Annotated in this window: 45 protein-coding genes and 4 tRNA genes (1 of these 49 running past the window's edge); 9 read left to right on the top strand and 40 right to left on the bottom strand. The window is 54.5% G+C overall.

Going from position 1 to position 57,671, the window contains the following annotated elements; genetic code table 11:
* The 4 genes from purH to KJY78_RS04650 all read right to left on the bottom strand — a co-directional run.
* Positions 1-833: the 5' portion of a bifunctional phosphoribosylaminoimidazolecarboxamide formyltransferase/IMP cyclohydrolase gene (purH, locus tag KJY78_RS04665; protein WP_214337450.1), read on the bottom strand. Its footprint begins 829 nt before the window's first position; the window shows 833 of its 1,662 coding nt (coding positions 1-833); it begins with the start codon at positions 831-833; its stop codon lies off the left edge, out of view.
* A gap of 222 nt (positions 834-1,055) precedes the next feature.
* Positions 1,056-1,652 (bottom strand): phosphoribosylglycinamide formyltransferase, encoded by a 597-nt coding sequence (gene purN / locus KJY78_RS04660; RefSeq protein WP_214337449.1) that lies wholly within the window; start codon positions 1,650-1,652, stop codon positions 1,056-1,058.
* The gene (locus KJY78_RS04655; RefSeq protein WP_214337448.1) at positions 1,653-3,104 is read right to left on the bottom strand and encodes a glycosyltransferase family 4 protein; all 1,452 of its coding nucleotides are present in this window, start codon (positions 3,102-3,104) and stop codon (positions 1,653-1,655) included.
* 12 nt (positions 3,105-3,116) lie between these two features.
* Complete coding sequence (locus KJY78_RS04650) at positions 3,117-4,706, bottom strand: cell division protein PerM (RefSeq protein ID WP_214337447.1); 1,590 nt, start codon at positions 4,704-4,706, stop codon at positions 3,117-3,119.
* Between the two features lie 134 nt (positions 4,707-4,840).
* Here KJY78_RS04650 and KJY78_RS04645 point away from each other — a divergent pair, with 134 nt between their 5' ends.
* Positions 4,841-7,030: an NADP-dependent isocitrate dehydrogenase gene (locus KJY78_RS04645; RefSeq protein WP_214337446.1), complete on the top strand. Its 2,190-nt coding sequence runs from the start codon at positions 4,841-4,843 to the stop codon at positions 7,028-7,030.
* Between the two features lie 77 nt (positions 7,031-7,107).
* On the opposite strand, the gene sucD is transcribed toward KJY78_RS04645, so the two are convergent.
* From sucD to KJY78_RS04630, 3 genes are all read right to left on the bottom strand, one after another.
* Positions 7,108-8,010, bottom strand: coding sequence for a succinate--CoA ligase subunit alpha (sucD, locus tag KJY78_RS04640; protein WP_214337445.1), 903 nt, complete (start codon positions 8,008-8,010; stop codon positions 7,108-7,110).
* 29 nt (positions 8,011-8,039) lie between these two features.
* The gene (sucC, locus tag KJY78_RS04635; RefSeq protein WP_214337444.1) at positions 8,040-9,206 is read right to left on the bottom strand and encodes an ADP-forming succinate--CoA ligase subunit beta; all 1,167 of its coding nucleotides are present in this window, start codon (positions 9,204-9,206) and stop codon (positions 8,040-8,042) included.
* Positions 9,207-9,308: 102 nt separating this feature from the next.
* On the bottom strand, positions 9,309-11,747 hold the full coding sequence (locus tag KJY78_RS04630; protein ID WP_214337443.1) for an ATP-dependent helicase: 2,439 nt from the start codon (positions 11,745-11,747) through the stop codon (positions 9,309-9,311).
* A 208-nt stretch (positions 11,748-11,955) separates the two neighbouring features.
* Here KJY78_RS04630 and KJY78_RS04625 point away from each other — a divergent pair, with 208 nt between their 5' ends.
* The 3 genes from KJY78_RS04625 (at position 11,956) to KJY78_RS04615 (ending at position 14,773) form a co-directional block, all read left to right on the top strand.
* A complete protein-coding gene (locus KJY78_RS04625; RefSeq protein WP_214337442.1) occupies positions 11,956-12,780 on the top strand; it encodes a Bax inhibitor-1/YccA family protein in 825 nt (274 codons plus the stop codon).
* Between the two features lie 193 nt (positions 12,781-12,973).
* Positions 12,974-13,885, top strand: coding sequence for an ABC transporter ATP-binding protein (locus KJY78_RS04620; RefSeq protein WP_214337441.1), 912 nt, complete (start codon positions 12,974-12,976; stop codon positions 13,883-13,885).
* Positions 13,886-13,894: 9 nt separating this feature from the next.
* Positions 13,895-14,773, top strand: a complete 879-nt coding sequence (locus KJY78_RS04615; protein WP_214337440.1) for an ABC transporter permease — start codon at positions 13,895-13,897, stop codon at positions 14,771-14,773.
* A gap of 12 nt (positions 14,774-14,785) precedes the next feature.
* Here KJY78_RS04615 and guaA read toward each other — a convergent pair whose 3' ends face one another.
* The 11 genes from guaA to KJY78_RS04560 form a co-directional block, all read right to left on the bottom strand.
* Positions 14,786-16,375, bottom strand: a complete 1,590-nt coding sequence (gene guaA, locus KJY78_RS04610) for a glutamine-hydrolyzing GMP synthase (RefSeq protein ID WP_348771198.1) — start codon at positions 16,373-16,375, stop codon at positions 14,786-14,788.
* Positions 16,376-16,485: 110 nt separating this feature from the next.
* Positions 16,486-16,953, bottom strand: coding sequence for a DUF3817 domain-containing protein (locus KJY78_RS04605; RefSeq protein WP_214337439.1), 468 nt, complete (start codon positions 16,951-16,953; stop codon positions 16,486-16,488).
* 27 nt (positions 16,954-16,980) lie between these two features.
* Positions 16,981-17,853, bottom strand: coding sequence for an SURF1 family cytochrome oxidase biogenesis protein (locus tag KJY78_RS04600; protein ID WP_214337438.1), 873 nt, complete (start codon positions 17,851-17,853; stop codon positions 16,981-16,983).
* Between the two features lie 11 nt (positions 17,854-17,864).
* Positions 17,865-18,986, bottom strand: coding sequence for a GuaB3 family IMP dehydrogenase-related protein (locus KJY78_RS04595; protein ID WP_214337437.1), 1,122 nt, complete (start codon positions 18,984-18,986; stop codon positions 17,865-17,867).
* Between the two features lie 40 nt (positions 18,987-19,026).
* Complete coding sequence (gene guaB / locus KJY78_RS04590; protein ID WP_214337436.1) at positions 19,027-20,529, bottom strand: IMP dehydrogenase; 1,503 nt, start codon at positions 20,527-20,529, stop codon at positions 19,027-19,029.
* Between the two features lie 152 nt (positions 20,530-20,681).
* The gene (gene groES / locus KJY78_RS04585) at positions 20,682-20,978 is read right to left on the bottom strand and encodes a co-chaperone GroES (protein WP_214337435.1); all 297 of its coding nucleotides are present in this window, start codon (positions 20,976-20,978) and stop codon (positions 20,682-20,684) included.
* A gap of 87 nt (positions 20,979-21,065) precedes the next feature.
* Positions 21,066-21,692 carry a DUF4190 domain-containing protein gene (locus tag KJY78_RS04580; RefSeq protein ID WP_214337434.1) on the bottom strand — a complete coding sequence of 209 codons (627 nt, stop codon included), beginning with the start codon at positions 21,690-21,692 and terminating at the stop codon, positions 21,066-21,068.
* Positions 21,693-21,805: 113 nt separating this feature from the next.
* The gene (locus tag KJY78_RS04575) at positions 21,806-23,512 is read right to left on the bottom strand and encodes a dipeptide ABC transporter ATP-binding protein (protein ID WP_214337433.1); all 1,707 of its coding nucleotides are present in this window, start codon (positions 23,510-23,512) and stop codon (positions 21,806-21,808) included.
* A complete protein-coding gene (locus tag KJY78_RS04570) occupies positions 23,509-24,495 on the bottom strand; it encodes an ABC transporter permease (RefSeq protein ID WP_250544187.1) in 987 nt (328 codons plus the stop codon). Before KJY78_RS04570 ends, KJY78_RS04575 begins: the two co-directional genes overlap by 4 nt.
* Positions 24,488-25,414 carry an ABC transporter permease gene (locus KJY78_RS04565; protein WP_214337432.1) on the bottom strand — a complete coding sequence of 309 codons (927 nt, stop codon included), beginning with the start codon at positions 25,412-25,414 and terminating at the stop codon, positions 24,488-24,490. Before KJY78_RS04565 ends, KJY78_RS04570 begins: the two co-directional genes overlap by 8 nt.
* Positions 25,415-25,493: 79 nt before the next feature.
* The gene (locus KJY78_RS04560) at positions 25,494-27,104 is read right to left on the bottom strand and encodes a peptide ABC transporter substrate-binding protein (RefSeq protein ID WP_214337431.1); all 1,611 of its coding nucleotides are present in this window, start codon (positions 27,102-27,104) and stop codon (positions 25,494-25,496) included.
* A gap of 290 nt (positions 27,105-27,394) precedes the next feature.
* Here KJY78_RS04560 and KJY78_RS04555 point away from each other — a divergent pair, with 290 nt between their 5' ends.
* Entirely contained in the window at positions 27,395-28,153 is a 759-nt protein-coding gene (locus KJY78_RS04555; RefSeq protein ID WP_250544186.1) for an HAD-IIB family hydrolase, read from the top strand.
* On the opposite strand, the gene KJY78_RS04550 is transcribed toward KJY78_RS04555, so the two are convergent.
* From KJY78_RS04550 to rpoB, 5 genes are all read right to left on the bottom strand, one after another.
* Positions 28,150-28,836, bottom strand: a complete 687-nt coding sequence (locus tag KJY78_RS04550) for a hypothetical protein (protein ID WP_214337429.1) — start codon at positions 28,834-28,836, stop codon at positions 28,150-28,152. The genes KJY78_RS04555 and KJY78_RS04550 overlap by 4 nt on opposite strands.
* Entirely contained in the window at positions 28,833-29,405 is a 573-nt protein-coding gene (locus tag KJY78_RS04545; RefSeq protein WP_214337428.1) for a hypothetical protein, read from the bottom strand. Before KJY78_RS04545 ends, KJY78_RS04550 begins: the two co-directional genes overlap by 4 nt.
* A gap of 1 nt (position 29,406) precedes the next feature.
* The gene (locus KJY78_RS04540) at positions 29,407-31,026 is read right to left on the bottom strand and encodes a hypothetical protein (protein ID WP_214337427.1); all 1,620 of its coding nucleotides are present in this window, start codon (positions 31,024-31,026) and stop codon (positions 29,407-29,409) included.
* Between the two features lie 220 nt (positions 31,027-31,246).
* Positions 31,247-35,173 carry a DNA-directed RNA polymerase subunit beta' gene (gene rpoC, locus KJY78_RS04535; RefSeq protein WP_214337426.1) on the bottom strand — a complete coding sequence of 1,309 codons (3,927 nt, stop codon included), beginning with the start codon at positions 35,171-35,173 and terminating at the stop codon, positions 31,247-31,249.
* Between the two features lie 50 nt (positions 35,174-35,223).
* Positions 35,224-38,712: a DNA-directed RNA polymerase subunit beta gene (gene rpoB / locus KJY78_RS04530; RefSeq protein WP_214337425.1), complete on the bottom strand. Its 3,489-nt coding sequence runs from the start codon at positions 38,710-38,712 to the stop codon at positions 35,224-35,226.
* 200 nt (positions 38,713-38,912) lie between these two features.
* Between rpoB and KJY78_RS04525 the strand changes: the two genes are divergently transcribed.
* Positions 38,913-39,758, top strand: coding sequence for a spermidine synthase (locus KJY78_RS04525; protein WP_214337424.1), 846 nt, complete (start codon positions 38,913-38,915; stop codon positions 39,756-39,758).
* Between the two features lie 5 nt (positions 39,759-39,763).
* On the opposite strand, the gene KJY78_RS04520 is transcribed toward KJY78_RS04525, so the two are convergent.
* The 8 genes from KJY78_RS04520 to KJY78_RS04485 all read right to left on the bottom strand — a co-directional run bounded on the left by KJY78_RS04520 (position 39,764) and on the right by KJY78_RS04485 (position 45,157).
* Positions 39,764-40,498, bottom strand: coding sequence for a glutamine amidotransferase (locus tag KJY78_RS04520; protein WP_214337423.1), 735 nt, complete (start codon positions 40,496-40,498; stop codon positions 39,764-39,766).
* A gap of 73 nt (positions 40,499-40,571) precedes the next feature.
* On the bottom strand, positions 40,572-41,291 hold the full coding sequence (locus KJY78_RS04515; RefSeq protein ID WP_214337422.1) for an alpha/beta hydrolase: 720 nt from the start codon (positions 41,289-41,291) through the stop codon (positions 40,572-40,574).
* A 99-nt stretch (positions 41,292-41,390) separates the two neighbouring features.
* Positions 41,391-41,463, bottom strand: a tRNA-Phe gene (locus KJY78_RS04510).
* Positions 41,464-41,529: 66 nt separating this feature from the next.
* Positions 41,530-41,603, bottom strand: a tRNA-Asp gene (locus KJY78_RS04505).
* 17 nt (positions 41,604-41,620) lie between these two features.
* A tRNA-Glu gene (locus tag KJY78_RS04500) sits at positions 41,621-41,696 on the bottom strand.
* A 125-nt stretch (positions 41,697-41,821) separates the two neighbouring features.
* Complete coding sequence (locus KJY78_RS04495; RefSeq protein WP_214337421.1) at positions 41,822-42,100, bottom strand: hypothetical protein; 279 nt, start codon at positions 42,098-42,100, stop codon at positions 41,822-41,824.
* 36 nt (positions 42,101-42,136) lie between these two features.
* A complete protein-coding gene (locus tag KJY78_RS04490) occupies positions 42,137-43,447 on the bottom strand; it encodes a M18 family aminopeptidase (protein ID WP_348771197.1) in 1,311 nt (436 codons plus the stop codon).
* Positions 43,448-43,537: 90 nt separating this feature from the next.
* Positions 43,538-45,157: a leucyl aminopeptidase gene (locus KJY78_RS04485; RefSeq protein WP_348771196.1), complete on the bottom strand. Its 1,620-nt coding sequence runs from the start codon at positions 45,155-45,157 to the stop codon at positions 43,538-43,540.
* 201 nt (positions 45,158-45,358) lie between these two features.
* Between KJY78_RS04485 and KJY78_RS04480 the strand changes: the two genes are divergently transcribed.
* Both KJY78_RS04480 and KJY78_RS04475 read left to right on the top strand, forming a co-directional pair.
* Positions 45,359-45,449, top strand: a tRNA-Ser gene (locus KJY78_RS04480).
* A 122-nt stretch (positions 45,450-45,571) separates the two neighbouring features.
* Positions 45,572-46,180 carry a cysteine hydrolase family protein gene (locus tag KJY78_RS04475; protein WP_348771195.1) on the top strand — a complete coding sequence of 203 codons (609 nt, stop codon included), beginning with the start codon at positions 45,572-45,574 and terminating at the stop codon, positions 46,178-46,180.
* 93 nt (positions 46,181-46,273) lie between these two features.
* Here KJY78_RS04475 and KJY78_RS04470 read toward each other — a convergent pair whose 3' ends face one another.
* The 7 genes from KJY78_RS04470 to KJY78_RS04440 all read right to left on the bottom strand — a co-directional run bounded on the left by KJY78_RS04470 (position 46,274) and on the right by KJY78_RS04440 (position 52,451).
* Positions 46,274-46,837, bottom strand: coding sequence for a phosphorylase family protein (locus tag KJY78_RS04470; RefSeq protein ID WP_214337420.1), 564 nt, complete (start codon positions 46,835-46,837; stop codon positions 46,274-46,276).
* A 257-nt stretch (positions 46,838-47,094) separates the two neighbouring features.
* Positions 47,095-48,255, bottom strand: coding sequence for an acyl-CoA dehydrogenase family protein (locus KJY78_RS04465; RefSeq protein WP_214337419.1), 1,161 nt, complete (start codon positions 48,253-48,255; stop codon positions 47,095-47,097).
* 15 nt (positions 48,256-48,270) lie between these two features.
* A complete protein-coding gene (locus tag KJY78_RS04460) occupies positions 48,271-49,446 on the bottom strand; it encodes a CaiB/BaiF CoA transferase family protein (protein WP_214337418.1) in 1,176 nt (391 codons plus the stop codon).
* A 60-nt stretch (positions 49,447-49,506) separates the two neighbouring features.
* Entirely contained in the window at positions 49,507-50,271 is a 765-nt protein-coding gene (locus KJY78_RS04455) for a hypothetical protein (protein ID WP_214337417.1), read from the bottom strand.
* A 3-nt stretch (positions 50,272-50,274) separates the two neighbouring features.
* Positions 50,275-51,525, bottom strand: a complete 1,251-nt coding sequence (locus KJY78_RS04450) for a UDP-N-acetylmuramate dehydrogenase (protein WP_214337416.1) — start codon at positions 51,523-51,525, stop codon at positions 50,275-50,277.
* 58 nt (positions 51,526-51,583) lie between these two features.
* Positions 51,584-52,006, bottom strand: coding sequence for a MaoC/PaaZ C-terminal domain-containing protein (locus tag KJY78_RS04445; protein WP_214337415.1), 423 nt, complete (start codon positions 52,004-52,006; stop codon positions 51,584-51,586).
* Positions 52,007-52,010: 4 nt separating this feature from the next.
* The gene (locus tag KJY78_RS04440) at positions 52,011-52,451 is read right to left on the bottom strand and encodes an FAS1-like dehydratase domain-containing protein (protein ID WP_214337414.1); all 441 of its coding nucleotides are present in this window, start codon (positions 52,449-52,451) and stop codon (positions 52,011-52,013) included.
* Between the two features lie 280 nt (positions 52,452-52,731).
* On the opposite strand from KJY78_RS04440, the gene KJY78_RS04435 reads away from it, so the two are divergent.
* A complete protein-coding gene (locus tag KJY78_RS04435) occupies positions 52,732-54,501 on the top strand; it encodes an acetyl/propionyl/methylcrotonyl-CoA carboxylase subunit alpha (RefSeq protein WP_214337413.1) in 1,770 nt (589 codons plus the stop codon).
* A gap of 64 nt (positions 54,502-54,565) precedes the next feature.
* Here KJY78_RS04435 and KJY78_RS04430 read toward each other — a convergent pair whose 3' ends face one another.
* Both KJY78_RS04430 and KJY78_RS04425 read right to left on the bottom strand, forming a co-directional pair.
* Positions 54,566-55,987 carry a SpaH/EbpB family LPXTG-anchored major pilin gene (locus KJY78_RS04430; RefSeq protein ID WP_214337412.1) on the bottom strand — a complete coding sequence of 474 codons (1,422 nt, stop codon included), beginning with the start codon at positions 55,985-55,987 and terminating at the stop codon, positions 54,566-54,568.
* Between the two features lie 257 nt (positions 55,988-56,244).
* Positions 56,245-57,633, bottom strand: a complete 1,389-nt coding sequence (locus KJY78_RS04425) for a SpaH/EbpB family LPXTG-anchored major pilin (protein WP_214337411.1) — start codon at positions 57,631-57,633, stop codon at positions 56,245-56,247.
* Positions 57,634-57,671: the final 38 nt, after the last annotated feature.

Here is a 57,671-nt window from a genome sequence, read left to right as displayed (position 1 = left end):
GCCAGCCCTGAAGTGTCACTGTCCACAAACAACGCCGCGCGCTGGTGCGAGTTTTCGCCGTAGCGCAGAATCTTCTTGCGTGTACCAACAACCTGATAACCGGTAACCGTGCCCTCGGAGGGGGTAAATAGCAGCTCTGCATCATCTTGCAGATCGCTCTCGCCATCAGCTGATGCGAGAGTGCTAGCCTCGGCCCAACCGCTTGCTGCCTGCTCAAGCATCCAGTTAGCGATCTCTCCGTCGTAGTTTGCAGTGTGCACAAACGCCTCGGTTGCAAGGTCGCGGCGCTGCTGTAGCGTAGTACCCCCGGTCTGCACCGCCGCAATAATCTCATCATAGCTCGCAGGTGACACCACGATTGCCACGTTGGCGTGGTTTTTTGCGCTCGCGCGCACCATAGCGAGACCGCCAACGTCGATATTTTCGATCACATTAAGCGCGGATGCGCCGCTTGCAACTGTCTCTGCAAAGGGGTAAAGATTAACCACAACTAGCTCAAAGCTCTGATAACCGCAAGATGTGAGCTGCTCTTGATGGGAGTCTAAGCGTAAATCTGCAAGCAACCCCGCGTGCACCGCCGGATGCAGGGTTTTAACGCGCCCGTCAAGCATCTCGGGAGCACCGGTTACCCGCTCAACATCGGTAACGGCGTACCCGCCCTCGCGAATCAGCGCCGCTGTTGACCCGGTTGAGACAATCTCGACCCCCTCTGCAACAAGCGCCGCCGCAAGCTGCAACAGCCCCGTTTTGTCGCTAACAGAAATAAGCGCACGCTTTACCCGAATGCAATCGCGATGCTTGTAATCTGCCGGATTTTGAGCATTAACTGACACGGTTTCCCCTTAAATATTAATCTGCCAACAATTCTACAGGACGGATAGGACACTAAAAATTAAACTGTTGATAAAACAATCTTGTAAGCCAAAAATCAAGCTGTTGCAAGCGTATTTTTGCCCGCGACACAGTAGCGCCCACGACAAGGCCAAACCGTCAGAAAGCAGCCCAGCCCGCAACGAAATCAAGCTGCTACCGGCGCAATCTCGCCCGCGACAAAACTAATCCGCTAATAACGCAATTTTGCCCGTGGCGATATCCTGCACAACATCGACGAGCAGCTGCCGCTCAACAACCTTGATTTTCTCGTGCACAACCGCAACGGTTTCACCCTGCAGAATATCAACCTCACACTGCGCAATGGTTCTTCCGGTATCCACGCCCTCGTCAACAAAATGCACTGTTGCGCCGGTCTTGGTTGCGCCCGCCGCGAGCGCATCCTCTACCGCGTGCGCGCCTGGAAACAGCGGCAACAGAGCCGGATGCGTGTTAATAATGCGTGGCGTAAACTCGTGCACAAAATCCGCGGGTAAAACACGCATAAACCCGGCAGAAACGATCAGCCCCGCATCTTTCGAGATGCCGCACGCCACTATTTTCGCGGCGAGTGCGCGCCCCCAGGCTTGTCTATCCGCAAAATCAGTCGGCGACACAACAAAACTCGGCACCCCAAAATCTGCCGCATGCTGCAACCCTGCGGCTTGATTATCCGCGCCAACAGCAACAATTCTGTAGCCAGCATCGGGGCGTGCCGCGCGCTCCAAAAGCGCCCGCAAATTACTGCCCCCGCCAGAAATCAACACAACAATATTCAGCATCTAAACCACCTTGCCAACGCACAAACCGCGATACTCTGCAACAAGTTTCTCACAGAATATGTGCGGATAAAAAACCTCTCGATCCTGCCGCGTCGCCAGCGCCGCCCGCTGCAAACGCTCCGGTTCGGCAAGCAGCTCGCCCAGTAACCGCGCGAAATCACAGGGGGTTTCACCGGCCGCATAGATTCCGCTGCCCGCCGTTAGCCCCTCAGTAATTAGCGGATCGCACAGCACCACAGGTCGGAACAGACTGACAGCCTCAACCACCGTCACTGGCTGATTGTCGAAGCCGTAGCTGCTCAGCACAACAGCGTGTGCGCGCTCCATTTGCGCCCGCACCTGCTCTCGCGTGAGCCTGCCGGTGAACACGACCGGCAGCTGCGCCGCAGCCCTTTTTGCGCGGGATAGCAGCTCGCCCTCGCCCACGACTGTGAGCTTAAAATTAGCCTGCCCGTGCTTCTGGCACGCTAGTTTGAACCCGGCGAGAAACTCGAGCAGGCGCTTTTCAGGCACAACACGCCCAACCCAGACAAGGCGCAGCGGCGGCTGCCAAGCATCCGCTGACCCGTGAACTTGCCCTGCGCCCGCCGGCTCGCCGCGCTGCCAGATGCCCGCTGTGTCGTGAGGCTGCCCGGCGCGCTCAGGCTCGCGATCTGCGCACATATCAAAACCCGCCGGCGACATCGGGTTTGGCAGCACAACAACATTTTCAACCCCCGCCTGCTGCAAACAAAAACGCTGGTGAGTAGACGGGCTAACCACAAGATCCGCCGCCAGCGCCTGCTGCAGCGTGATGGCGCGCAGCGCGTTGTCAGCGCGGGCGCGTGTGAGGGACGGGCGCGACACCGACGAGCCGGTTATGAAACGCGCGAACGCGCGCACCGCGCCCGCCGCGCACAGGTCGAACACCCCGCGCAGACGCGCCTGCCAGAAAAACGTATGCACGGTAAACACGGTTGGCACGCCCAGCTGCGCGGCTACCTCGCGCGCGGCCGTGGTAAGCCCAAACTCAGAATGCGAGTGCACAATGTCAATGTTTTTATGCTGTAAAAGACGTTTCAGCCGCGCACGCAGACGCGCGGTATTGCGGATCAGGGGCAGCCCCAGAACCGGAATTGTGCCTGCGCTTGCGACCGTGACAAAATCGTATGCGGAGGCGAGCTGCGCGGCGGCGGAGTCAGACCGATTAGGGCTGAAAGACTCGCCCGCTGCGGGCTCACACACAGCAAACTCACCCGTTTCAGGTTTGTGTGTTGCAGACTCGTGCCCGTGCGATTTGTGGTCGGGTAATTCATCCCCAGGCGACTCGCCCGCGAAACCCAGCGGCATATCGGGTGCGATAATCACGATCTCGTGTCCGGACTGTCGCAGTGCAGCTGCTTGATCCAGGAACGCGCTCTGCGCCCCGCCCAAATAGGTTAAAGAATAGTCAATTACAAACGCAATACGCACTTTACACCACACCTACAGCTCGTCCGCTTGTTTCTTTAGATGGCTCGGCTCGGCGCGCGGCACTGCTGTTTTCAAAGCGCCTGCCCGCGTTAACGGACTCCCTTTACGCTGGGCACTCTCCGTAAACGACTTACCTCCCAGTTGCTCCGCTGCTGCAAACGGCTCGGCTTCTTTCGCAGTGCCCGCCTCAACAGATGATTCATCCTCGTAAAGATAGCCGCTCTCTAAACCTTCTGCCAGGATGTTATCGTCGTATTCATACACGAAATCGCCTGTGTCGCGATAGCCTGCAAGCTCGCGCTCGCCACGCACGCCACTCACACCGCGCGTACTACGCACCCCACCAAGCTCCGTAAAATCAGACCCAAAACCTGTTTTACCCCACTCAATCCCGCGCCGCACAGCATCGGGCACAAAAAATCCGCATCCCAACCCAAGCAGTGCCTGCGCCGTCAACAGCGAACTCGTCTGCCAAGGGTTCGGACCGGTAAGGGTGAACTTCGCCGGCCCTATAGCGCCGGTTGCCAAGCTGAAACTCCACACAAAAACCAAAAACAAAACAAACCCAACAGCACCTACAACGCACAGTTTTTGCAGACTGTGCAAATTTTTTAGGTGTTTATCCGCTAAAACACCGATGAGCACAGCACCCGCAACAAACGTGAGGGGCGCGAGAAACCCAAGCTCACCCCAGCTATCAGGAATCACCCCAAACAGCGGCAGCGCCGGAAGGGTTGCACGATCCGCCATAAAGGGCGAAAAAGCAGTTGCAGTGTCGATCATAAATCCCGCGCCGCTAAACCACGCGAGCGTCCACAGCAAAACCGTCGGTAAAAACAGGGCGTGCAGCATCCAGAACGCTAAAACACCCAGCCAGTCAAGGTGCAAACTCTGACTCAGGCGCAGAAAATCCGTCGCGTGAAGCGCCAACGCGAGTCCAAACCCAACCCCCGCAATAGTCACAAAAACAGCCGCCAACGCCGCACAAATACGCGGCGCAAAACGCAGCGGTGAAACCCAGAAAACCCACTTTTCAGAATCCACCAGCGGTAATATTCTGCTCTCAAACAGCCGCGCAAGCCTGATGCGCTCCCCCAAAAGCACACCAGCGAGGAATGATCCGCTAAAAAACAGCACCGGTTTTACAACCAGCCAGCTCACAGGGGCAGCGCCCAGCGGCTGCCCGAAGCCCGCAGCAACGACCGCAACTATCGCAAAGCCGCAAACAGCGCCACCGCACACCGCAACAAGCTGCGACAGCCTGCCAGAAGCCTGCGCCGCCGCACGATATCCCGCCCGTAGCGCGCCGATCACGGTGATCGCCATAATTCCCAGCAACGGCAGCGAAACTGGGAAGGTGATCGCGGATTCGCCAGCCCCGAGCGCCATCGCTTGCCCCGCAGAAACCTCGAACTCGAGCGGCAGGGCGTGCCCCCACAGCCAGATAGCAGATGTGATCACGATCACGAATTTGAGGTCGAAACTCGCGGTAATAGAAAATAGCGCGATAAAGAGAGCAGGAAACCCGATCAGCACAAAACTACCAAGACCCACCAAAAACGCTTCTAGCACAGCAAAAAGCATCGCCCTCAAGTATTTCATCGCTGTTAAGTCTACTAAACCGAGATTGGGCGGATCTAAACACCAAGCCCTCCACAAGCAACGGCAGCAAACCAGCACGTCACCAGCTAAAAGGTATAGGTTAGATTGGGTAAATTGCTTTTAAGGAGTCTGTTTTGCAAAAGATCTACTACACATATACTGACGAAGCACCAATGCTTGCAACCCATTCGTTTTTGCCGATAGTTAAGGCCTTTGCCAAAACATCGGGTATCGAGATAGTCGTTAAAGATATTTCCCTGGCAGGGCGCATAATCGCGGCCTTTAACAACCTGCTACCAGAGTCGCAGCGCGTCACGGATGCGCTGCAGGAGCTTAGCGCACTCGCTAAACAGCCGGGCGCCAACATTATTAAACTTCCTAACATTTCCGCGTCTGTGCCACAGCTAAAAGCCGCAATTGCCGAACTGCGCGAACAGGGTGTGATGCTCCCTGAATACCCTGACGAGCCGCAAACAGAGGCTGAAGCTGATATCCGCGCGCGCTATGACAGCGTTAAAGGATCCGCTGTGAATCCCGTTTTGCGCGAGGGTAACTCGGATCGCCGTGCACCGCAGGCGGTGAAAGAGTACGCGCAAAAGCACCCGCACAGCATGGGCGAGTGGAGCGCGCAGTCGCAAACCAGCGTGGCGACCATGAGCGCCGGCGATTTTTTCCACAACGAAAAATCAGTGACCTTCGCGAACGCTAACACACTCACAATCAAACACACCGCAAAAGACGGCACAGAAACCGTGCTAAAAACGGGTCTGGAGGTCGTGCCAGGCGAGATTCTAGACGCAACCTTTATGAGCGTGAGCGCGCTGGATGACTTCCTGCAGGAGAACATTACACGGGCGCAGGATGCCAGAGTGCTTTTCTCTGTGCACTTGAAGGCCACGATGATGAAGGTTTCTGACCCGATTATTTTTGGGCACGTGGTGCGCGCGTATTTCCGTGAAACTTTCGAGAAGTACGGCGCAGAGCTCGCCGCTGCGGGGCTTAACGGTGAAAACGGCTATGGCGCATTACTAGACGGGCTCGCGGAGCTGCAAAACGGCGCGGAAATTAAAGCGGCGTTTACCACCGAAGCCGAGAAGCGCTGCGCTCTCGCGATGGTGAACAGCGACCGCGGCATCACCAACCTGCACGTGCCAAGCGATGTTATTGTGGACGCTTCAATGCCTGCTATGATTCGTGGCGGCGGCAAAATGTGGAACGCGCAGGGTTCAGAGCAGGACACGCTCGCAGTTATCCCCGACTCCTCGTATGCGGGCATTTACAGCACGGTAATAGCCGATTGCAAACAGCACGGAGCGTACGATCCGCGCACCATCGGCAGCGTGCCAAACGTCGGTCTAATGGCTAAAAAGGCAGAAGAATACGGCTCGCACGATAAAACCTTCAGGATGCCAAGCTGCGGTGTTGTTGAGGTTATCAACAAGCGCGGCGAGGTTGTGCTCGCTCACAAAGTGAGCCGCGGTGATATTTGGCGCGCCTGCCAGACAAAAGATGCGAGCGTGCGCGACTGGGTGAAACTCGCGGTTGCACGCGCGCGAGCAACCAGCACCCCGGCGATTTTCTGGCTCGACGAGAACCGGGCGCACGATGCTGAGATCATCAAAAAAGTGCGGGAGTATCTCGCAGAGCACAACACTGACGGTCTTGACATCCAGATTCTCGATCCGGCAAGCGCAACACAGGTTTCTGTAACGCGAATGCGCCAGGGCAAAGACACCATCTCGGTAACCGGCAACGTGCTGCGCGACTATAACACTGACTTGTTCCCGATTATAGAGCTTGGCACGAGCGCAAAAATGCTCTCGGTTGTGCCGCTGCTCGCAGGAGGCGGGCTGTATGAGACGGGGGCTGGCGGATCCGCGCCGAAACACGTTGCGCAGCTCACAGCGGAAAACCATCTGCGCTGGGATTCGCTCGGTGAGTTTATGGCGCTCGCGGAGTCACTGCGTTATGCGGGAGCGGACGTGCTAGCCGGCGCACTTGAGCGTGCTACAGCGAGATTCCTTAACGAGAACAAATCACCGTCGCGTAAAACCGGCGAGCTTGACAACCGCGGCAGCCATTTTTGGCTAGCGCGATTCTGGGCGGAAGAACTTGCCGCGCAGCGCGAGTGCGAGAAAACCGCGGCTCACTTTGCGCCGATCGCGGCAGAACTTGTTGCGCAAACTGAGGCGATTATGCGCGAGCTTATTGCGCCGCAGGGTAATCCCGCGCAGCTTGGCGGATACTACCGCGTTAACAAGCAGCTAACGGACGATGTTATGCGCCCATCTATAACCTTCAACAAGATAGTCGCGAGTGTTTAAAAGCAAGTCTGCTTAAATTAGTTAATAAAACGTCTCGGCATAATCTCTGCCGAGACGTTTTTAATTAACCGCGCAGCTTAGAGCTTACTAATAATTTCGCGCATCAGCTCTGCCGTTTCTGTCGGTGTTTTACCAACACGCACACCAGCTGCCTCTAAGGCCTCTTTTTTCGCCTGTGCTGTGCCAGCTGAGCCTGAGACAATAGCGCCTGCGTGCCCCATTGTCTTACCTTCTGGAGCGGTGAAGCCTGCAACGTAACCCACAACGGGTTTTGTCACGTTGTTTTTAATGAACTCAGCGGCTCGCTCTTCTGCGTCACCACCGATTTCACCGATCATCACAATAGCCTTGGTTTCAGGATCCGCTTCGAAAGCCTGCAGCGCGTCAATGTGAGTTGTGCCGATAATCGGGTCGCCGCCGATTCCGATCGCGGTTGAGAACCCGATATCTTTCAGCTCGAACATCATCTGGTATGTCAGCGTGCCAGATTTTGACACCAGACCGATCGAACCCTTGCCCGTAATATCCGCCGGCGTGATCCCCGCTAGCGCCTCGGTTGGGGTGATAATTCCCGGGCAGTTTGGGCCGATAATTCGCGTCTTGTTGCCCTTTGATTTCGCATACGCCCACAGCTCTGCACTGTCTTTAACGGGCACACCCTCGGTGATAATAACGAGCAGTTCAATACCCGCATCAATAGCTTCAAAGGCTGCGTCTTTTGTGAACGCCGGTGGCACAAAAGCGACCGACACTGTTGCGCCCGTCTGCTGTATAGCTGCTGCGACGCTGCCAAACACTGGCAGCTCAATTTCTTTTCCTGCGCTGTCAGTATGAGTTACCACGGTGCCTGCTTTTCTCGCGTTCACACCCCCGACAATCTGGGTTCCGGCGGCAAGCATCCGCGCGGTGTGCTTGCTGCCCTCACCGCCGGTTATACCCTGCACGATGACCTTAGAATCTTTGTTAATAAAAATAGACATTTTGTTGCTCTCCTAAATCTTTACGTAACTTACGCGATGTGTGCCAGCTCGGCTGCTTTATCAGCACCCGCATCCATTGTTGGCATTAGCGTAACCAGCGGATGGTTAATACCCGCAAGAATCTCCTGCCCGGTCGCAGCATTGTTGCCGTCTAGGCGCACAACGAGCGGCTTGTTGGCGACGTCGCCGAGTTTTTCAAGGGCTGCGACGATACCGTTTGCCACCGCATCACAGCTTGTAATACCACCAAATACGTTCACAAACACACTCTTAACTTGCGGATCGCTCAAAATAATACCAAGCCCGTTGGCCATTACCGTTGCGGATGCCCCGCCGCCAATATCTAGGAAGTTAGCGGGTTTAACACCACCGTGCTTGCTGCCAGCATAAGCAACAACGTCGAGCGTGGACATTACAAGCCCCGCTCCGTTGCCGATAACGCCAATTTCACCATCAAGTTTCACGTAGTTAAGATCCAGCTCTTTAGCTTTCTGCTCGAGCGGATCGGTCGCGGCAGAATCCGCCAGAGCAGCGTGTTTTGGCTGCCTAAACTCGGCGTTTTCATCGAGTGAAACTTTGCCGTCAAGCGCGATAACATCGCCCTCAGCGGTAATCACAAGCGGATTAACCTCAACTAGGGTTGCATCTTCAGACTCATAAACTTTGTAGAGACGCTCAAAAACGGATGCCACTTTTACAAGCAGCGACTCTTCAAATCCCGCTTTTTTAGCTATTTCGAGAGCTTTTTCAGCGTTTATACCCACAAGCGGATCAACCTCCACCTTCGCCAGAGCGTCGGGATTCTCAGCTGCCAGCTGCTCAATCTCAACACCTCCCTGCGCGCTGCAGAGCGCCAGCAGTGAGCGATTCGCCCTGTCGAGCAGCACCGAAAAATACATCTCCTGCGCTATGTTTGCACCGGCGGCAACCATCACCCGTTGCACTTTATGACCCTTAATATCAAGCCCTAAAATCTCGCGCGCCGCTTGCTCGGCAGCTGCCGCATTGCGCGCAACTTTAACACCGCCAGCCTTACCACGACCGCCGGTCTTCACCTGAGCTTTTACGACCACCACACCCCCGATCTTCGCTGCGGCTGCGCCCGCAGCCTCCGGAGTGTCAGCAATAATTCCGGGAAGCACAGGAACTCCGTGCTTTTCGAAAATGTCCCTTGCTTGGTATTCGTATAGATCCACACTGTTCCTTATCAGTCAGGGAGCGGGCACTGTTGTGTCCACTCAGTTTTTTATACCTAAGTACCAGGCTACACCCTAAAAACTAGAGCATAGCCCTCTTTTTCAGAGTTTTTTAAGGCGGATCAGCGCGGGCAGAATTCGCTTCAACCCAACAGAGTCAAAATGGATATCCGCAACCGTTTTACTACCAGAGCCGGTGAATTTATCTATCCGCCCTTTACCGTATTTGGGATGCTCTATCCAGTCACCGACAGCAAACTCCTGCGCCGCATTGCCACGCACGCCCTCAGCACCGATCATGTTTGGAAACTCGATTTTTGCTCTAGTCTTACCGTCTTTCTTTGTGTCAAGATTATCGTGAGCTTTTCTCATCTTCCAAGCAGCGCCGACCTGTTTCGTAGCCCCGTATACACGCGCGACCTCACGCATACGATTCATTTTGCCACCGGTAAAAAATTCCAGCCGGTCTTCGCCACGCCAGTCTATAATCTCCGCAGGAACACCCAGTATAAAGCGTGACAGCCCGCTTAACTCTCCAGACCATCCATACTGCGAACGATTTTCGGCTCTTGTTAAGTACAGTTGTTCTTCTGCGCGGGTTACACCAACGTACATAAGCCGCCGCTCTTCATCGATAGCCTCTTTAGAGTCACCAGCCATTCTATGGGGTATTATGCCCTCTTCAACTCCTACCAGGAACACAATCTTAAACTCAAGCCCTTTTGCGCTATGCAGGGTCATCAAAGATACTGCGCCGCTGTCGCTCTCAACATCTGCCGCCGTTGCGTAAAGACTCACTTCGGTTAGAAAATCTTGCAGTCCCGCATCTGGATTTGCGGCATCAAACTGTTTTGTGAGCGCGAGCAGCTCTGCAACGTTTTCAGCCCGTGACTCGTGCTCGGGGCTGGCGTTATCACCGCGCAGGATCTCAGTATATTTTGTTTCAGAAATTATCCGCTGCAGAATCTCTCCCGCCTGCATTCTGCCCGACTCGTTTTCTGCAAGCGTTGCAGCGCGTAATTCACTTAAAAAGTCACCCAGCCGGCAGAGCTTTTTACCCGCTCCCGCCGCAACTCCCGCCTCATCGGCGCGCTGCATAGCGGTGTGAAAATCGAGCTGTTGCTGCTCTTTGAACTGCACGATTTTGCCCGCGGTAACCTTTCCTATGCCGCGGCGGGGCGCAGCTAGTAGTCGCAGGAAGGAAATCGGATCGTACGGGTTAATAATGTTCATCAGATACGCGAGCATATCTTTAACCTCTGCGCGATCATAAAACCTGGTGCCGCCGATAATTTGATACGGCACCCCGGATCGAACTAGCTGCTCTTCAAGCGACTGCGTTAGCGAGTTAACCCGATAGAGCACCGCTATATCTTTGTAAGCTGTGCCGCGCTCGTGCAGTCCTACTATTTCATCCGCAACAAAAGCAGCCTCACCACGGGGAGAAGAACCCGTGTAGCCGATAATTTTAGAGCCGTCTCCAGCTTCCGTCCAGAGTTTTTTAGTGGGGGCTTTTATATTCACATTCAGCACGGCATTAGCCGCGCTGAGGATATTTTGGGTTGATCGGTAATTTTGCTCGAGTTTAACAACCTCTGCATCTTCAAAGTCTTCTTCAAAGCGCAGTATGTTTCTAATATCCGCACCGCGGAAAGCGTAAATAGACTGATCAGAATCACCAACAACCGTCAACGCAGCGGGATTTGTTGTGTAAAGCTCATCTCCCCAAGCACCTCCAACGTTGCTAAGCAGCAGCGGTTTTGTGAGTTTTTTAATTAACAGGTACTGCGCAACATTTGTGTCTTGATACTCGTCAACGAGAATCCGCCTAAACCGTTTCTGGTAGCGCGCGAGAACGTCTGGAAAGTGCTCAAACAGGTGCATAGTCTGCCCGATTAGATCGTCAAAATCTAAGGCGTTCGCCTGTTGCAGCTGTTCCGTGTAAAGCTTAAATATTTCGATGAACAGATTGTCGTCTTCTGATTTAGAGCCTAGGCTGTCGGCGTATTTTTGCCATGTTATCAGCTCGTTTTTCAGTTTCGAGATTCTCCCGCTAACCTGTTTCGCGGTAAAATCATAGTTTCTAAAACGCAAATCGGAAATTATTTTCTTAACCAGGGCTGCCGCATCAGAAGTGCTGTAAATCGTGAAATTGCGGTTGTAGCCGAGCCTTTCGGCGTTTTCAAGCTCGCGCAAAATACGCGCGCAAGCGGAGTGAAAAGTATGCACCCAAATACCGCGCGCGCTCTCACCGAGCAGGTTGTTAATACGACTTTTCATTTCGTTAGCCGCTTTGTTTGTGAACGTGATCGCAAGAATCTGCCCCGGATAGGCATCTCTCGTGGCAATCATGTGAGCGATTCTGTGAGTGAGCACGCGCGTTTTACCCGACCCCGCACCGGCAACCACCAAAAGTGCTTTACTGCGCGACTCAACAGCCCGTTTTTGTGGCTCGTTAAGACCACTCACAAGCTTGCTAACCACCTGCTCCGTGGCTGCCGAGTTAATGTTGCCATTCACGTCCGGTTCGTATTTTCCCATGGCAAACAGTCTAAACCAGAGGTAGGGCACTAATTTTTAAGCTCCCACACAGCGTCCGCGCCACACGCTTAAACAGCTAACACGTCCATCACCGCCCACACCACGCACATCACATCAGCTCCCCCGCACACCACAACCAGCAACTATTAACCCGCCAGTAGTATAATTGGTAGACTAAGACAAACCAATCAACACTAGGGGGCACCAGATGAGCAATCCTGCGTTAAAATCCATGCCGGCTTTTTCCAATCGCACACTTACTGCGAAAGAGCTAGAAGAACTGTATAATCAGCCATCCGCTCAAAAACCCGTACAGCAAGAACCCGCAGCGCCACAAACTGTTGCCGATGTTGTTGGCGGATCAGCCACTCCGATGACATTCGAAAACACGATCCGCAAAACAGCCGTGCTCTTTGGTGTTCTTTTGCTCGCCGCGGCAGTCGGCTGGTTCGTGCCCGCCCTGGCGCTTCCCGCCGCGCTCATTGGCTTCGCACTGTGCTGTGTAATCACGCTTAAAAAGAAAATTAGCGTGCCTCTCATTGTGCTGTACTCCGTTGTCGAAGGGCTTTTTGTTGGCGGCATTTCAAGCTTTTTTGAGCGACAGTGGGATGGCATTGTGCCACAGGCAGTGCTTGGCACGCTCGTTGTGTTTGCAACCGTGCTCGCGCTTTTCTGCAGCGGCAAGGTGCGCGCAACCCCGCGCATGACCAAAATTGTGACCGTTGCCATTATCGGCTACGCTCTGTTTTCACTTGTTAACGTTGTGCTGATGATCACAGGAGCTGTTACAGACCCGTGGGGTCTCAGGGGCGCGACAATAATGGGCATCCCGCTGGGCGTGCTAATTGGCGGGGTCGCAATATTCCTTGCATCATACTCGCTGGTTATGGATTTTGAGCAGATTAAAAACGGTGTTGCGAGCCGCCTGCCTGAGAAGTACGGTTGGCTAGCTGGTTTCGGTCTCGTTGTGACCCTGATTTGGCTGTACGTTGAGATTCTACGCGTGATCGCGATCCTGCGCGGCAACGATTAGCCTAAAACATAAGGGGTCGGGGGCTGCCTCCGACCCCTTTTATATACTGCTATTAGCTTCTGCCCCCTTAATAAATACGTTACAATCCCGCTGTATAATTGCCTTATACACTAAACCAGATTGGGGCGGATATTCATGGCACAGCACACAGAGAGCACCGAAATTGCTCGGGAAAGGTTAATGATCACTAAAAATGGAAATTAAACTAAAGAATATCCGCAAGAAGTACGGCGATTTTGAAGCACTAAAGGGAATTACCCTCACGTTTGAATCCGGCAAGTTCTACGGACTGCTGGGTCCTAACGGCGCGGGAAAAACAACCCTGTTCAACCTCCTCATTAAGAACTTCAAGCAGAGCTCAGGCGAGATTTCATGGGAGGTTGACGGGAAACCGCTGCCGTCAAAAGAACTCTACCGTCATATCGGAATTGTCTTTCAGAGCAGCCGCCTAGATCAAAATCTAAGCGTTGAGGAGAATCTGATTTCTCGCGGATCCCTGTACGGTCTGTCAAAAGCTGAGGTGCGCGAGCGCATCGAAGAACTGCGGGAGTATCTCGACCTGTCTGAGATTCGAAAACAAAAATACGGCAGCCTGTCGGGAGGGCAACGGCGCAAGGTTGATATCGCCAGAGCACTGCTGCCGCAGCCAGCGCTACTGCTACTAGATGAGCCAACAACAGGGCTAGACACAAAATCAAGGCATGACCTGTGGAACGCCCTGGGCACGCTGCATAAAAAAGCCAATATGACGGTGGTACTGATTACTCACTATCTAGAAGAGATGAAGGGATGTGATGTGCTGAACGTGCTGATTTCTGGCGAAGTACACTACTCTGGAGATATCTCCTCTTTCATTAAACAGCGCTCCACGACTAACCTGAATGTAACCCTTCAAAACGGAGCATCTCTGCGGCTGCTATCAGCTCCTGAGCTTGCCAGCAAAATGCACGTTCTTGACGAAAAAAATATTACCTTCAAAGACGTTACCGTTGATGAAATGATAAGTGTTATCGCTGACAATAAGGACACCTCGGTTATTGAATCATTCAACGTGGAGCATTCAAACTTAGAATCTGCGTATTTAAACTTGCTTAACGGAAAATAGGTTTCACAAATGTTTGAGTTAATTTCAAGAAATAACAAAGTACACACCCGCGATAAAACGGCGCTTATGATGTCGTTTTTGGCCGTTATTATTCTGATTGTTATTTACAAGTTCTTCTTGGGCAAACTGCAGCTTGACGCCATCAAAACCGCGTTAAACGCCGACTCTGTACCAGACTCAACCGTCGAAATGGCCAATCTCTGGCTGATTTCCGGCATCACAATAGTTTGTTCTATGACCAGTACGCTGGGAGCGTTCGGGGTTATGGTCTTAGACCGTGAAAAGAAGCTGATTGAAGATTTTCACGTGAGCCCCGCACCGCGATTCAAACTTGAGCTGTCCTACGCCATTTTTGCGGTTGTGTTCGGGATCGGTCTAACACTGCTCTCTTGTGTTGTTTCGCTTGTTGTTTTTAACGGTTTTGATTCGCTGCTTGAATACACAGCTACGGACTATCTGAAAATAGTTGGAATCGCATCGCTGGGCGCGGTGCTGTCAGCCGCAATTGCGCTGCCAATTCTGGCTTTCATCAGGTCAAGTTCAGCTTTTTCAACGCTAAGCACACTTGTTGGAACCCTCATCGGCTTTATTGCGGGAGTTTACGTTCCAATTGGCACTCTGGGAGCAACCCTGCAGCAGGTAATGACGTGGTTTCCACTAACTCAGGCAAATGCGCTGCTGAAACAGGTTTTGATGGAGTCCGCCATAAATAAGGTTTTCGACGGGGCTCCGGCAGAAGTTGCAGAAAATTACCGTGAGACGTATGGTGTTATTCTCTCAAACCCCGACGGAGAGCACCTGTCGGCAGAGTTTATGCTGCTCTATATTGCTGCGATAACCCTTGGACTGCTGCTTATCCACTTCATCATCAAAAAGGTGAAGCGGTAACCGGTCGCAGCTCTACTCCCACTCAATAGTTCCTGGCGGCTTTGAGGTCACGTCAAGCACAACTCGATTCACCTCGGGCACCCGGTTGGTTATCATATTAGATATCCGCGCCAGCAAATCATAAGGTAGGCGCGTCCAATCCGCTGTCATCGCGTCCTCGCTAGAAACGGGTCGCAACACAATCGGATACCCGTACGTGCGACCGTCGCCCTGCACGCCAACGGAGCGCACATCAGCCAACAGCACAACCGGGCACTGCCAAATTTCAGCATCCAGCCCCGCCTCGGTGAGTTCCGCTCGCACAATCGCGTCAGCGGCGCGCAGAGTCGCCAAACGCTCCTCTGTCACCTCGCCAACAATCCTAATCCCAAGCCCCGGACCGGGGAAAGGCTGCCGCCCAACAATCGCCTCGGGAAGCCCCAGCTGCCGCCCAATCTCGCGCACCTCATCCTTAAACAGAGTGCGCAACGGCTCCACCAGCTCAAACTGTAGATCCTCTGGCAAACCGCCCACGTTGTGATGGCTCTTAATATTAGCGGTGCCCGATCCGCCGCCAGACTCCACAACATCGGGATACAGCGTGCCCTGCACCAGGAAGCGGATCGAGTCACCCTCGCCATTCGCAGACTCCGCAAGCAAATCAGCCTGCGCCTGCTCAAAGGAGCGGATAAACTCGCGACCGATAATCTTACGTTTCTGCTCCGGATCGGTGACCCCCCGCAGCACGGTTAAGAACTTCTCGCGCGCATCAACTGTGACAAGCCGCACACCTGTTGCGGCGACATAATCCACCTCAACCTGCTCGCGCTCGCCCGCGCGCAAAAGACCGTGATCCACAAACACGCAAACAAGCTGGTCGCCCACAGCGCGGTGCACAAGCGCGGCGGCGACAGCAGAATCCACTCCCCCAGAAAGTCCGCAAATAACCTTACCGGTACCAACCTGCGCGCGAATGCGCTTAACCTGCTCGGCAATCACGTTTTCGGCATTCCAGTTCGCGGGAATCTCGGCTATCTCGCGCAAAAAGTTCTCGAGCATCGTCTGCCCGTAGTCAGAATGCTTCACCTCGGGATGCCACTGCACGCCGTATATCTTTTTATCAGCGGATCCAAACGCCGCCACAGGAGTCACACAGGTTTTAGCGAGCACTTCAAAACCGGCGGGGGCTTCCTGCACCGCGTCACCGTGGCTCATCCACACGTTCTGCTCGCGCGGCAGATCTTTGAACAGCGGATCGCCGCTCTGCGCCGCCAGCTCAGCGATGGTTGCGCCATACTCGCGATCGCCCGTGTTTGCGACCTTGCCTCCGAGCGCCCGCGCCATCACCTGGAAACCATAACAGATACCAAAGAGCGGCAGCCCGAGGTCAAAGATCGCTTCGTCGAACGCGGGTGCGCCCGCCGCGTAAACAGACGACGGACCGCCCGAAAGCACAAGCCCGAGCGGGTTTTTCGCTTTCACCTCGGCGGCTGTGATAGTGTGCGGCACAAGCTCCGAGTAAACCCCGGCTTCACGCACCCGCCGCGCAATAAGCTGCGCGTACTGCGCGCCAAAATCAACAACGAGCACTGGGCGTTGCGAGTTAGTCTCGGTCGCTGCCACCCTCTACCTCTTTTCTGCGGCGTTTCTAAAGTTCAGTAAGCTGTGTTTCTAAAATCTAGTAACAAGAATACCCTAGCAAAAACGGTGTTGGCTTAGCGCCACGCACGCGCCTAAGCAGCCATCCCGTCCGCAGCAGGGGCGTCACGCCCGTAGTTAAGCACCGCGCGCGCCTCGCGCACAACCCACCGCTCGGCAATAAACGAAACAATAATCACGCAGCCCGCAAAAGCGAGTGCCAGAAATTTCCAGAAGTTCCAGCGCATAGCACTCCAGATACTAAACGCGGCGATCAAGTAAAGCACATAAAACCAGCCGTGCGCGATCAAAAAAACCGTCGTAAAATTAACACCGGAAGGCTCAAAATCAACGCTCACACCCTCGGGCGGCAGCTGCACCAGCTGCGCAAACGAGCTGGTGTTAAACAGGTAAATATCGCTGTGCATAAACCAGCGAATACTCGAAATAATATACAGCCCAAACAGCATCACGCCGGTAATCATCGAAGACACCCTAAAAAATTTCAACGAACGCGCCAGCTGCGGGTACGTCTCCGGTCTAGGTTTTAAGCTACCACTCATAATTTCTCCTGTTTCTGTGTAAAAACGTCATAACGCGGGTGCAAGCCGCAGTTCGTGCTCTTTCTCCCAGGTGTCGCGCATAATCCGCACCCAAAAATAAACTGCAAAGCAGGCAAACAGCACCCATTCAATCGCGTAAAAGAGGTTCAGCCAGTTCAGTTCCGTGGCTTGCTGGGGTGCGCGCGAGTGAATCCGCTCCAGCCCCAGTTCCTGTAGCAGCTGCGTTTCCGGCTCCAGCACCAGAAATCCGGAATAGCTGGCGGATACCGCCTCCGCCCCCCAAATATTGATCAGTTGCGCCGGCGCAACCGTTGCCAGCCTGTCGCCATACCCCGTTGCAGAGCTGCGCTGCGGCGGCTCCGTCGGGTTGTATCTGCCCGTGTAAACGGCTGATTCGCCCGCCACGCCCTGCAGTTTTTGCGCCGCGACGGTGATCTGCTGCTCGTCTGCCGCCCAACCAACCACGACCGCGAGATTAACCGGCGCGTCCGCCCCGCCAACAACGGCACGGGTCACAAGCCAGTACCCGATAGCACCGTCTTCACGCTGCCGGTTAATTACAGTTTGCGTATCGCCCGTCAGCGCGCCCTCAACTTGCACCCTGTGCCCGGCGGCAATATCGTCAAGCGGTTCGCCCGGAACGTTCACGCTCCGCAACGGCACAACATTCTCACTGTCGTACGCCTGCGCGGTTTGCGCCTGCACAGCATTACCCAGCTGCCACTGGGCCAGCCACGCAAAACCCGAGGCAACCACCAGCGCTACCAGCAGCGCCAGCAGCGATTTGGGGCGCAGCATAACGCTTTTCAGAGTCGGCTGTGCGCCACTCAAACGCAGCTCACACAAGCGTTGCCGCTGCGCCTGCCGCGCCTGTTTTACGCTGTTTTTAGTATCCACCACAAGAACCGCTCTTATTTAACGGCGTGCACAATGTCGATCCGCTGAAATTTCTTCAGGTCAGAGTAGCCCGTTGTTGCCATCGCGTAGCGCAGCGCCCCCATCAGGTTTGCTAAGCCGTCGGCAAAAACCGCCGGGCCGTTGATAATCTCCTGCAGCGGCACCAGACTGCCCACGTTAATGCGCCTGCCGCGCGGCAGATTCTCGTGATGCGCCTCCTGCCCCCAGTGCCAGCCCATGCCGGGAGCCTCCGTCGCGCGCGCCAAAAGCGAGCCGAGCATAACCGCGTCGGCTCCGCACGCGATCGCCTTCACAATGTCACCGGAGGTGCCCAATCCGCCGTCGGCGATAATGTGCACGTAGCGCCCGCCCGACTCGTCGAGATAGTGCCCGCGCGCACCGGCAACATCGGCAAGCGCGGTTGCCATCGGCGCGCGCACGCCGAGGGTTGCGCGGGTGCTCGAGCTTGCGCCGCCGCCAAAACCAACCAGCACCCCGGCGGCTCCCGTGCGCATCAGATGCATAGCGGATCGATACGTCACCGCGCCCCCAACGATAACCGGCACATCAAGCTCGTAAATAAAGCGCTTCAGGTTCAACGACTCGCGTTCGGCGTGGCTCACGTGCTCTGCGGAAACATTATTCCCGCGGATCACGAATAGATCAACGCCCGCGCCCACAACTGTTTCGTAGTGCTCAGCCGTTCTGTGCGGGGAGAGCGAACCCGCCACCGTCACGCCCGCGTCGCGCACCTGTGCAAGCCTGTCGCGGATCAGCTCAGGTTTAATCGGCGCGCTGTAAAACTCGCGCATTTTTTGCACGGCGGCGCGCTCGTCCGTGACTTCCGCGAGCTGCTTAAAAATGTTTTCCGGGTTTTCGTGGCGGGTCCACAGACCCTCTAGGTTGAGCACCCCGAGACCGCCCATGTTACCTATTGCGATGGCTGTTTCCGGTGATGTCACAGAATCCATAGGAGCTGCGAGCACTGGAATCTCAAAGTTAAACGCGTCAATGCTCCAGGCCGTTGAAACTAGCTCCGGATCGCGGGTACGCCGCCCTGGCACAACCCCGATATCATCAAAACTATAAACTCGGCGCGCGCGTTTTGCGTGCCCTATCTCAACTTCGTAATTCACTGCTATTCCTTAAAATCGTTACCACCGGCGCAAACAGCCGCTATTTGCGATAGTTTGGCGCTTCCACAACCATCTGAATATCGTGCGGATGCGACTCTTTCAGCCCGGCCGCTGTGATCTGCACAAAATTACCGCGCTCTTTCAGCTCCTGGATCGTGCGCGAGCCGGTGTAAAACATCGACTGGCGCAAACCGCCGATCATTTGATACAGCACGGCGGATGCCATGCCACGATACGGCACCTGCCCTTCAATGCCCTCCGGAATGAGTTTTTCATCGCTTGGCACATCCGCTTGGAAATAGCGGTCTTTCGAGTACGAGGTGCGCTCGCCACGGGTTTGCAGCGCGCCGAGCGAGCCCATGCCTCGATAGTTCTTAAACTGCTTGCCCGCGGTAAACACCAGCTCGCCGGGGCTTTCAGCAGTTCCTGCAAGCAACGAGCCAACCATAACAGAGCTTGCTCCGGCAACAAGGGCTTTTGCGATGTCGCCGGAATACTGCAGACCACCGTCAGCGATAACCTGCACACCAGCGGGAGTTGCCGCCCGCGCGGCCTCGTAAATAGCCGTGACCTGCGGCACCCCAACACCGGCGATAACCCGAGTGGTGCAGATTGAGCCCGGACCAACCCCGACTTTAACAGCGTCCACTCCGGCCTCAACTAGCGCAGCAGCTCCCACGTAGGTTGCAACGTTGCCACCGATAACGTCAATCTCCGAGAATGCGCTATCTGATTTGATCCGCTTGATAATGTCTAGCACCCCACGGCTGTCGCCGTTAGCGGTGTCAACCACGAGCACATCAACGCCAGCGTCGCGCAGCGCGCAGGCGCGCTCCCATGCATCACCGAAAAAGCCCATCGCCGCGCCAACTCGCAGCTTACCGCTGGGATCTTTGGTGGCGTTGGGATACTGCTCTTCTTTTTCAAAATCTTTAACAGTGATCAGCCCGGCGAGTTTACCGTCAGACTCAACAAGAGGCAGCTTCTCTATTCTGTGCTGGTGAAAAATTGCGCGCGCTGCATCCCGCGTGATCCCTTTAGGCGCGGTCACCAGCGGGGTGCGGGTCATAACTTCCCCAACCCGCGTGCTAGCCCGCTCGGTATCGTCCATAAAGCGGATATCGCGATTTGTTATGATACCCACCAAAATACCCTCGGCGTCAACAACCGGCAGCCCACTAACCCGGTACTCACCGCAGAGTTTATCCACCTCGGTAACGGTTGCGTGCGCTGTTGTTGTGACGGGGTTTGCGATCATCCCAGCTTCGCTGCGCTTAACCCGATCAACCATCACAGCCTGATCGGCAATAGCAAGATTGCGGTGCAAAATGCCCAGCCCGCCGTTACGCGCCATGGCAATTGCCATGCGGGTTTCTGTTACCGTATCCATCGCAGCGGAAAGAACCGGGATGCCAAGCTCGATGCGCCGCGTAAGCTTCGTTGAAACGTCAACCTCGCTGGGAATAACATCAGTGTGCGCGGGCAGTAAAAGCACGTCGTCATAGGTTAATCCGGTTGTGGTGAACGGATTACGCTGCTGCATATAAACCCCCTAAAGCTTGGATAACGGAAATAAAAATTACAAAGTATTAACCCCTTTAGTTTAGCGTCTATAGCTGTGTTAGAGCGCAACATTATAGATACGCAAAGAGTCGGGGCGCGGCAGAAACCGCATCCCGACTCTGCGAAAATGGTTTAGCGCTCTACAATGGCGAGCACGTCACGAGCGGACAGAATCAAAAACTCATCCGCGCCGTATTTAACCTCTGTGCCACCGTATTTAGAGTAAATCACGCGGTCGCCAACTTTTAGCTCAAGCGCGATTCGGTTGCCGTTATCGTCAACGCGCCCGGCGCCAACAGCAACAACCTCACCCTCCTGCGGCTTTTCTTTAGCGCTATCGGGAATCACAAGCCCCGCAGCGGTTGTTTGCTCTGCTTCAACCTGGCGAATTACAACGCGGTCTTCAAGCGGTTTAATTGCAACAGACACAGTTACCCTCTTTCTGCTTTTAAGCTAACGAATAAAATAAGTACAGGAATAAAACTATCAGACTTAACCTGTGAGCAAAGCTAAAAACTAATTATTAACCTGCTCCAGTTGCTCTTTGAAGGTGCGGTAGGTTTCATCGGTTATAAAACCGTTCTTGTGCAACTCCTCAATAGCATCTGAGTTGTTCACAAAGTAGTAGGCAAGCGCAAATATTCCAACTAATGTGATCACAATAGCCAGCCCTCCAAACACAATACCCGTGATCCACAATCCCTTAGGCTGTTTTTTAACACCGGCAACAATGCCCAGAACAACTCCCGCTAAACCGAAAAGCAGATTGAAAACCGGCAAGAAAATTATCAGCACAAAACTGCTTATGCCGGTTATAAGGGATGCAACTCCTAGCCCTTTACCAACTCCCTGCAACTGCTGCACAGACTCAGAATTGTATCCGCCCTGAAACTTAAAGCTGTCAAACTGCGCAGACGCTGGAGCAGCGGATAACTGCGCGGCTGTTACAGATTGCGCTGGCGTAACAGGCTGCGCAGGCGCAACTGGCGGCACGGCTACAGGATCAGCGCTCGGCTGTGTCGAGGCAGCAGGCTGCGCAGGAGCAACAGGCATCTCTTGCATAATTGGCTGCGCTGGGCTAGCCGGAACGCCGCGGCGCGGAAGATTACCAGCACCCAAAATGTTGTCGTTATCTTTGCTCACTGTGCTTCCTTTCTCTTAAACACTTCAATTCTACACGGTCAGACCAAAAGAACCTTTAAAACAAGAAACCGACCGCCAAACACTTGACGACCGGTCTCCTGTATTAACAGTGCTTAAGAAATGCCCAGCTCAATATTTGCGCCAGGAATCGCCTCAAGCAGGCGCTTCGTGTACTCTTCCTGCGGATTATCAAACACGCTATCAGTTGTTGAGTGCTCAATAATCTGCCCCTGCTGCATCACACAAACCTTATCGGCGATAAGGCGCACAACCGCCAAATCGTGGGTGATAAAGAGATAAGTCAGTCCGAGCTCGTGCTGCAAATCAGCAAGCAGATCAAGAATCTGCGCCTGCACCAGCACGTCGAGAGCTGAAACTGCCTCGTCAAGCACCAGAATCTCTGGCTTTAACGCAAGACCGCGAGCAACCGCCACGCGCTGACGCTGTCCGCCAGAAAGCTCGTTCGGGTATCGCGTCGCAACAGAGCGCGGCATCGACACCTGGTCAAGCAGCTCAAAAACGCGCTGCCGCCGCTCGCTCCTGGAACCCACTTTGTGCACGTTCATAGACTCGCTAATGATATTGCCAATATTCATTAGCGGATCCAGCGAGCCGTAAGGATCCTGAAACACTGGTTGCAACTGACGGCGTAGCTCAAACATCTCTTTCGAATTGAACTTAGCCGTATTAATACCGTTGATGAAAATCTCACCGCTGGTTGGCTTTTCAAGCTGCAGCACCATTTTTGCGATGGTGGATTTACCCGAACCTGATTCACCAACGAGCGCTAGCGTCTCGCCCCTGTTAACAACAAAGTTGGCTTTTGAAACTGCGGTAAACAGCTCAGATCCAAAATTGCCCTTACGGATCTTGTACTGCTTTGTGAGATCTTTAATCTCAATAACCGGCTCGCCAGCAGCCCGCTCACGCTTACCGGCAATATTCTCCTGAATATTTGAAAGCTGATCAATCCCCGCCGCCGCAACCGTTCCAGAGCTCTGAATACGGCGCGATGCAAGGCTAGGCGCAGCAGCAACAAGGCGTTTCGTGTAGGAGTGACGCGGACGCTGCAGAATCTCACGGCTAGGACCAGATTCTACGATGTTACCCTTGTACATCACAATAAGTTTTTCGGCGCGCTCGGCAGCAAGACCCAAATCGTGTGTAATGAAGACAACCGCAGTACCCTTTTCTTTCGCGAGCTGCTGCAGGTGATCAAGCACAACCCGCTGCACGGTCACGTCAAGCGCGCTTGTTGGCTCGTCCGCAATTAGCAAATCAGGGTTTGCGGCAAGCCCGATACCAATCAGCGCACGCTGCTTCATGCCACCGGAAAACTGGTGCGGGAACTGCTTCATACGGCGCTCCGCATCAGCAAGACCAGCCTGCTTTAGCACCTCAACAGCCTTCGCGCGGATCTGCTTTTTATCAGAAGCAAGACCGTTAGCTTTAATCGCTTCTTCAACCTGGAAACCGATTGACCACACAGGGTTTAGGTTTGACATTGGATCCTGCGGCACCAAACCGATATCACGACCGCGCAACTTCTCCATTTCGCTGGCGCTGATACCGACCAGCTCTTTGCCTTTCCACTTAATAGATCCGCTAGTGATCTGCCCGGTGCCGGGCAAAAGGTTAATAACCGCGTGCATTGTTGTTGACTTACCAGAGCCTGACTCGCCCACAATCGCAACTGTTTCACCGCGATTAACATCAAAGCCAACACCGTGCACAACGTTATTTAGGGTGCTGTCAATCCTAAAACCGATTGACAGATCCCTCACACTGAGCAGCGGCTCATTGGTTGCACTCGTGTTCATCGACGTGCCCTCGCTTTCGGATCAAGTGCGTCACGCACTACCTCTCCCATCATAATGAAGCCAAGCACTGTTATTGTCAGCGCCAGAGATGGCCAGATCAAAGTGGACGGATTGTTGCGCAAATCAAACTGAGCAGCACTAATCTCGTTACCCCAGCTCAAGAATTGGCTAGATGGCAAACCCACGCCCAAGAATGAGAGTGTTGCTTCCGCTACGATTGCGCCCGCGAGCGACAGGGTTGTAACAACAATAACAGGAGCGATTGAGTTTGGCAGCACGTGGCGTGCCATGGTTCTAAAACGGGACAGACCCATAGCTTCTGCTGCGGTTACAAAGTCCTGGTTTTTAACCCGCAACACCTCGGCACGCATAATACGAGCCGTTGACGGCCAGGCAAACGCACCAATGGCAAGTGAGATAACCCATACGTTGCGGTGCTCAGAGAAAACGCTCATAATTACGATCGCAGCCAAAATGTAAGGAATCGCAAAGAAGATATCACCAAGTCGCGATAACATCGAGTCAACGAATCCGCCATAGAAACCGGAGATAGCTCCGATTATCACGCCCATAACGCTAGTCATCAGAATTACAATGAAACCAACTGTAACGGATGTTGCGGTGCCATGGATGATACGCGCATAAACGTCACAGCCCTGTTTGGTGTAGCCGAGCAAGCTATCCCCGCCAGCTGGCTGGTTGGACAGCTTCAAGTCACAGTATCGCGGATCGACTGTCCCGGTAAACATACTGGGGAAAAGCGCCACAACCGCAACAACCAGGATGATAACAGCGGCGATCCAAAACATGGGACGGCGGCGCATATCACGCCACGCATCACGCCACAGGTTAGACGGTTTGTCGCTGATTTTAACCTTATCAACAGGCTCAACTTCAATCACGTCAGTAGGTGATACAAAATGCTCCATAGCGGGGATTTGCCCTCCGGCAGCAGAACTCATGTTTTGATTATTGTTAGGCATATCGAATCCTCGGATCTAATAGAGCATAAAGCAAATCAACCAGCAGGTTAACCCCCAGGTACATCAGCACCATAACGGTCACAAAGCTTACAACAGTTGCGTTTTCACCCCTAATAATCGCCTGGTACAGCGTATTACCAACACCTGGCACGTTAAAAATACCCTCTGTTACCGTTGCGCCAACTATCAAGGTGCCAAAGCTAGCGGCAGAATTGGTCACGGTTGGGATTAATGAATTGCGCAATACATGCACGGGGATTACTCGCGAGTGAGAAAGACCCTTAGAATACGCTGTGCGCACAAAATCTTGGTTAAGCGTGTCGATAGTTGATGCACGCGTTAGTCGCATACTCACAGGATACGCTGAAATACCCAAAACCAGACCGGGCAGCAGCAGTGAGTGTAGTGAAACGTTGCCCGCAACGGTGGTTGGGAATAAACGCCACTCGATAGAAAGAACGTACTGCATTAGGAATGCAACAACGAAGATCGGGATGCTCATCAGAATCAGACCGACAATCAGGTTAATGTTATCAAACCATTTGCCTTTACGCAGACCTGAAAACAGACCTAGCGTGATAGCAAGCAGCAACTCAATGGTTGTTGCAATGATAGCGAGCATGATAGTTACTGGAAAAGTACGTGCCAGAATTGAAGACACAGCCTCTCCAGAAAAGCTTGTGCCCAGATCTCCCTGCAGCACATTACCCATAAACAGCAGATACTGCACAATAAAAGGCTTATCGAGGTTGTACTCTGCACGAAGCTTGGCAACAATTTCAGGAGAAGGAGTTTTCTCGCCGAATAGGGCAATAATCGGATCGCCCGGCATCGCAAATACCAAGAAATAAATTAACAGTGTAGTACCGATTACAACAGGGATCACCTGCAGTAACCTGAACAAAATATACTTCAACATGAAAACTACCTTGTTGGATTGTAATTACGGCTACGGGGGAGGTGCGCTATGCGCACCTCCCCCTACAAACATAACCTAGTTAGCCTTTTTTAATCTCATTGTAGAGTGGCACACCATTCCAACCGAACTTAACGTTGCTTACGTCTTTGCCGTAAACGCCATTAACGGTTGAGTACCACAGTGGGATAGCAGGAAGATCTTTCAACAGGATCTCCTGTGCTTCGTTGTAGTACTTATTAGCTGTGACGATGTCTTTTGACTCATTAGCTTTTTTAATGAGTGCGTCAAACGCTGGGTTCGAGTAGTCACCGTCGTTAGAGCCAGCGCCGGTGCCATAGATCGCGCCCAGGAAGTTGTAGATACCTGGGTAGTCAGCCTGCCATCCCGTGCGGAATGCAGAACCAATGGTGCGGTCAGTGATCTTGGTGCGGAACTCTGCGAATGTTGGGAGCGGGTTGCCCTCTGCATCAGCACCAAGAGTGTTCTTGATTTGGTTAGCAACAGCATCAATCCATGACTGGTGTCCACCGTCAGCGTTGTAAGCAATCTTTAGTGGACCCTGGAATGGTGCGATAGCGTTAGCTTTCTCCCACAGTTTCTTAGCTTCTTCTGGGTTGTGCTCTAGAACAGAGTTACCCTTAAGCTTGTCGCTCCAACCGTCAACAACAGGTGAGGTGAAGTCTTTAGCAGGGGTACGGGTATCGCTGAAGATGGTCTTGGTGATGGTCGCACGGTCAAGCGCCATTGAGATAGCTGCACGACGCAACTGACCCTCTTCGCCTGAGAAGCCAGGCAGTGAGCTAGGAATAACAAAGCTCTGGAAAACAGCAGCTGGCTGTTTCACAGCGCGATCGCCAAAGTCTTTGATGTAGTTGCCCAGTTCAGCAGATGGCACAGCGTCGAGAACGTCAAGGTTGCCGCCCTGCATATCAGCGTAAGCTGCTTCCTGTGTTGCATAGAACTTGATCTTCACACCGTCGTTCTCAACTTTACGTGGACCCTTGTACTGCTCGTTCTTAACGAGAGTTACGCCCTGTGAGGGGTCAATGGTGCCCTCCATTTTGTACATACCGTTGCCAACTGGCTTCTTGCCGAACGCTTCAATGTCAGCAAAAGCTGTCTCTGGGAGTGGTACATAAGCTGTGTAGCCAAGCCGCTGTGCAAAGTCACCAGCAGCCTGCTTTAGCTCCACGGTGAATGTATGATCGTCAACAACTTTGAGACCCTCAAGCTCCGCAACGTTTTCCTCATCGCTGTAGCCCTTGATGTCTTCAAAGAAGTAACTGTTAAGCTGATCATTGTCTTTAGCCGCGCCATAGTTCCATGCTTTTACAAAGCTAGAAGCGGTTACTGGAGTTCCGTCTGTAAACTTCCAGTCTTTCTTGATTTTAATGGTCCAGTTAATGTTGTCACTAGACTCGATCGATTCAGCAATCTCGTTGTGAATCTTACCGTCAGCGTCATAGCTTACAAGACCTGCAAATAGCAGATCCATAATCATGCCGCCCTGAGTTTCATTGGTTTTACCAGGGATCAGCGGATTCTGAGGCTCTCCACCATTGGTGCTGATGATCTTCGATCCGCTAGCACCATCTGAAGATGAGCCGCCATTATTAGCGCATCCGCTTAGCATTAAGGCACCTGCTGCGCTTAGCGCAACCATGCCAGTAAAGAGTTTAGAACGTTTCATGTTCTCCTCCTTCTCGAGCTTAATCGGGTTATAACGACAGGATTGCCGTCAATTGCAATTTGCAATAACTAGAGTTTAGCCCCAAATTAAAAAAATTTCACACTGGATCTGCGAAATATCGCGAGATTGTAATAATTTTTTACGCAAAATTCGCCGAAAAATCAAGAAACAAAGCATTTTTACAGCTTCAATTGTTATCAACAAAAATTTGAAAATCGTCGACACCCTGTATTAAAACAGCTATTTTCAGCTTCAACCAGCACAATATAAGTGTTATGCAGATACCCAAAATGATAGTTTTTGACCTCGACGACACCCTTGCTCCCTCCAAATCAGAGCTGCCGCAAGAGATGGCGAACCTGCTGACGCAACTGCTGCGGCAAACCGCGGTCGCCGTTATTAGCGGAGGTGATATCAGACAGTTTAAAACCCAGCTGCTCGCCCCGCTCACACAGGCGCTCGGCAGCAAGCAGCGGCTGCTGCGCAATCTGCACCTAATGCCAACCTGCGGCACACGCTACGAACGTTACGCTGACGGATCATGGCAAACCCTGTATAACGAGACTCTCACAGAGGGAGAGAAGCGCCGCGCGATCCGCTCCCTGCAAGAGTGCGCGCGCGAACTACAGCTCTGGGAATCTGCCACCTGGGGTGATATTATCGAAGATCGCGGCAGTCAGATCACATTTTCGGCGCTCGGGCAGGCAGCGCCCAGCGAGGCGAAAGCCGCCTGGGATCCCACGGGTGCTAAAAAAAACGCGCTCGCTGTCGCGGTACAAAAACAGCTCCCGGAGCTTGCGGTGCGCAGCGGCGGATCAACCTCCGTTGATATCACCCGCGCCGGTATCGACAAGGCCTACGGCATTAAAAAACTTACCGAGCACAACTGGATAACGCCACAGCAGATGCTGTTTATCGGCGACCGGCTCGACCCTGCAGGTAACGATTACCCGGTAAAAGCGCTGGGCACCGTGCCCTGCGTCGCGGTTAAAAATTGGCGAGAATGCGCCAATCTGCTGCACGAAATGCTCACAGCAATCGGCGACTAGAGCGTGAAGCCATCCGCTTCCCGCTCAAAACCCGCCATGAACTCGGCAATATCCGCTGCTATCTGCGGCTGCACATAGGTTTCAAGCACCCGCGCGATCTCGCCACGGTGGCGCGCCAGCGCGGTTGCCAGTTCTCGGCAAACATTGTAATAAATCGTGTTGTGCACCGCTGTTGCCCGCTGCAAATCCAGCTGCTCTGTATCCGACATTTGATGCCGCAGCAGCTCGTCGGTAAAGTCAACTATGCTGCGCGTATGCTGGGCAAACTCCGACAGCGTAAACAGGAACGGTCGCTCCGGATCTTCAGGCGGGTCAAGCTCTAGCCCGTCATACTCGGGGTCAAGAGCCAGGCGCGGATCATACTCAGCAGTCAGGCGCGCCTGATCCAGTCGCATATTGCGCTCGTGCAAATTAGGCAGCGCAACCGCCACAACCTCGTCAACACGCTTACGAACAACCCTGTACATGCGCGAGGTGAGCGCGTGTTTCACGGGATGCGGCACGCCGTTATCAAAGGCCGCGCCGAGCACAAAAGGATCACCCGGCTCGCATTTAATGCACGTGCGCGTTCTTACCCGCGCGTGATTAAACTCCCATTTTGACACCCAAAACTTCCAAACCTTAACCTGCTTAGCAACAACCGCAGCAACATCAAAGGATGACAGCCCGTTCTCGCCGCTCACTGTTCTGACTGTTCCCAAATCATGCGCAACCGCACAATTTCCTGCCGTCTACGCTCCGCCTCGTTCCGCTCGCGACGCTCCCACCACCACAGCGGCGTATCTTTTGCGGTGTAGATCCGCCGGTAAAGAGCCGCCCAGCAGGCTCCGTAAGCGAGCATAAAACTGCCCAGATAGATCAGAAAATAGCTCAGTTGCGCTCTCGCAAACAGGTTTGCGCCGTAATATAGCGCCTGCCCCAGCCAGAGCGCCACGAGCACCGCGCCCAACAAAAGTGGCTCAAGCGCCGGTTGCACTGTTACGCCGCGCAGCATTTTTATTGCGCAACGGTGTTCTGCAGCGGATGTGACACCCACGGCAAGCAGCACCAGTGAGGGCAAAAACCACACCGGCATGGGAGGCAGTGCGGGCTGAGTTTCGGTTATGTACGCGGTAATCCCCCAGCCCGCAACCAACAGCGAAACGCCCGCCAGAGTTGTGAAAAAAATTACCGCCGCCAGGTAGCCGCGCGTTATTTTACGCGTTGGGACAGCGCCGGTTGGCTCCCCGGCACTCCCAACGCGCCCGCGCATTTTAGCGTTCCGCTTCGGCCAGCAGCGCTTCGTACTCAGCGCTGGCGGCGCGGTTGTACTCTGTCATTTTGCGACCGCGGGCGCCGATCCACGCCCCAAACCAGACGGTTACCTCGCGCGCGATAACAGCGGCGATGAACACCCGCACGGCCAGCGCGATGCCCGCGAGCGCGGTTAACGATTCTCTCTCTAGAGCGAGTAGCCGGCGCAGTGCGACCTCGTGGTTGCCAGCCAGTTTTGGTTCGAAAATAAAACCGGCGGTAGTTGCCGCCCAGACAAACAGTGCGACCAGAAATCCGCCCAGCACGTACGCCCACCAGCCAGCACGACCCACTATTAGCACCAGCAGCGACAGACTCAGCCAGAATCCTGCGACCGCAGCAATGTAGCCCGGTGACATGAGATATGGCAGCAGTCCATCTGTGAGCACGGTTTCAAGCGGATAGTACTGCAGCTGCAAAAGCGCAATCGCGCCCGCGTAGAGCACTCCAAAAACGAGCGTTGCGAGCAGCGAAATTGCCACGCCCACGCCACGGTTGCCCTTCACCTCGGGTTGCATTGGCACCTGGGTATAAAAATCGGCCATCGGATTATCGTGCTCGTATTCACTAGCAAGCGGCGCAACATCGGGGGTTTGTGGTGCGGCGGCCGCGCTCGGCGGCGTAAGCGGGGTTTGCGCGTCAGTGAAATCTACTGTTGTGTACGCCCGGGTTGCTGCGCTCTGCGACTGCTGTGGCGCGGCTACCGGAGCCGCAACCGGGGCGGTCAGTGGCTGCTGCGGCGCTGACACAGGAGGCAGCACCGGCGCGGGCACTGGTTGCTGCGGCGCGGGCACTGGTTGCTGCGGCGTAAACACCGGGGCAACCTTTGGAGCTGCAACCGGCGCAGGCGGCAGTGTTACAGGCTGTAAACCAGACGCGGCTGCGCCCGCTGAAGCCTGCGTATCACCGATAAGCTGCGCGCCCGGTGTTTCGACACCGTTATTCTGTGAGGCTGTGGGCAAACCCTGTTCCTGCGTTGATTCGCGCGCGCTGGCCGAATACATTTCAGCGCCCGTTTCAAGCGGTGCTTCGACCTGTTCAGCTGATACCGCAGACTGTTGCGCCCGTACCGGCTGCGTAAACTCTGCCCGTTCAGCCTGCCGCGAACCAAGCGGTGTCGCCTCTGACCTTGCACCAAGCACAGGAGCAGCGGGTGGTAATGACGCCACAGTGGGCGCGGCTGACTCGACCGCAGTTTGTGCAGCACTCGCGGGCGACACCGTTGCAGCGTGATCCGCCGCAAACTGCGCGGGGCGGCGCGTCGCCGGCTGGTAAATCTCTGCGGTAGTTGGCGTAGCTGTTACGTATGCCGCCGCAGGCGCCAGCGCAACCGCTTCCTGTACGGTGAGCGTCTGCTCTCCAGAACCCGCGCCAGCGTTTTCGCGCTGCCTGCTAGCGATGAAGTCTGCGACCTCACTAGCGGCTTTTTGTAGTTTTGCCTCTTCTGCGATCGTTGCCTGCACGCTCAAAACCGGGTCGGCGGCGATGCCGTGAGCAACCGCGTTGTTGAGGTCCTCACGTGTTGACTCCTCCTCCGGGAGCGGTGTGCCAGGCTGTTTAGCAGCTGGATTTTCAGTCATGTTATCACCTTTCAAAACTACGGTTACTACCGGGAAAAATACCAAAAATTTTATGTGAATTACAGCTGGCGCGCCGTAAAACATCAATAATGTACGGTGATATACCGGAAAACACTAATAACTTGAATTACAGTGTATACGCCGTAAAACACAGATAAAACGCAACGCTGAGCGCCACAACCAATACTGCAAGACGCTCAACCTTGTGTTTTAAGCGGGTTTACTTATTTTCTTCGCCGAGGCGGTCAAGGGTTTCCTCAAGGCTGGCAGCCTCAAACTCGCCTCCCTGATACGCATCCGAGTCAACAAATGCTATATCGCTCTCGTCATACGCCATGTCAGCGCCAAACAGGCGATTCGGGTACAGCGCAGAGCGAGCCTCTTCCGTTGGCTCAACAATAACCCTACTGTACTTATCCAGACCCGTGCCGGCAGGAATCAGCTTACCGATAATCACGTTCTCTTTCAGACCAATTAGCGGATCAGTGCTGCCCTCACTCGCTGCTTGTGTCAGCACGCGAGTTGTCTCCTGAAAAGAGGCGGCTGATAGCCACGATTCGGTTGCCAGCGACGCTTTTGTGATACCCATAACCTCAGGACGCGCAGTAGCTGGCTTCTTACCCTCTAGCAGCGCTTCGCGGTTAATGGTCTGGTAGCGCGCGCGATCAATCAGCTCGCCCGGCAGCAGATCGGTTTCACCGTGATCAACAACAGTAACCTTGCGCAACATCTGTCGCACAATAACCTCAATGTGCTTATCGTGAATAGGCACACCCTGCGAACGGTAAACGCTCTGCACGCCACCAACCAGGTACTTCTGCACAGCGCGCTCGCCCGGCACATGCTTGCCGTTCTCGGTAGCACCCACCTGCAGCACATCCTTCGGGTCCAGCGTGCCCTGAATAAACGGCTGTCCAAGAGAAACACGATCACCGTCGTTAACAATCAGCGTGGTACGCTTCAAAACAGGGTAAATCCGCTCTTCAGAACCGTCATCAGGAATCAGAATAATGCGACGCGCTTTTTCTGTGTCTTCAATGGTGATACGTCCGCTAGCTTCCGCGATTGGAGAGCTGCCCTTTGGCGTGCGCGCCTCAAACAGCTCCTGCACGCGCGGCAGACCCTGCGTGATATCGTCAGCAGAAGCTGATCCGCCGGTGTGGAAAGTACGCATTGTCAGCTGCGTGCCCGGCTCACCAATTGACTGCGCGGCAATAATACCAACTGCCTCGCCAATATCCACGCGCTGACCCGTTGCCAGTGAGCGCCCGTAGCAGCTGGCGCAAACGCCAACTTTAGACTCACAGGTGAGCACAGAGCGAACCTTGATCTCGGTGATTCCAGCCTTTACAAACTTCGCAATTGCCACGTCGCCAACGTCAACACCAGCAGCGGCAACAACTTCGCCCTTGCTGTCAACAGCGTCGGCGGCTAGCGTACGCGCGTAAACAGAATTTTCAACGTCCTCACCAAGCACGAGCACACCGTTTGCGTCGGTCGTTGCAATTAACAGGTCAAGACCGCGACGCGTACCGCAGTCGGCTTCGCGAATGATCACATCCTGCGAAACGTCAACAAGACGGCGGGTTAGATAACCCGAGTCCGCCGTACGCAGCGCGGTATCAGCAAGACCCTTACGCGCACCGTGTGTCGCAATAAAGTACTCAGCAACAGAGAGACCCTCACGATACGAACTCACAATCGGGCGCGGAATAATCTCGCCCTTCGGGTCGCTCACAAGACCTCGCATACCCGCAATGTTGCGGATCTGCAGCCAGTTACCACGAGCACCGGAAGATACCATCCTGAAAATAGTGTTGTCTGCCGGGAAGCTCTCACGCATCGCAACAGCAACCTCTTCGGTTGCTTCCGTCCAGATGGCAACCAGTTCACGGTGGCGCTCTGCCTCAGTGATCATACCGCGGTCAAACTTCTGCTGCACAGCAGCAGCCTCAGCCTCGTGCTTGCTCAGAATCTCAGCCTTGTTACCGGGGGTTACGATATCGCTCAGCGCAACGGTCACACCCGAACGGCTTGCCCAATAGAAACCTGCGTCTTTAATCGCGTCAAGAGTTTCAGCAACCTGCACTTTCGGGTAACGCTCCGCCAGGTCATTAACCAGCCCCGACAGGGTGCCCTTGTCAGCAACCTTGTCAAAGTATGGGTAGTCTGATGGCAACGCCTCGTTAAAGAGCGCCCTGCCAAGCGTTGTTTCTAACAGGGTTGCGTCATCAGCTGTCACGCCTTCAGCATCTGTGTACCCGCGCAAGCGGATCTTCACAAGCGCGCCCAGATCAAGAGTTCCCTGATCAAAAGCGAATATTGCCTCAGCAACAGAGCTGAATGCGCGAGACTCCCCGATAGCTCCAGGCTTCACAGTTGTGAGATGGTGCAGACCGATAATCATATCCTGCGCTGGCAGTGTTACAGGGCGACCGTCAGACGGCTTCAAAATATTGTTTGATGCGAGCATCAACATCCGCGCCTCGGCCTGCGCTTCAACAGACAGCGGCAAATGCACAGCCATCTGGTCGCCGTCAAAATCGGCGTTAAAAGCGGCGCAAACTAACGGGTGCAGCTGAATTGCCTTACCCTCGACGAGCTGCGGCTCAAAAGCCTGAATACCCAAGCGGTGCAGCGTTGGTGCGCGGTTAAGCAGCACCGGACGCTCGCGAATAACCTCTTCAAGCACATCCCAAACCTCAGGACGCGCGCGTTCAACCATCCGCTTGGCAGCCTTCACGTTTTGCGCGTGCAGCATATCAATAAGCCGCTTCATAACAAAAGGCTTGAACAACTCTAGCGCCATCTGCTTTGGCAAACCGCACTGGTGCAGTTTCAGCTGCGGACCAACCACAATAACCGAACGACCCGAGTAGTCAACGCGCTTACCGAGCAAGTTTTGACGGAAACGACCGGCTTTGCCTTTGAGCATATCGCTCAGTGACTTTAGCGCACGGTTGCTTGTGCCCGCCACGGGGCGGCCGCGCCTGCCGTTATCGAACAGCGCGTCAACAGCTTCCTGCAGCATCCGCTTTTCGTTATTAATAATCATTTCCGGAGCGCCCAGATCAAGCAGCCGGCGCAAACGGTTGTTACGGTTAATTACGCGGCGGTACAGATCGTTCAAATCGCTCGTTGCGAAACGACCACCGTCAAGCTGCACCATCGGGCGCAGCTCTGGAGGAATCACAGGGATTGCATCGAGCACCATAGCAGCCGGGCTAGCGCCGGTCTTCAGGAAGCTATTAACAACGCGTAAACGCTTGATCGCGCGGATCTTCTTCTGCCCTTTGCCCTCCGCAATTTGCAAGTGCAGGCTGTCGCTTTCTGCCTGCAGGTCAAGGTCAAGCAAACGACGCTTAATCGCCTCAGCACCCATATAAGCCTCAAAGTACTCGCCATAACGATCCACAAGCTCCTGGAATACGTCATTCTCAGCGCGCAAATCACCGGTTTTAAGGTTTTTAAACTCTGCCCAAACCTCTTCGAGCAGGTTGATTTTATCGTCGGCATCGCGGCGCATCCGAGCCATTTCACGGTCTGCGGCGTTTTTGATGCGTTTTTTCTGATCCGCTTTTGCGCCCTCAGCCTCAAGCCGCGCTAAATCGGTTTCAGCCTGCTGCTGGCGCTTAGAAATGTCGAGATCACGCGCAGATTCTAGCTGGCGAATCTCCGAGCGAAGCTCCGCCTCAAGCTCTGGCAGATCTTCGTGGCGACCCTCTTCATCAACGTCAATAACCATATTAGCGGCAAAGTAGATAACCTTTTCAAGATCCTTTGGCGCGAGATCGAGCAGGTAACCAAGGCGGCTCGGCACGCCCTTGAAATACCAGATGTGGGTTACAGGAGCGGCAAGCTCAATGTGCCCCATACGCTCACGGCGCACACTTGATTTAGTAACTTCAACCTGGCAGCGCTCACAGCGCACCCCGTTATAGCGAATCCGCTTGTACTTGCCGCAGGCGCACTCCCAGTCACGGCTTGGACCGAATATCTGTTCACCAAACAGACCATCACGCTCCGGTTTTAGTGTGCGATAGTTGATCGTTTCTGGTTTTTTAACCTCACCATACGACCACTCGCGGATGTTATCTGCTGTTGCAAGACTGATCCGCAATTCATTGAAACTGATTCTTTCGAGCAATGTTCTCCTTAAAATAGGAAGACTAATAAGTTCTATGTGTTTAGGGGAGCTTAGATTTCGTCAATTGACGCTGGCTCCATGTGCGATGACATCTTGATTCCTGAGTCCTCTGTTGGGCGAGAAGTTTTCTGCTGCTCGTTGAGGCTCACAGGTTTTCCGGCAGCGTCTAGCGCTTCAACATTTAGGCAGAGCGACTGCATTTCTTTCATCAGCACCCTAAACGACTCTGGCACACCTGGCTCTGGAATATTTTCACCGCGCACAATCGCTTCGTAAGCATTCACGCGACCCGGAATATCATCAGATTTCACGGTCAATAACTCTTGCAGCGCGTATGCGGCACCGTAAGCTTCAAGCGCCCACACCTCCATCTCACCGAAACGCTGACCACCGAACTGAGCTTTACCGCCCAGTGGCTGCTGCGTAATCATCGAGTAAGGGCCGGTTGAACGCGCGTGAATCTTGTCATCAACAAGGTGGTGCAGCTTCAGGATGTACATGTATCCAACAGAGATCGGATACGGGAAGGGCTCACCCGAGCGGCCGTCAAACAGCCGCGTTTTACCGGTTGCGTCGATCAGGCGCACACCGTCACGAGTCGGCAGGGTCGAATCTAGCAGACCTGCGATTTCAGCCTCGGTTGCGCCGTCAAAAACCGGTGTTGCAACCTTGGTGTCCGGATCCGCCTGGTATGCATTAACAGGCAGGTTTTTCAGCCATTCTGCGGTCTCATCAACCTTCCAGCCCTGTTTTGCAATCCAGCCGAGGTGGGTTTCAAGCACCTGCCCAAAGTTCATACGACCAGGAATGCCGAGCGGATTCAGGATCACGTCAACCGGGGTTCCGTCTGCCAAGAACGGCATATCTTCAACCGGCAGAATCTTCGAGATTACACCCTTGTTACCGTGGCGACCAGCAAGCTTATCACCCTCGGTAATCTTACGCTTCTGCGCGATGTAAACAACAACTCGCTGGTTTACACCCGAGCCGAGCTCTTCGTCACCGTCATCGTTCTTCTCAAACACTTTAACCGCGGTTACAGTTCCGGAAACACCGTGCGGCACACGCAGTGAGGTGTCACGCACTTCGCGGCTCTTCTCGTTGAAAATCGCGCGCAGCAGACGTTCTTCAGCGCTCAGCTCGGTTTCACCCTTAGGCGTCACCTTACCAACGAGAATATCACCGGGGCGCACCTCGGCACCGATGCGCACAATACCACGCTCGTCAAGGTCTTTTAGAGCCTCTTGTGACGCGCTCGGCAGATCACGGGTGATCTCTTCGCGACCGAGTTTAGTGTCGCGCGAGTCAATGTCGTACTCTGAGATGTGGATCGACGACAGGGTGTCATCTTTCACGAGATTCTGGCTCAGGATAATAGCGTCCTCATAGTTAAGACCCTCCCACGGCATAAATGCCACGAGCAGATTTTTACCCAGTGCAAGCTCACCGTTCTCCGTTGCAGGGCCGTCAGCAATAACCTCGCCAACCTCAACGCGCTCACCCTCGCGCACAATAACGCGGTGGTTGTAGTTCGTGCCCTGGTTAGAGCGGTTGAACTTGCGCATATGGTACACATCGCTATTGCCCTCATCGCGCTGCACAACAACCTGATCCGCTGAAACATAGCTGACAACGCCAGCGTTCTTTGCGATCACAACATCGCCAGCGTCAATCGCCGCGTAACCCTCCATACCGGTTCCCACGAGCGGGCTTTCCGAACGCAGTAGCGGCACAGCCTGGCGCTGCATATTCGCGCCCATCAGCGCACGGTTAGCGTCATCGTGCTCAAGGAACGGAATTAGCGAGGTTGCAACAGAAACCATCTGTCGCGGCGAAACATCCATATAGTTGATGCGACCGGCATCAACCAGGGTCACCTCAGAACCACGCGGACGCGCCAGCACGCGCTCATCAGCGAGTTTACCCTGCTTGTCAAGGCGCGCACCCGCCTGCGCGATCAGGTACATATCCTCTTCGTGCGCGGTGAGATAGTCAATCTGGTCTGTTACAACACGATCAATAACGCGGCGGTAAGGGGTTTCGATGAAGCCGAAAGAGTTGATGCGCGCAAATGTTGCGAGCGCACCAATCAGACCAATGTTTGGCCCCTCCGGGGTTTCAATCGGGCACATTCTGCCGTAGTGAGAAGGGTGCACATCTCGCACCTCAACACCTGCACGGTCACGTGACAGACCGCCAGGACCCAGCGCAGACAAGCGGCGCTTGTTGGTGAGACCGGCTAGCGGATTGTTTTGATCCATGAACTGCGACAGCTGGCTAGTGCCGAAAAACTCTTTAATTGCCGCCAAAACCGGGCGGGTGTTGATCAGCGTGTTTGGAGTGATCGCCTCAATATCCTGAGTTGTCATCCGCTCTCGCACAACGCGCTCCATGCGACCAAGACCGGTGCGCACCTGATTCTGGATCAGCTCACCGACCGCGCGAATGCGACGGTTACCGAAGTGGTCGATGTCGTCAACATCAACGCGGATATCAGTAACTTCACCGTCGTATATGCCCGGGATGGTTTTGTCACCGGCGTGCAGGGCAACCAGGTATTTGATAGTTGTTACAATGTCTTCAATTGTTAGCGTGGACTGCTCGATAGGCAGTGCCAACCCTAGTTTGCGGTTGATCTTGTAGCGACCAACTTTTGCAAGATCGTAGCGCTTAGGGCGAAAATAGCTGTTGTCGAGCAGCGCACGCGCGGCCTCAATAGCAACCTGATCACCCGGACGCTGCTTGTGGTAAATATCTTTCAGCGCGTCTTCTTGAGACTCGATGGTGTCTTTTTCAAGCGTTAGCGCGATTGACTCGTAGCCCGCGTACTCTTCAAGAATATCGGCAGAGCTCAGACCCAATGCCTTTAAGAAAACAGTAACCGACTGTTTACGCTTGCGGTCGATGCGCACAGAAACCTGATCGCGCTTGTCGATCTCAAACTCGAGCCATGAGCCGCGGCTTGGGATAATGCGCGCGCTGAAAATATCTTTGTCGCTGTTTTTTTCTTGGATACGCTCAAAGTAAACACCGGGCGAGCGCACCAGCTGCGACACGATCACACGCTCGGTGCCGTTGATAATAAAGGTGCCCTTGTCGGTCATAATCGGGAAGTCACCCATATAAACCGTCTGACTCTTTACAACCTCGGTTTCTTTGTTATAGAATGCTGCCTCTACGTAAAGCGGAGCGGCATATGTTTTACCTCGTTCTTTACACTCTTCGATACTGTATTTCTGCTCGTCAAGAATTGGGTTTTCAAACGACAGCTCCATGATGTCGCTGTTGTCTTCAATCGGTGAAATTTCAGCAAAGATCTCTTCAAGACCGCTGGTTTGTGACACGTCGTCACGCCCCTCGGCTGCCGCTGCGGCGGCGCGCTCACGCCACGCAGAGTTGCCGACCAGCCAGTCAAAGCTCTCTGTCTGCAGCGCGAGCAGGTCGGGCACTGCAAAACTCTCTGATATCTTCGCAAACGAAAGACGCTCGTGATTGCGTCCGTTCTTTGGTGCGTTGGATGCGTTATTAGCAACAGCCAAGGAAACTACCTCCGGATTGCCTGTTAGGCGATATTATTAGAATTGAGTCTGATCTCTACCTACATTTACCCCGGGAATAAATAGAGACTCTGAATTAAACGCCACCGACCGCTATATGAGGGCAGACTTAACCCAGGGTTAAGTATCCATTATATTCCATTAGTATCTAAAAACACAACAAGAAGGCGCAGCAAACGCACATGACAGAAATTGGCAGGCGCATTTTAGCCAGCGGCGACACCGCGGTAATAGAGACAGATCCCTACAATCCCGGCGCGCTGCAGCTATCTGTCAACGGTGTTGCACAGTCGCACGTGCACCCGAGCGCCCCACACAAGCTGTTCTTCGAGTACGTGCAGCGCATTGGCAACATTATCGACGCCTACTGCAACCCCGGCAAGCCCTTCACAGCGCTGCACCTGGGCGGCGGCGCTCTCACACTGCCCCGCTATATCGCGGCAACAAGACCCCGCTCACAGCAGCAGGTAATTGAAATCAGTGCCGATCTTATAGATTTCGTGCGCGAGCACATCCCCCTCCCCAAAAATCACGGAATCCGGGTGCGGATCGGTGACGCCCGCGCGGTCGCAAGCAAACTCCCCAGCGGGCTGCAGGGCGCGGTGGATATTTGCGTTGCAGACGTTTTTAACGGCAGCCGCACCCCCGCGCACCTAACCAGCATAGAGTTTTATCAAACCCTGCGTCCGCTCTTAAAACCCGAGGGGCTACTCATAATCAACACCGCCGCGAGCAACGCGGGCAACTTTTTAAAGCGCGAACTGGCAACGGTTAGCGCCCTGTTTGCTCACGTTACTGTTGTTGGTGTGCCGCGCGTGCTCAAGGGTAAAAGCGTTGGCAATATTGTTGTTGTGGCAAGCACGGATAACAGCGTTTGTGAGCTGCTGCCGTGCAGTATGAGCGCTGGCCCGTATCCCGCAGCAACCCTTGAAAAAGCTAAGCTTACAGCCTATATTGCGGGCGCGAAACCGATCACCGACGCAGCCCCTTTAGCCTCCCCCGAGCTACCCGAAACACTGTTCGGGTAGCCGCGCTAGGTTGCATACAGCCTCACAAAGTTTTTCAGCACGCGCTGCGAGGCGACAACATCCGCCGCCGCGATCTGCGCGAGCAGGTCATCAATTGTGGCGGGATCAAAATAGCCGTGGTCACGGTAGGCATAGATCCGCTGTTTAAAGGTCTCCGGTTCAAGTTCCGGATGAAACTGGGTTGCGTACACGTTCTGACCCACCTTAAACGCCTGCACGGGGCAGTTTTCGCCGCTAGCCAGCACGCTAAAATGCGCGGGGGCTGCCAGCAGAGCTTCTTTATGCCCTACATAGGCGTCAAACACGGTAGAAACACCGGCAAACAGCGGATCCGCCTCCCCCGCTGCGGTGAGCTGGACGGTTATCACCTGAATATCTTCGCCGTTTGTGTTACTAACGACGGCTCCCTGGTGATTGCCCAGCGTGCCAACCCCGTAGCAGATACCCAAGAACGGATAATCGAGCGCAACAACCCCGTCGAGCAGCGCCGCAAATTCACGCTCAACTCGCAGCTCTGTTACGGTTTTCTGCGCGTCACTGTTGCTAACTGTGAACGGCGAGCCGGCGAGAATGATGCCGGAATACTCGGCAAGATCGATTCCTGCAATTTCGCTCTGCTCTGCACGCAGCCACGCCAGCTCGCCTTCGCCGGTAAGCCCTGTGAGCTTGCGATACGAGTTTACCTCCGGATACACGAGCGTATCATCGGCACGGCTTGTGATTAGCAAAAATGGTTTCATGGCACAGTAAAGAATACCGGCTAAAGACGCTGCAAGAAAGTTGTGTTACAAAATGTTGCGAGAGCACAGCGGGCTATTTTGCTAGCTCGGCAGTCAGAAAATCGCTAATATCTTGCAGCTCGGCGGCGCAGATTGAGTGCGCAATGCCGTCATAGTGCCGCTCAGTAAGCGTTGTGTGCGCGGGTGACCATGCGCTTGTGATCTTAATTGCGCCGTGACCTATCACAGGATCTAGCGGATCACGACCCCAAAACAGCGGCGGTTTAATTTCACGCAGCCGCGCATCGCCAGCAAACTCACCGGGTGAAATAAAGCCAGAGCAGTTTACGCCCGCGAGGTATTCTGTGGGGCGCTCGCGGAGCATAGTTGTTACCATCACTCCGCCCTGCGAGAACCCCATAAGCGCAACCGTGTCAAGTTTGCCACCGATTGATTCTAGGGTTGTGCGCAGTGAGTCGATCCACTCGATAACCGCACGAGCAGCCACCAGAGCGATGCCCTCGCTGTCGTCTGGCTCAACACCACCCGGCTGCAGGGAGAGCGGAAACCACGAGTATCCGCCGCTGTCGCCGTAAGAGTCAAGCACAGCGCGTACGCTCGCGCACACAAAGGTTGCTGGCAGCTTGTCTACCAGCTGAATCAGGTCGTTTTCGTTTGACCCTAAACCGTGCATTAGCACGAGCAATGGCTGACCGGCGGCAAGAGCTGCCATGGCGTGCTGCTCGGATGTTTGCGAACCGTTAACAGCCCACTTAATAACCGCGCGATCAAGTTGCAATGTCTGCTGTGCCATATTTTAGACCTCATTTCAGAAGTTGTTGTAAAACCATCATAAATGAAGATTATGAGTAAAAAAACGCCCCTGCCGAGCAGTAACCTCGAGCGGGGGCAGTGGCTCCGACGGGCATCGATCCCGTGACCTTTCGATTTTCAGTCGAACGCTCTACCAACTGAGCTACAGAGCCAGGGGAATAAAAATACCCCTTAGATAAAGAACCTTGCAGAGTCAAACTCTGCAAGGTCTCTATCTGCGACCCTGACGGGACTTGAACCCGCGACCTCCGCCGTGACAGGGCGGCGCGCTAACCAACTGCGCCACAGAGCCATATTTATTTCTATTGGTGGTGACCCCAACGGGATTCGAACCCGTGTTACCGCCGTGAAAGGGCGACGTCCTAGGCCACTAGACGATGGGGCCGGATTGCGCCGGAGCGCCATCTTAACACCATATAATATGTTACACACTCTCAAAACAGAACGCAAATAGACCAAGCTAAAACAACAAAAACCGCGATTCTTCTGGCGTGTCACACGATCCGCTAGCTATCCCTCAAGCATTCTAAAGAACCTATTCTTTGAGATGTTGTTATACTCGTAAGAGCCGTCACTCGTGCGCTGCTCAAAGCTGATGCTCTCGCCACTCTGCCGCAGCAGCCCGATTAGGGTTGGTTCGTGCGCATTCCAGAGAATCCACGAACTCATGCCAGAGTCATCGCCCAGGTAAGTAACCTCAATAACGCGATCGCCAACCTGCAACAGCGTTGGTGTCAGTAACTGACTCTGAAAAACCAGCTCGCTCCTGTTTTGACCGTGATTACTCATATAATCTGCCGCCTTCTTTGTGTAGTGTGTTTTAACCTAGGTTACATTATCGCTCAGGAAAGCGCTGCCAAGCTGCGCCATCGACCATAGATCTGCTGTGTGAACAAGCTCCCTGACAGAGTGCATTGACAACAGCGGCACGCCGCAGTCAATTGTCGCAATACCCAGGTTAGCCGCGCTAATCGGGCCAATGGTTGTGCCACAAGAAACCGCGTTATTAGACACAAAAACCTGCGACTTTACACCCGCCTGCCGTGTTATACGATGCCACAGAGCCGCACCCTGCGCGCTTGACGCATAGTGCTGGTTGGCGTTAATTTTCAGCATTGCGCCGCCACCTGCCAAAGGGCGGGCTTCCGGATCGTGCTTTTCTGTGTAATTGGGGTGCACCGAGTGCCCCGCATCAATTGACAACAGCACGCTTTTAGCGCGAGCGCGCAGCAGGGCATCAGTATCTGCGGACACCTCCGCTGTGCCGAGCCTGCTCAGCAGGCGCGTAATCACGTCGTTTAAAAAGGTTCCGCACGCACCCGAGTGCGTTAGCGACCCGACCTCTTCGTGATCGTAAATCACGGTGAGCAAAACCTGATTTTGCGGCTGGGCTGCGTGCACAATCGCGTGCAGCCCAGCAAAAGTTCCAGTCAGGTTATCAAGCCGCCCGGAGCTTAAAAAGTCACCGCTTGCGCCGATTACGGCGGGAGCTTGTGTGTCGGCAAGCTGCAGATCCCACCCGGCAATATCATCCGCCGCAATCCCCGCTGCGCTCGCGATCAGCTCGCGGGCGCTTTCACCGCTCACTCCCAAAACCGGGTGCAAATGCTGCTGCGGATTAAGTTGCAGCGACTTATTAGCGCTGCCGTCAAGGTGGATCGCGAGCGATGGGATGCGAGCCACAGCGGCGGTTTTCACAAGGTGGTTTTTACCCGCGCTATCAACAACCAGCCCGGCAATGGCAAGGTCACGATCAACCCACGAACTGTACTGAGGCCCGCCGTAAACCTCAATATTTAGCTGACTCCAGCCAGCCGTCACGGTATCAGGCTCTGGCTTAACTTTAAACCCGGGAGAATCACTGTGCGCACCGATAATGCGCATCGCAGCATCGGCGCGAGCTTGCAGCCCCACGCGCCACGCAATTAGCGCCCCGTCGCGGCGCACAAAACCGGCCAGACCGGGCGTAATCTGCCACGGCTCTGTTTCAAAAAACTCGCTAAAACCCGCGCGTCGCAGCGCCGCAGCGCCCTCCGCAACAGTGTGATACGCTGTTGGTGACGCTACAACATACGAGGCAAAAGCCTGCGTATAAGCTGCAACGCTCGTAATATTTTTAAGCTCTGTGTGTGCCACTTAAAACTACTGCTCCAAAAGCTACTCAGGTTATACCGAGGGCGACCGATCCGCCGCAACAAAAACTGTGCTGCGACGGATCGAGTACGACTACTCCAGCTCTGTGCCGGTGATATCGCCCTGCGGCTTTGTGAATGCGCTCACAAACTCTGCGAGTGTGCGAGCTGCAACTCCCGTTGAGCCCTCCGACTTCCAGAGTTTGTTCTTGTCAGTCTCCATAGGGCCCGCGATATCAAGGTGACCCCACGCAATGCCATCAACAAACTCGTTCAAGAACAGCGCCGCGGTAATCGCACCGCCTGCGCGCGGACCGAGGTTGGTGATGTCTGCAACACTTGACTTCATGGACTCTTTGAAGCGCAGGTCAAGCGGCAGTCGCCAGGTGGTTTCATCCGCTTTCTCGCCGGCTGCAGCGAGCTGCGCGGCGAGTTCGTCATTGTTTGCAAACAGCGCCGTGGTTTCTTCGCCGAGCGCCATCAGAGCTGCGCCGGTCAAAGTTGCCACATCAACAATCGCATCGGGGCGCGGATTCTGCTCCGCAGCCAGCGCAATGCCGTCGGCGAGCACAAGGCGACCCTCAGCGTCGGTGTTACGCACCTCAACCGTTTTACCGCTGCGCATTGTGAGCACATCACCAAGTTTGGTTGCGGTGCCAGACGGCATATTGTCAGTGCACATCAACCATCCGGTTACTGCGACCTCTGACTCAAGATCCTGCAGCGCCGTCATCGCCGAAACAACCGCGCCAGCGCCCATCATGTCCATTTTCATAGAGCAGTGCGAGGCGTCTGACGGCTTCAGGCTGATTCCGCCCGAATCGTACATAATACCCTTGCCAACGAGCGAAACATTAGCCTTCGGGTTTTCTGGCGCATAGCTCAGCTTGATAACGCGCGGCTCGTAGGCGCTGCCAGCATTAACGCCGAGCAGACCACCAAGCCCGAGCTGCTCGATTTTCGCGAGGTCGTAAACCTCAACTTCAAGCCCAAACTTTGGCGCGAAAGCAGCCACAACATCAGCTAGTTTTTCTGCTCCCAGGTGGCGCGGCGGGGTGTTACCAAGATCGCGCGCGAGTTTCGCAGCGCGCGCAAGAGCCTGACCGCGTTTCACGCCGCGCTTAATACCGTCAACGCAGCAGCACTCATGCGGCATTAGCGTGAGGCTTGTAAGTTGCACCAGCTGTTTTTTGGTTTTCAAAGCCTCATAGGCGTAGCGCGCGAGCAGCGCGCCCTCTGTGGCAGCCTGCGCTGCGGCAGCGGATCCTATTTCGTTTGTGATCCCCTGCATGGGCAGCGCAAGCTCACTGTATTTAGCGGCAGCGCGCGTGAACGCGGCAACCGCGTTACGAGCTGCGGCGGCGGATTTTACGCCCTTGCCAACCCCGACGAGCACCCGCGCTGGCGTGCCGGGCACAATTAGAGTTTCGCCTTTGGATCCCTTAAAACCGGCGGCTGCAAGCTCTGCGCTCGAGTAGGCAAGCTCGCCGGCAGATTCTAAGCAAGAGTTTACAAAAACGGCAACTGCGGCTTCCGCAGGCGCCGTAGTGCTGACAAGAACCTCGGTTTCTTGGCTCAGCGATGGAACCGGATCAAATTTAGCATCAATAATTACGTTCATGGCTTTAGGATAGCCCCCGAATCGTAAAAAAATCTGAGCAGACAGCGGATGTGCGCCGCCCACGCCGGGCGCAAGCCGCTTCGCAAGGAACACACAGCTCGCCTCACAGGACGCGCACAGAGCCGCACACATCACCCGCGGTCGCGGGTTCATCCCCGGCACGTCACCTACACGGGGCAATGCTCAATGCGCGGGCAATGCCCGACGCGCGCAGCGCGCGATCCGCCCGAAAATAGCGCAGTCACAAACCCGCAGCACCGTCCCACAAAACTGTGGTGTAAAATAGTCTAGATTGGTAGCGTGTCCGAGCGGCCGAAGGTGCGACTCTCGAAAAGTCGTGTGCGGTAACCCCGCACCGTGGGTTCAAATCCCACCGCTACCGCCACACAAAATTCAAGCGTTAAAAACGAAAAGGCTACGTCCGTGCAATTACAGCCCCCCCCCCCCCGCAAAGCCCTGTGCGAGCAGTTTTAATGCGCGGCACTCAGCTCAGAAAGACAGCACATAGTGAGAGCAAACGTAACAAACAGCTGGCTACTTGTTGTTGATCCGCAAAATATTTTTGCCGATCAAAGCTCCCCCTGGGGCTCCCTGTATTTTGAGAGCGCGTGGCAAAACATCGCGGCGCTACAAGAGCAGTTTGCCGCGCGCACGGTTATCACCCGCTGGATTCCGACCCCCGCCAACAAGCGCAATAACAGCTGGCGCGAGTATTTTGAGCACTGGCAGTTTGCGGATATTCCCGCGAGTGACCCACAGTATGAGCTCACGGGCGCAGCGCAAAAAATGGCGGCAACGCTCGCTGCCAACCGGGTTTTAACAACCACAACAATGAGTAAGTGGGGGCAACCTCTGCGACGACTCGTGGGTGAGGGCGCGCACCTGTTTATAACCGGGGTTACCACCGACTGCTGTGTTATCTCAACCGTGCTTGCCGCTATCGACGACGGCGTTTATGTTACCGTGGTGAGCGACGCGGTGGCGCATTCAACGACCGAAAACGGTGCCGCCGCAATGCAGGTGATGGCGCTGTTTAAGCCGCACGTTGAGATTAAAACGACCCGGCAGGTGCTGCACGATTTTCAAGCCGCAGCCAACGGCGGCAGCTCGCTGTAGGAGCTGCAAAGGCGGCGGTGCGGTATCGCACGCTTCACCGCAACAGTATCCGTGCTTCACTGTAGCACCTGCCAGCAAAACGGCAGCGCTACGCTATAAAAACGGCAGCACCTCATCGTAAAAATAGCGCAGCTGCTGGCTCTTTAGGAAAACTATTTCGTCCCAGTCGGCATCGGTTAGCGTGTCATCAGCAAAATCAGAGGGCACCTTGAAAATGCGGATCGGCGCCCCAAAAATTGCTGCTGTTTGCAGATAGGCATAGGATTCCATATCAACCAGGGTTGCACCGAGTTTGGCGATCCGCTCGCGCTCCCGGTCGCTCTTCACAAACACGTCACCCGTGGCAATTGTTGCGGTGCTATCTAAAATCTGTTTGCCAGCTGTTAGCGCCGGTGTTGGCAACGAAAAATCATGCTGCACGGCGCGTGTCACCTGCACAATTGTGTCGATGTCGTGCCCGTGTGCCACGATTCCCGCCGTGCCAAACACAGTTACCCGCGAGATTGCGTGCCCCCGCGCCGCCGCCTCGTGCAGGTGGTGCGCAAGCCCGGCTGCCGCATTGATTTTACCAACCCCCGTCACCAGGTGCGGCACGTCTTGAAAAGCGCTCGCCTCGTCGACGTGCGCAAAAACTAGAAGCTCGTTTGATTTCCGCATAATTAATCCACTCGATTTTTACTACGCATAGAGCCTAACGAAAAACGCGCCCAAAGTCACCCGGGTCACGTCATAAAACGTAACATTAGCGACACGACCTAAGGAGCGGATGCAAAAGCGCGGGTCGGGCTTGCGCTAGGTGCGCGCAGGGCGCAACCCGGGAACAGATTCCAAAGCGCGCACCGAGCACACCTTAACAACGCAAGCACCATAAGCACCGCACAACAACGCATTCCGGAAACCCAGAACGACGCGATCTAGAACGCGGCGTGTCCGGTGAGGGAGCGACCGATAATCAGCGCGTGCATATCATCGGTACCCTCGTAGGTGCGCACCGACTCGAGATTTGCCATGTGCCGCATAACCGGAAAATCACTCGTAATACCGTCGCCGCCGAGCAGCTCGCGACAGGTGCTCACAATCTTAATCGCCTCGCGCACGTTGTTAAGCTTACCAATGCTGATCTGCGCGTAATCCAGCTTGCCAGCGTCTTTCAGGCTGCCCAGATAGTGCGCCAGCAACAGCCCTTTCTCGTATTCAAGCACACAGTTGGCGAGTTTGCTCTGCACCAGCTGTTTGGCCGCCAGAGGCGAGCCAAAAGTGGATCTGTTTTGCACCCGCTCAAGAGTCACCTCGAGCGAGTTGCGCGCAGCACCCATAACACCCCATGAAATACCGTAGCGAGCCTCGCTCAGGCACTTAAACGCAGCGCCCAGCCCCTCCGCCTTAGGCATCGCAGCCGATGCTGGCAAGCGCACATCGGTAAGGGTTATTTCCGTCTGCAAAGAAGCGCGCATAGAAAGCTTGTTTTCAATCGCCACGGCCTGATACCCTGCGGTGTCGGTTGGCACAACAAAACCGCGCACCACGCCCTCTTCATCCTGCGCCCAGATCACAGCAACCTGCGCAATGGTGCCGAGCCCGATCCACCGCTTTTTACCGTTCAGCACCCACTCGTCGCCGTCACGGCGCGCTTTGGTGATCATAGTTGCGGGGTCGGATCCGCCCTGCGGCTCAGTTAGTCCGAAGCAGCCGATTTTTTCGCCGCGACCCATGGCCGGCAGCCACTCGTTTTTCTGCTCCGCAGAGCCGAACTTGTAGATCGCGCCCATCGCGAGCGAACCTTGCACGCTAAGCATTGTGCGGAAGCCAGAATCGACCGCCTCAAACTCCATCGCCACCAACCCGTACGCAACCGAGGTTGCGCCCGCCAGCCCGTAGCCCTGCATATACATACCGAAGAATCCCGCCGCGCCAACCTCAGGCACAAGCTCTGCCGGCAAGCGGCGCTGCTCAAAATCACGGTCAATAATCGGCGCGATTTTTGTTTGCGCAAACTCGCGCGCTTTGAGCTGCCACTCGCGCTCTTCGGACGTCACAAGGCTGGCAACGTCAAAAATATCGTCTAGTTTAGTCATAGTTTTTCCTAGGTTCTAATCGGTTTCTGAAAGCCACGTTTGGTTTTGATGCTCCCCCAGGTGTGGCGGCGGGAGGTGGTAGACAACCGGGGTTGCCGAAAATTCAATGGGGTTCGCAACGGTTTTAACCGTCACCGGGTTGCCGGCCGCATCTGTGGCGACCTGCGACACCACAGGAGAAAGCCCCAACTCTGTTGCGTACGTAAGCGCCTCGAGCACACTATTCACTTTACCAGCGGGAATCTTCCGCTCCTGACACAACCGCACCCATTCATCAGCGGATCTCGCCACCAACTGCCGTTCAATCAGCACGCGCAGCTCGCCACGGTGCATAACCCGCGCCGCATTACTACTAAAGCGCGTATCCTGCGCCGCCTCGGGAGCTGCCAACAACTCCATAAACCGCGCAAACTGCGCGTCGGTGCCAACCGCGACCGCGAGCATGGCGTTGCCAACAACGAATGTTTCGTACGGCGCAATGCTCGGATGCGCATTACCGAGCCGTGGCGGCGGCGTGCCCGTCTCAAGCGTTGAACTCGCCTGATTTGCGAGCGCCGACAGCAGCGAGCCGAGCAGTGAGATTTTGACGCACTGCCCCGATCCGCCATTGTTATCACGCTCACGCAGCGCCGCCTGAATGCCTATTACCGCGTTAAGCCCGCTAATAATATCGACCAGCGCAACCCCGACTTTGTTTGGCTCACCGTGCTGCTCGCCGGTTATGCTCATCAGCCCGCCAACTGCCTGCACCAGCAGGTCATAGCCGGGCAGCGCCGCACCCGCTTTGTCACCAAACCCCGAAATTGACGCGTAAACAACACCCGGATTCACGCTTTTAACGCTCTCGTAGTCGAGCCCAAACCGCTGCATTGTGCCGGGTTTGAAGTTTTCTATAATCACGTCTGCCGAAATGGCGAGCTCTCTGGCTCGTTCCAAATCGGCAGGGTTTTTCAAGTCAAGCACAACAGAGCGCTTGCCCCTGTTCGCACTCACATAGTAGGTGCTGTGCCCTGCCATATTGACGGGCGGCGCCCACTGCCTGGTACCGTCACCCTCGGGGCTTTCGATCTTGATTACATCCGCCCCAAAATCTGCGAGCAGCATGGATGCGTGCGGACCGGCAAGCACCCTCGAAAAATCAGCAACGCGAATACCGCGTAGCGGGCCGTTAGCCGCTTTGTCTGTTGTCATCGATCCCCCGATCACTGGAGTCACCGCGCAAGTCGCGCCTTATAGGCTATTTTAGCCTATTTAGTAGAGTAAAAACTGTTTATATTCACTGCCCGCAATATCGCCCAGCTGCACTGACAGCTGATAGGCCGCACCCTCTCCGTCGACCTCAACCCGCTCGGCTTCACAGGTTTCGAGAGCGGATACCGTGCGCTGCCACACCAGATTCTCGGTTTGCAGGGTTTGTCCCGCAGCAATTAGCACGGGTCGGTTATCGGGGTTTGTTTGGCAGTCTTTTGAGCTCCATATTTTCTGTCCACCGCTGCTAACTTGAAACAGCATTTGCGAGGTGCCGAGATTGCGCTGACAGGCAGCTTCGCTCTTGTTTGTTATGGTCATCGCAAACTCGGGCTTATCGCCCGGGGCGAAACTGTCCGCGTTAATAACGGGTGCAATTTCGAGCTGCGCGGCGGTGCACTCGGGAGCGTCTGCCAGGTTGGTCGGTTTTTCAGACTTGGTTTGTTTAGGTGATGCTGGCTCGGCGGAGTCTGCAGCGGATTCTGCCGCTGCAATCGATGATTTTTTACTGTTCAGCTCGATAAGCTCTGCAGTTAGACTGCCCGCGCCGATTACGAATACAACAAGACCCGCCACGAGCACAATTTTCGCGCGGCGACTAAGCCCGCGCAAAAAACCGCCCCGGCGTGGCGCGTTGCGCCTATATGAGAGAGGCGTGCTGCTGGACGCGTCCGGGCGGAGCGTGCCCGGATTTTGCCGGCCTCCCGCGCCCAGAACACCTCCCGCTCCAGGGAAGCTGTCGCCCACCCCACCGTTACGCTCACTCACCGGCTATACCTGCAACCCGTAAATATTCGGCTCGGGCACGAGCACAACCCCAAACTCCGCCTGCACAAGCTGCACAATATACCGCGCCAGCTGGGCGACATCAGCGGCGGTGGCAGATCCGCGATTCGTGATCGCGAGAGTGTGCAGCTCAGAAACCGCCGCGCCAGAGCCGGGCAGGCTGAACCCGCGGCGCACCCCGGCGTTCTCAATCAGCCAGGCGGCCGAGAGTTTAACCCGCTCGCCCGCCTCCTGTTCGTCTTGCAGCATATCCGCCGTTAAATAGTGCAACTGCAGCGGCTGCCCCGCAGCAAGCTCCTCAAAAGTCGTCACCAAATCAGGGCGCTGCGGCGCAGCTACCGGATAGCGCGGGGCGTTTTCGGGCAGCCCGCGCGCAAAGCCCTGGCTGACAATCGGATTCACAAAAAAAGATCCTGCTGACCAGCTGTTTTTGTCTGCCAGCTGCCACACCATACCCTTTGCCGCGCGCACTCGCAAAACCGCTTCGCGCACCTGGCGTAGCGGCAGCTGACAGCCCAGTTTCACGCCCAACACGGTCGCTAATTGCGGAAAAACAACGGGCATTGCGAGCGGATCGCGCTGCGCACTGTGATTGCGTAAAATCAAATCAACCGAGAGGATTACCGCCGCATAGCCGCGCTTAAAAGCGGAGGTGCGATATCCGAGCCCGAGCTGCGCCGCTTTCAGCTCACGCACCTGCCCGCTCTCGCGCTCATAAACCCGCACAGAATGCAGCACCTGCGCCAGCTCGCCGCCGTACGCGCCGATGTTTTGTACCGGTGCAGACCCGGCAAGCCCGGGAATGCCCGAGAGCACCTCGAGCCCCGCATATCCGCACTCAACACTCCAGCGCACGAGGCTGTCCCAGTCGTGACCGGCCGCAACTCGCACACGCACAGATCCGCTCGGCAGGGCGGGATCAGTGACCGGCTCGATACCTTCGGTGCGCACCAGCACGACCTCGCCTGGATACCCCGCATCGCTAACCACGGTGTTTGAACCGCCACCCAGCAGCAGCCACGGCTCATCACTCGCCCAGTTACGGGCAGCTCCGGCGATTAATTCCTGTTCGGTGCGGCAGACTGTCAGACCCGCGAACGCGCCACCCACGCGCATTGTTGTGAGCTGCGCAATACTGGTAGTGTTGCGCAGCTCAGCTTCGCTTACGAGCGGACGGGCGGGGATTATTTCTGCCTCGCTTACAAGCGAGCAGGTGGGCGTTATCTCAGCTATCATTAGCGTTTATCTCAGCTGTCATTAGGGCATCATCTCAGCGACCATTAAACGGCTGCGCCTACACAAACTGCACGGTAATAATCGCTTTTACCAACGCGGTTTTACCCTCGTAGCTAACCTGCAGCAGAAAATCAGCGCGCTTTGCGTCCGCATCCACCGCTCGCACTTTCGCCGAGACCGTCACGGTTGCGCCTCGCTCGGCATCAACCCACACTGGCCTGGAGAATCTTGTTTGGGTGTCGGCTATCCATCCCGCACCGCCCAGCCAATCGAGCACAACCGAGTTTGCCGCGCCCATTGTGAGCATTCCGTGCGCGAGAACCCCGTCAAGCCCCACGCGCTGCGCATAGTCATCACGGTAGTGGATCGGGTTAAAATCACCCGAGGCGCCAGCGTATCGCACCAGCGTGTCGCGGCTAAACTGCACATCGCGGGTGAGCACTGTTGCATCGGCTGTAAGCGACTCAAATTCTGGTTTCATAGCTTTACTCCCCTCGCACCACGAGACTCGAGATAGTTGTTACAACGTGCTCTCCTGCGCTATCGGTGATTACGGTTTCTGCCGTCACCATCGCATTTCCCGCTATTTCTTTAACGGAAGTCACCATCATTTGCGCGGTGAGTTCGTCGCCGGCGACAATCGGGCGCGTGTAGGTGAAGCGCTGTTCACCATGCACAACCCGCGAAAAATCTATGTTTGCGCTCTCATCCGCCAGCAGCAGCGCGAGCGTGCGCTCCTGCAGCACAACCGCAAAAGTTGGCGACGCGACCAGGTCAGCATAGCCTGCGGCCTGGGCTGCGGCAACATCGTGATACACGGGATTTGTGACCAAAACCGCTTTGGCGAACTCGCGCAGCTTTTCACGCCCCACAAGATAACCCGCAAGAAGGCTGTACGTTTTACCGGCAATATCTTTGTTTATCACGGTTTAAGTTTAACCTGCGCTACGCTTAAAAATCTGAACAGGTGCGGATACGCATCTCCCTCGCGGGTGCGCACACCACCCTGCACGCACACAGCTCGGCACAAGCACCGCACCCCAAGCGCGGACGCCCCTGCACAAGAGCAGGTGCCACCCGACGCTGACTACCCCGCCACAAACACACCCTCTAAGCGCGGACACAACGCGGACGCACCCGATCCGCCTGCCGCTTTTGACCCGATTATCCCCTAATATTATAGACGGACACAGTAAACTAGTCACTATGCATAAAATTCGTAAAGTGCTTATTGCCAATCGCGGTGAAATCGCAGTGCGCATAATTCGCGCCGCTCACGACAGCGGCATTGCGGCAGTTGCCGTTTATGCCGACCAGGATCGCGACGCGCAGCACGCCAAACTCGCCGATGAGGCCTACAAACTTAACGGCACAACCAGCGCAGAAACATACCTGGTTGCAAAAAAGATTCTGGAGATTGCCCGGCTCTCTGGTGCCGATGCGGTACACCCCGGGTACGGTTTTTTGGCGGAAAACGCTGATTTTGCGCAGGCTGTTATTGACGCCGGGCTAATCTGGATCGGCCCCAGCCCCGAGGCAATCAACCTGCTAGGCAACAAGGTTTCGGCGCGACACGTTGCCGAACGGGTTGGCGCGCCACTCGCGCCCGGCACGATCAACCCGGTGACGGGAGCCGCCGAGGTGCTCGAGTTTGCCGACCAGCACGGGCTGCCCGTTGCTATTAAGGCAGCTTTTGGCGGCGGCGGGCGCGGGCTTAAGGTCGCTTACACCCGCGAAGAGGTGCCCTCGCTGTTTGAATCGGCAACCCGCGAGGCTATCGCAGCTTTTGGGCAGGGCGAGTGCTTTGTTGAAAAGTATCTAGAAAAACCTCGCCACGTTGAAACCCAGTGTCTAGCGGATCAGCACGGCAACGTTGTGGTTGTTTCTACCCGCGACTGCTCTTTGCAGCGGCGGCATCAAAAACTTGTTGAGGAAGCTCCCGCGCCGTTTTTAACGCAGGAGCAGCTCACGCGGCTTTATGAGTCATCAAAGGCTATTTTGCGCGAGGTTAATTATGTTGGTGCTGGCACTTGCGAGTTTTTGGTCGCAAAAGACGGCACAGTTTCATTTCTTGAGGTTAATACGCGCCTACAGGTTGAGCACCCAGTTTCTGAAGAGGTTACGGGCATTGATCTGGTGCGTGAACAGTTTAGAATCGCCGAGGGCGGGGTTATCGATTACAGCGACCCTGTAACCTTTGGGCACTCTTTTGAGTTCCGCATTAACGGCGAAGATCCGGGGCAGAATTTCTTACCAGCTCCGGGGCGCATAACACGCTTTCGCCCAGCAAGCGGACCAGGTGTGCGAGTTGATACGGGTGTTACAACGGGTGATGAGGTGACGGGCGCGTTCGACTCGATGCTCGCAAAGCTTATTGTAACCGGCAAAACCCGCACAGAGGCTCTTGAACGAAGCCGCCGAGCTCTCGCAGAGTTTGAGGTTAGCGGATTACCCACGGTTTTGCCGTTTCATCGTGCGATTGTAAACGAGCCTGCTTTTATCGCTGATGACGGCATGTTTGGTGTTTACACTCTCTGGATAGAAAACGCGTTTAATAACACTATTGAGCCGTGGCAGGGTGAGTCTGTTGAACAGCACGCGGTGCCGCAACGGCAAACCGTTGTTGTTGAGGTGGATGGGCGACGCATTGAGGTTGAAATGCCAAGAACACTGTTACCGGAGGCGGATCAGAACGTAACCCGCGGTCCCGCGCCGCGGCGCAAGAGCAACGGTGTTAGCAGCGCGGCGGACGGCAACGCTGTTGTTGCGCCAATGCAGGCAACGGTTATAAAAGTTACTGTTGCTGAGGGTGAAACCGTTGCCAAAGGTGATTTGCTTGCCGTGCTTGAGGCTATGAAAATGGAGCAGTCTATTTTTGCACCACACGATGGCACTGTGACAAACGTTGACGCTCCTGTTGGGCAGACGGTTGCAAACGGCCACGTACTGATGCAGGTTATAAGCGAAGCGGAATAATCTTAAACATTAAAAAATAGCACGGGCAAAACACCCGTGCTATTTTGTTACTAGTGAGCTGTTATTACTCAGCAGCTACAGTCTGACGCTTGCTGCGCACTGCAACAACTACTACAACACCGGCAAGCACAAGCACTCCGCCAGCAATCAACAGGATCACCTGCCCCTGCGCACCGGTCATAGGAAGAACAGGAACGGTAGCTTTGCTGTTGTAAACAGTTGCAATCGCAGGGTTATCCATCGTGATGTTATCCTCTGTAACAACTACATCAGTGCAAACATCGCTGAGCACGTAACCGACTGGGGCTAAGGTCTCTTTCAAACTGTATGCGCCTGTTTTAATAGCAAACGGAGCAACTAGTTTGCCCGTGTCAATGGTTGTAAGCATTTCTTGCAGATCAACTTTGCTACCCGCTACACAATCTGCGCCTTTGTAGAGCTCAAAAGTTGCTCCAGACAGCTCGGTTGTTGTGCCTGCAACATACTTATAAATATCGAAGTATCCGAAAACAATAGTTGGAACTGTAGGATCGTCCACACCTGGAACAGGAGTAGGAGTGTGCTGCGAGCTGTCGCCACCTCCAGAAGTTTTGATCTTCACAACAGCTGTGTTTGTAAACTTGCCGGGTTTGTCAATCGAAGTCGTAAGTTCGAAAGTAACCTTCTGACCTCCTTGCAGGGTTGATGGGTCGGTTATATCACCTGTTACAGTCCTATTTCCAACACCTGCGGCAACAATGGTTGAGTCAACTTCTCGACCATCAACCATTGCTACACCGTCCAAGAAGGTCAGGTTTTCCTGCAGCTGGTCTTCGAAGCTAACCTCGGTGAATGTTTCATTGTTTGAGAGCACTGGCAAAATCTGCTCGATAATCCAGGTTACTTTATCGCCAATTTTGGTAGCGCTAGCAGCACCATCTTTAAGCTTTTTAGTCGGCGCCTTGCTCACAGAGTTCTTTGGGTACACGTGCACATTATAGTTCCATGCTCCGTTGCCATTCGGATGTGGCACGGTAACAATGAAAGGAGCGGCTTTTTTAAATACGCCAGCAGGTGCATTAGTTTCTGTAACCAGGTAAGCACCAACAGCTAAACCATCAAATGTTGCTTGCCCGGCAGCATCGGTTTCTTTAGTGATTAGATCGCCGGCTACTCGTACTTTAGCTGTGTCAGCGTCTAGCATTGCCAGACTATCCCAACCATCTTTTTTCGTAAGGTCAAGATTAAGCTTTTGAACTGTGAAAGTTACGCCCTTAATCGCTGCACCCTGAGGAGCAGGATTCGCCACGTTACCTGTGCCAGCATCACCTTTAGTTGTGTGCTCTTCATTCTTGTGCACAATAATCGAGCCTATTTGTTTCGGGTCAATATTACCCGGTGCGGCGGCGTTAGCCGGCTGTGCGAGGAATAGCCCACCAGCGATAAGAGCAGGCAGCGCAATAATAGCTACCGCCCTCTTCGCCTTTATAGACAAATGCCTACTCATGGAGAATCTCCTATTTTCGTAAATTAGTTGAACCATAAGATAACAGCAACTAATGCCGCCGTCACCAAAACCGGAAAAGCACCCGGCTATCCATCTAGATTAACACCTTAATAAAGAAAGTCAAACTAACGGGTTGTTTAACAAAAGATTCTGGATGTTAAAAAGTGGGTGCTGTGTGACGTTTCGTCACACACCACCCACCCGCTTTTTTGGTTCAACCTATTAACGAAAATAGGAAGTCTATCTATAACACGGTGTTACTTGTTTTCAGCAAGCCTCCGTTTTTTGCATACTATAACAACAGTTACCAGACCAATAGCCACGAGCATTCCACCGGCTACTAGCATGATCACTTGACCTTGCGCGCCAGTTAAAGGAAGAACTGGAACAGTAGCTTTACTGTTATAAACAACCGCGACAACAGGATCATCCGCAGTATTTGCAGCCACAACTTCAACCGAAACGCAATCAGTACTAGCCACGTATCCAACAGCAGCAGTTACCTGCCTCACACCATATTTACCCTTTTTAAGAGCCACCGACTGAGCCAATCTACCATCGTCTCCAGCAGTAAGAACTCCCAGATCAATTTTACCGCCTGCGCAGTCTTCGCCTTTATAAACCTCGAAAACACCACCGGATATTGCAGTCATAGTACCGGTAACATAGTTCTGCACATTAATATGTCCAATAATAATACTTGGAACAGAAGGATCGTTGGGTGATGGAGCGCTTGGAACTCTAGAGCTGCCACCGTCGCTTGTTGCAACCGTTACGTTAGCAACATTCTTGATTTCACCCGCTGCTACAATCATGGTGTCAAACTCGTAGGTAACCCTCTGACCCGGTTGAAGAACACCGGGCTCCGTAACCTCAGCAGAAATATCCTGACCGGCTATAACATCTGTAAAATCAACACCTACACCATCAACTTTTACAACCATCGAATCTTCAACATACTGCAGGTTAGCAGCGAGCGTATCACTAAAACTAACCTCTGTGAACATCACACCGGGCGTAAGCTCAGGCAGCGTCTGCGTTACAGTCCACCTGATTTTATCGCCAAGCTTTGTAACCTGAGAATCATCAAAAGATTTCTCTGGTTTTTCAACCACAGAGTTCTTCGGATACACGTGCACGTTATAGTTCCAATCGCCGTTACCGTTTGGGTGCGGCACAGTAACAATAAAAGGATTTACTTTTTTAAGAGCGCCCGCAGGCGTCTGAGTCTCAGTAACCAGATAAGCGCCAACTGACAAATTTCTGAAATTGGCAATACCGTCCATATTCGTAGTTTCAGCGGTAGTCATAGCATCTAGTGCTGGAGTAGTACCGTTTTGAAGCTTAGCTGAAACATCTGCTAGCTGCTGCCAACCTTCGCGAGTTGTAAGATCAACGCCACTAATTTTTTGTACGCTAAACATTGCGCCCTGAAGTGGTTTCTCAGGAGCAACAGCCTGTTCTTTGCCGTCTCCAGCGGCTCCTTTAACACCCGCCGGCTCTCCATGCTTATGCACAATAATCGAACCTGTTTGATTCGGGTCAATATCACCGGGTGCTGCAGCATTAGCCGGCTGCGTGAGAATCAGCCCGCCAGCAACCAAGGCAGGCAGTACAGCTATAGCCGCTACTTTTTTAAGCTTCATAAAAACCCCTAATAGTAAAACCAATTAGAAACCCGCAC

Source organism: Canibacter zhuwentaonis (assembly GCF_018531145.1).
GTDB classification, from domain to species: Bacteria; Actinomycetota; Actinomycetes; order Actinomycetales; family Microbacteriaceae; genus Canibacter; species Canibacter zhuwentaonis.
The sequence above is the reverse complement of the archived record's forward strand: the minus strand, read 5'-3'. Positions and strand labels throughout refer to the sequence as shown.

Coding starts and splice junctions, on each gene's coding strand:
- purN (WP_214337449.1), bottom strand. CDS start 1,652: ATGCTGAATATTGTTGTGTTGATTTCTGGCGGGGGCAGTAATTTGCGG.
- KJY78_RS04650 (WP_214337447.1), bottom strand. CDS start 4,706: ATGAAATACTTGAGGGCGATGCTTTTTGCTGTGCTAGAAGCGTTTTTG.
- sucD (WP_214337445.1), bottom strand. CDS start 8,010: ATGTCTATTTTTATTAACAAAGATTCTAAGGTCATCGTGCAGGGTATA.
- KJY78_RS04630 (WP_214337443.1), bottom strand. CDS start 11,747: ATGGGAAAATACGAACCGGACGTGAATGGCAACATTAACTCGGCAGCC.
- KJY78_RS04625 (WP_214337442.1), top strand. CDS start 11,956: ATGAGCAATCCTGCGTTAAAATCCATGCCGGCTTTTTCCAATCGCACA.
- KJY78_RS04620 (WP_214337441.1), top strand. CDS start 12,974: ATGGAAATTAAACTAAAGAATATCCGCAAGAAGTACGGCGATTTTGAA.
- KJY78_RS04615 (WP_214337440.1), top strand. CDS start 13,895: ATGTTTGAGTTAATTTCAAGAAATAACAAAGTACACACCCGCGATAAA.
- KJY78_RS04605 (WP_214337439.1), bottom strand. CDS start 16,953: ATGAGTGGTAGCTTAAAACCTAGACCGGAGACGTACCCGCAGCTGGCG.
- guaB (WP_214337436.1), bottom strand. CDS start 20,529: ATGCAGCAGCGTAATCCGTTCACCACAACCGGATTAACCTATGACGAC.
- KJY78_RS04575 (WP_214337433.1), bottom strand. CDS start 23,512: ATGAACACGAGTGCAACCAATGAGCCGCTGCTCAGTGTGAGGGATCTG.
- KJY78_RS04570 (WP_250544187.1), bottom strand. CDS start 24,495: ATGCCTAACAATAATCAAAACATGAGTTCTGCTGCCGGAGGGCAAATC.
- KJY78_RS04565 (WP_214337432.1), bottom strand. CDS start 25,414: ATGTTGAAGTATATTTTGTTCAGGTTACTGCAGGTGATCCCTGTTGTA.
- KJY78_RS04560 (WP_214337431.1), bottom strand. CDS start 27,104: ATGAAACGTTCTAAACTCTTTACTGGCATGGTTGCGCTAAGCGCAGCA.
- KJY78_RS04555 (WP_250544186.1), top strand. CDS start 27,395: ATGATAGTTTTTGACCTCGACGACACCCTTGCTCCCTCCAAATCAGAG.
- KJY78_RS04545 (WP_214337428.1), bottom strand. CDS start 29,405: ATGCGCGGGCGCGTTGGGAGTGCCGGGGAGCCAACCGGCGCTGTCCCA.
- KJY78_RS04540 (WP_214337427.1), bottom strand. CDS start 31,026: ATGACTGAAAATCCAGCTGCTAAACAGCCTGGCACACCGCTCCCGGAG.
- KJY78_RS04525 (WP_214337424.1), top strand. CDS start 38,913: ATGACAGAAATTGGCAGGCGCATTTTAGCCAGCGGCGACACCGCGGTA.
- KJY78_RS04520 (WP_214337423.1), bottom strand. CDS start 40,498: ATGAAACCATTTTTGCTAATCACAAGCCGTGCCGATGATACGCTCGTG.
- KJY78_RS04515 (WP_214337422.1), bottom strand. CDS start 41,291: ATGGCACAGCAGACATTGCAACTTGATCGCGCGGTTATTAAGTGGGCT.
- KJY78_RS04495 (WP_214337421.1), bottom strand. CDS start 42,100: ATGAGTAATCACGGTCAAAACAGGAGCGAGCTGGTTTTTCAGAGTCAG.
- KJY78_RS04470 (WP_214337420.1), bottom strand. CDS start 46,837: ATGCGGAAATCAAACGAGCTTCTAGTTTTTGCGCACGTCGACGAGGCG.
- KJY78_RS04465 (WP_214337419.1), bottom strand. CDS start 48,255: ATGACTAAACTAGACGATATTTTTGACGTTGCCAGCCTTGTGACGTCC.
- KJY78_RS04460 (WP_214337418.1), bottom strand. CDS start 49,446: ATGACAACAGACAAAGCGGCTAACGGCCCGCTACGCGGTATTCGCGTT.
- KJY78_RS04450 (WP_214337416.1), bottom strand. CDS start 51,525: ATGATAGCTGAGATAACGCCCACCTGCTCGCTTGTAAGCGAGGCAGAA.
- KJY78_RS04445 (WP_214337415.1), bottom strand. CDS start 52,006: ATGAAACCAGAATTTGAGTCGCTTACAGCCGATGCAACAGTGCTCACC.
- KJY78_RS04435 (WP_214337413.1), top strand. CDS start 52,732: ATGCATAAAATTCGTAAAGTGCTTATTGCCAATCGCGGTGAAATCGCA.
- KJY78_RS04430 (WP_214337412.1), bottom strand. CDS start 55,987: ATGAGTAGGCATTTGTCTATAAAGGCGAAGAGGGCGGTAGCTATTATT.
- KJY78_RS04425 (WP_214337411.1), bottom strand. CDS start 57,633: ATGAAGCTTAAAAAAGTAGCGGCTATAGCTGTACTGCCTGCCTTGGTT.